Genomic DNA, 57,671 nt, shown 5'->3' with positions numbered 1-57,671 from the left:
TAAATGAACACTCATCTTCTGTCCATTGGCGTTGTCCACCAATGTGTTCACAGCAAAAAATACCTATCATTTTGCCTTTATAACGAATGGGAGCATCAAGCATCGCACCAATATTGAGGGGAGCAAGGTAACTTTCGCTAAATTCCGATGTTGCAGGGTCTGTGTGAGCATCAACAGCGGTAATGGTGCGCTGGGTATCGAGGGCTTTAAAATAAGCAGGATAAGCATCACGAGGCAATACGATCATTTGGATCTCTTTGTCGTTTTCTCTGTCGAGTAGCAAACGACATTCAATCGCGGTGTTTTCTTTATTTAGTAACCATATTCCTGCCCGACCAATTTCAAGGCCATCAAGTACAGCATTTAGAATTAAGCGTTCAGCTAATTCAACATTACCACTATCAAGATCCGAAGACATTGATACGCCGTAAAGCAGTTGGACTAGTTGTTGGCGCATTACACTCACCTTTTAGTTGCAGGACACCTTAAGTCTAGACGAACATAGAAAATCTGAGATATCAAAAATTACTTTTTAGAAACTCTTTTAGTATTAAGTAGTTGTTCAGATTAAAGTGGCTATATTGTACCTAACTCCTGTTGATACCCCCTACAACGTTATGTTGTTTAAGCAGTTTGACCAGCTCTATTTTGAGCTGGTTTTTTTTTGCCTAGTCCACACAGGCCTCGCATGTTAAAGTTACTTTAGAATTCACTAAACAATGAATATGTCATGCGTTATACCTTAATTTTATTCACCTTTTTAATGAGCTTTAGTCACTTTGCCAAGGCTCAAACAGCACAAGAAAACAGCCCTGCCTTAACCGAAGCAGAGCAACAACAAGCACTCGATAAACTGCAAGAGCCTATGTATAAGCCTTTGTTAGAGCGCTATATTCTTGATGAGCTTAAAGCGGTACGCCAAGATCAACAAAAGCTGCGTGAAGATGTAACAAAACAAGTTACTCATACCCAGTTAGATACTGCCGACCGTGCATTAACTTATACCACCGACACCATTAACAATGTGTTTTTCATTATTACTATTACGGCATCTATTTTAGTTTTAGTTGGTTGGAACTCATTACGTGATGTAAAAAATAAAGTAGAAGACATTGTAAATACGCGAGTGAGTGCAATTACTAAAGAATACGAAGAACGCTTAAAAGTACTAGAAGAAAAGCTACGAGAGCGCTCTGAAGAAATTTTAACGAACCAGAAAAAAATCTCGATCACCAACGAAGTACACTCTTTGTGGATGCGTGCGAATTTAGAAAGTGATGTAGCTAACAAGATTGAAATTTTTGATGAGATTTTAAAACGTAAACCTGAAGATGTAGAAGCAATCGCGTATAAAGCCGATGCACTATTAGAAATTAATCAAACAGGTGAAGCGATTGAATTGTGTAATCAAGCACTCGAAATGGACAGTGATTATGGGTATGCCTATTGGCAACGTGCCTGTGCTTACGCGCTGTTACACAAACATGCTGATGCGATGGCTGATATTCGTATGGCCCTTGAGTACTCGCCAAACTTGCGTAATGAGTTATTACACGAAAGTGCATTTGCAAGCTTACACGATAACGAAAGCTTTAATTCGTTATTAAATGAAACGGCTTAAGCAGGTTCGAGCAACGAGTTTCGAGCAACGGGGTTCGAGTAGCGAGGTTCGAGCAGCGCGATTCACTTTTATACTAAATAAATTTTACGCCTACCATTCAACAAAAAAGAGCAGCTCAGCTGCTCTTTTTTACTTAACGGAAGAATAACACCTTGGTTATTTTGCCATTCTCAATTTGGTAACTGGTCACAAACTCAGAACGTTTATCCACTACATTGGGGTCTTGTGAGCAAGTTTCTGATAACTCGTGATCAATAACAATGTTGCCAAGCACAATGCGTTTTATAGGCGATGACTTAATACACTTCAATTTTTTAAACATAATGCCGTAACGCGCAATCAGTTTTTCCTTGCCTGTGAACATTAACTCATTAGGAAACGCATAAAACTCAACATTCTCATCGTACATTTTAATAAATGCTTCAATATTACGCGCATTATAAGCCGCTATCACTTGCTCAATAACCGCCATAGACTCGCGAGATTGACGCGCTTTCTCTTGCTGTTTAGCCGTTAACGCTTCTTTAGCTTGGTTAACTGCTTTTTCGGCCTCTGCGACAGCTTCTTGCTTTGCTTGTGCTGTTTTTGGTTTTTCTGCTGGTACTGGCGTTTGTGTACCAAGCACTTTGCTGTCATCAACCTGAGCTGCTGCTTTTTGTTCTTCAGCAACGACTTTAGGTTGCGCTGTTTCTGTTGTTACAGGCTCTTGCGGGTTATTAACGGCTTGCTCTGTTGTCGTTTGTTGGTCTGTCTTTAAGGCGCGGGTGTCTGTGTGGGTTGCTGTTGTGTTGCCTTCAATAAATTCTAAGGCTGGCACTGATTTTTCTGTTTTTTGCTCGCTTTTCGTTTCTTGTTCAGCTTTTGTTTGTGGCTCGGCTTTTTGGGCAGTTTCGTCACTTGCAATAGACTGCCATGTGAATAATAAACTAATTGCAAAAAATAACGGTTTCATACTTTTCCTAAATGCATCATTCCTGATTTGAGGCGCTAAAGTAGCAAATTCTCGCTGTTAGGCATAGTCTTTTACCAATACTGCTCAACGGTTATCTGCCCAGGCTCGCGGCGACGGTTGCGACTAAAGCCAAGCTCTAACAAAATTGCCGTGGTGTCTTTTACCATTTCGGGGTTACCGCAAATCATAAATTGAGCCGTGTCTGGATTAACGTGTTTGCCAGTGACCTCAAATAAACGATGATCTTTTATAACGTCAGTGATCCGGCCATTAAACCCGACTGATGCTGACTCTCTGCTGACTACGGGCGAATAGTGAAGATTAGGGTTTTGCTTTTGCAAGGCGGCAATACGCTGTTGATAGCTTAGGTCTTCGTTTAAACGCACACCATGCACTAAATGCACGTGCTCAAACTTTTGCCACACATCGCCTTGCTCTAAAATTGAAATAAATGGCCCAAGCGCGGTGCCCGTACTAAGCATATACAGTTGCTCGCTACTCGGTACTTCGTCTAGTGTAAAAAAGCCCGTAGCGCGGCGTTCAATGGTCACCGAATCCCCCGGTTTTAATTGCGCTAACTGCTGAGACAGTTGACCGTCTTCAACATTTATTAAATAAAACTCAAGATCAGGGTTGTCTGGTGCATTCACATACGAATAAGCGCGTGCTACCCGTTTATCACCCACTTGCATCGCTAATTTAGTAAACTGGCCCGCTGTAAATGGCTCGACATCTGCATTCACTATTAGGCTAAATAGCGAGTCGGTCCACCATTTTACGTCTTTAACCTTCGCTTCAATCCAATTAGACATACGCATCCTCGAGTTATGTTCCTTTATTAAAGGTGGCAAGGATTGGTAGTGGTGTCAATGGGCATAGTAAGAAGTTTTAAAATACGCGATACGAAAAAGATAATACACGTTAATAGGCTAGGCAAACTCGCTACGACCGTTTCGCAGCTGACTAGTTTTTGTTGATTATTTGCTGGCTATCCCTTTTAAATTAATACATTACACACGCATAAAAAAAGCCGCATAAATGCGGCTTTGAGGTTAGTCTCACTTCACTTTGGGCGTGTCTCCAAATTTCAGTGAATACGTTACCAAGGAACTTTTTTAATGTAATTAAATTGATTCTAAAGCAATTTTAACCATTTCGTTAAAGGTGCTTTGACGCTCTTCACTCGGCGTTGCTTCTCCGGTGATCACGTGATCACTTACGGTAAATAGTGCCATAGCTTTTGCGCCATACTCGGCTGCTACGCCGTACATGCCTGCTGTTTCCATATCAACGGCGAGTACGCCTAGTTTGTCGAGCTCTTGATAGAATGTGTTATCTGCTTGGTAGAATGTATCTGTTGTGAATACATTACCTACTTTTGCTTCGATACCTAGCTCTTTCGCAGCGTTTACGCCATTAAGTAGTAAACCAAAATCAGCAATAGCGGCAAAATCGTAACCACGCACACGTGCACGGTTTACGTTTGAGTCAGTGCTTGCACCTTGTGCAAAGATAACGTCGCGAATTTTAATATCGCTACCAATACCGCCACAGGTACCAATTCGAATTAGATTTTTAACGCCATAACTAACAATCAATTCACGGGCATAAATTGACATCGATGGAATACCCATCCCAGAACCCATAATACTCACTGGCTTACCTTTGTAGGTACCGGTAAAGCCATACATATTACGAACGCCTGTTACTTGTTTTGCGTCATCTAAAAAGTTTTCAGCAATGTACTGTGCGCGCAGTGGATCACCCGGCATTAATACCGTTTCTGCAAATTCGCCTACATTGGCACTGATATGAGGAGTACTCATTATTGGTTTCCTTTTTTGTTCGCTAATAGCTCATCTTTAAAGCCATCACCGTATTCAAGTGCAGGCAGATTAAACCACTGGGCAAGGGTTTGACCTATGTCTGCAAAGCTAGCTCTTTCACCAAGCGGGGTGTTTGTCATTCCCGGTTGGTAGGCAAGTACTGGCACATATTCACGTGTGTGGTCAGTACCCGCTGCGGTTGGATCACAACCGTGATCAGCGGTAATGATAAGTACATCATCACTCTGTAGCTGATTTAAAATAGTCGGTAAGTAATCATCAAACTCTTTTAACGCTGTGGCATAACCCACTGCATTACGGCGATGACCGTACTTTTCATCAAAATCAACTAGGTTTGTAAAAATCAAACTATGGTCCGGAGCCGATGCTATCACCTCTGAGGTTTTCTCAAGTAGGTTCATCAGGCCCGGCGCTTTGTGTTTTTGGGTAATGCCTTGGTGTGCATAGATATCGGCAATTTTGCCAATACTGATCACTTCACCGCCGTCTTGCGATAATTTATCAAGCAAGGTTGGCGACGGTGGTAACACCGAATAATCACGACGATTACCTGTGCGGGCAAAATCATCGCGGTTAGAACCCAAAAATGGCCGCGCAATCACTCTTCCTATGTTCATTTCATCAAGCAGCGCCCGTGCGATTTCGCAAACCTGATAAAGTTTCTCCAGTCCAAATGATTCTTCGTGCGCGGCTATTTGAAACACGCTATCAACTGAGGTGTAGCAAATCGGCATGCCGGTTTTCATATGCTCTTCACCCAGTTGTTCTAAAATGGTGGTTCCTGAGGCATAACAGTTACCTAAAATGCCAGGAATACCCGAACGAGCAATTAGCTCGTCAACAAATTCTTGCGGAAAACACGGCTGTGTATTAGGGAAATAACCCCAATCAAATAACACAGGAACGCCCGCCATTTCCCAATGACCAGACGGTGTATCTTTACCGCTTGATAACTCTTTAGCATAACCCCACGCACCTGTTGGCGCTTGACGGTCACTGACTAAACAAGGCTCTTTACCTGCAGCTTCACATGCATCGGCTAACCCTAAACGCGTTAAATTAGGCAACGCTAAATGCTCACCCGTTTCGTCTGCATAGGCTTTCAATAGATGAGCAAAGGTATTCGCGCCTACATCACCAAACTTCTCTGCGTCAGGTGCTGCGCCAATTCCTAGGCTATCTGCCATTAAGATGATTGCTCTTGCCATGGGTACCTCGTTATCAATGTGTGAATACTTTATATGCTCTTTGAATTTTTGGTACAGGACATAAGTCCTGTTTCATTAAACGGAAACATTATAAATTTGCGTCCTTAAGCGAAGCAAAAGAGATTAATCGTGTCTTTTTTGCTATTGTGATCTACCTAACAATGTTTCCTTCTGTGTGGGCGAGAACTTTAGTGACACGAACAATTATAGCTATTGCTGGCGCATCTGCGTCGGGCAAGTCTCTTTTTAGCAAGACAATTTATAACGAATTAGTCAGTGAGCTTGAACCGGGCGCGATCGCAGTGATCGAAGAAGATGCTTATTACAAGGACCAGTCGCATTTACCGTTCGACCATCGAACGCAAACTAATTACGACCATCCTGATGCTTTCGAGCATGAACTTTTACATGAGCACTTGCTTCAATTACGCGCTGGTAACTCTGTAGAAGTACCTACTTACGATTATGCAATGCATACACGCAGTGATGAAACACGTCGTGTTGCACCTGCAAAAGTGCTCATAGTCGAAGGTATTTTATTATTGAGTGATCCGGCACTTCGAAAAGAATTTGATATTAAGGTGTTCATTGATACACCGTTAGATATCTGCCTTATGCGCCGTATGCAACGAGATATGGAGCAGCGTGGCAGAACATTACAGTCCGTTGTTGAACAATATCAAGCGACAGTGCGACCTATGTTTTATCAGTTTATTGAGCCATCAAAGCACAAGGCTGATTTAGTGGTCACACGCGGCGGTATGAATCGCGTTGCGATTGATATAATTAAAAGTAAAATAAAATATTTACTGCAACAATAACAACGGGAAACAGTCAGTATGACAACATTTATGAGCTTAGTAGGCATTGTTGTGCTACTAGCCATTGCATTTGCGGCATCAACAAACCGTAAAGCAATAAATTTAAGAACAGTCGGCATTGCCTTCTTGCTACAAGTATTAATTGGTGGCTTTGTCTTGTTCTTTGAGGTGGGTAAAAACGTACTGGCAAGTATGTCTAAAGCCGTTTCTTCAGTCATTGGCTATGCAAATGACGGGATCAGCTTTTTATTTGGCTCACTCGCATCGCAAGATACCTTAGGGTTTATTTTTGCGATTCAAGTATTGCCCGTTATTGTGTTCTTCTCAGCGCTGGTCGCTGTGTTGTACCACATAGGGGTGATGGATTGGATAATTAAAATTCTTGGCGGTGGTTTACAAAAACTATTGAAAACCTCGCGTCCAGAATCGCTTTCTGCAACCGCCAATATTTTCGTTGGCCAAACAGAGGCACCACTGATTGTTAAACCGTTTATTGCCAGTATGACTAAGTCAGAGCTGTTTGCAGTGATGGTGGGTGGCCTAGCAACCGTAGCAGGTTCTGTTATGGCGGGTTATGTGACAATTGGTGTAGAGCTCAAATACTTAATTGCGGCCAGCTTTATGGCTGCACCGGGTGGTTTCTTAATGGCAAAAATGATTGTGCCAGAGACTGAGACCCCTAAAGAAGATTTAGCCGATTTAGACGTGCAAGAAGAAAAGCCCGTTAATGTCATCGATGCTGCGGCGTCAGGTGCCGCAAACGGGATGCATTTAGCGCTCAATGTGGGTGCAATGTTACTTGCTTTTGTGGCGCTTATTGCACTTCTAAATGGTTTATTAGGCGGTATTGGTGGTTGGTTTGATCACCCAACATTAACGCTACAAGAAATTTTAGGTTATGTATTTGCCCCAGTTGCCTGGTTATTAGGTGTACCGTGGAGCGAAGCCGTAATCGCAGGCAGTTTTATAGGTCAAAAGGTTGTAGTTAACGAATTCGTTGCTTACCTCGACTTTATAAATTATCGCGATACGTTAAGTGCGCACACACAAGCGATTGTCACATTCGCGTTATGTGGGTTTGCTAACTTATCATCGATAGCAATTTTACTAGGTGGATTAGGCGGTATGGCGCCTAGTCGGCGAAAGGATATCGCACGCTTAGGGCTCAGAGCAGTGTTAGCAGGATCTATGGCTAACCTCATGAGTGCAGCAATTGCAGGTTTTTTCCTCTCGCTAGCTTAGAAACTTAATGAGATGAGCCGTAGTTGCAAAACAATAGGATAGGACTTTAAGGGGTTAAAGGTCTATCTGACTTGAACGATACTTCACCAAGGGCCGCAAGGCCCTTTTATCGTTTTATGTGCTAATATTTATTTACTAAGTCTTTTTAAGTACATAAATGAAATCTTCTCTACTTATATCTTTATTCTTATGTATGAGTTGGTCTGTATTCGCCGCACCATCACTCACGGTCGTGACTGAGCTCTCTCCTCCTAATCAAACGCTCATCAATAATCAGGTTACAGGCGTAAGCACTGAGTTAGTGAAAGCCATTTTTGACAAAGCTGACTTGCAAGCAGATATTGAACTTTACCCTTGGGCACGCGCCTTTAATATGGCGCAAAAAAAGCCTAATACCTTTATTTACAGCATTGCAAAAACGCCTGAGCGATTAAATCAATTTGAATGGATTGGTGAAGTAGCGACGTACCATATGGGATTTGTTAAACTGACCTCCCGTAAAGACATTAAAATCAGCTCAAACGAACAAGCAAAACGCTATAAAATAGCGGTACAACGTGATGATCTTGCTGCAAAGCAATTGACCGAGCGTGACTATATTCTGGTCTATACGACGGATATTACAAAGTCGTATCAGTTATTAATTTCGGGTAAGGTTGATTTAATTATCGATGATAAAAACTATCTTACTGCGATGGCCGATCAACTGGCACAGGATGAGTCACGTTTTACCTTTGTTCATGCTATCGATTTTTTAAGCATAAATGGCTATTTAGCTGCCAATAAACACACCAACCCACGCTACATAATGGCCTTAAAAGCCGCATTCAATGAAGTATCAAAAACACAACGGTATAAAGAAATAATGATGCTTAACAAACAACATTAATTATTGGGTGGGGCGTACTTAGCAATATTTTTATCAAGTAGCCCTTGGCGACTTAACTTGTTGTAGCTCGCTTGCAAACGCTCAACAAACTCTTGAGGCATGTTTTTGTTAAGCGCCAAAAAGTTACCCACGGTTTCATTTAGTGGCAACTCAATAAGTTTTACCACTTCTTTTCCAACATAACCATATTGCGTAAGCTGGTAATGAAATGACAACTCAGAGCCAATTATTAAGTCGAGTTTATTTTTGAAAAAGAGGTTGATGCACTCATAATGATGGCCGAATTTGAGTAAGTTTTTATTATTTTCGAAGCCAATACTTTCGACAAATTTTTCGTAAATGCCATCTCGTACAACACCTAAGGTGTAGTCTTTCACTTCTGATAAGTCACGGGGATTAACATGGGTATTCGATTTTAAGCGGTAAAAGTAATTGCGCGATGATGCCAATGGTCCAACCCACTTAAACAATGCTTCACGCTCGCTAATACGCGCAGCTGATATAAGCCCAGACATAGGATGCTGCTGTGCTAAATGGTAGGATCTTGCCCAGGGTAACAGTTCGAAGTGACACTCAATGCCTGCATCAATACACATTGCACTTACAAACTCGAGATTAATGCCTTCTAAGTGCCCTTTATTAGAAAAGTTATATGGCGGAAACTGCTCAGTGTAGATCGTGAGCGTTTGTTTTGCTAACGCGACAGGGACAAAACATAGGCATACTAATATTAAATATTTTAAAATAGCTAATGCACTCAGATAAAATTACTGCATTAAATATAGGAATATTCATCATGCCAGTCAATTTTTAGGCATTAAAAAAGCAAGCCGTAGCTTGCTTCTTTTTAACTTTTACTTTTCAGTAAAAATTATAACGGAGTGATGTTATCCGCTTGAGGACCTTTTTGACCTTGTGAAAGAGTGAACTCTACACGTTGGCCTTCAGCTAAAGTTTTGAAACCGTCGCTTTTGATAGCGCTGAAGTGTGCAAACACGTCTGGGCCATTTTCTTGCTCGATGAAACCAAAACCTTTAGACTCGTTAAACCACTTAACTGTACCTGATACGATGTTAGACATAGTATTATTCCTGATATTAAAAAATTAAAAATGCCCATGTGGGCGGGTGTAGCAAAAAATGAGATGGTACTTAAAAACTTCAGGACGGTACTACAAGTATTACTTATACAACAACGAAATAAAGATTTATTAATTACACGCTTTCTTTCTAGCTGACGCCCACTATATAGAGTTAAAGCGATAAGTCAAACACTATCGACAATTAAAATTCAAATTCAAGCGCTAAACGAAAGCTGTGGTCTTTACCCGATTGACTTAATTCACTTATAAAGCCGGCTTCCCATTTAAGCTGGTGTTTAGGGCTAAAGCGGTGCAAACCGATAAAACCAGGTCCTACACCAAAAAAGTCTTCACCCGAATACACCTCTATCGATGGCTGAAACTCAGCGCGATAACGATAACGGTATTGTAAGCGGAACTCGGTTTCCCATTCACTATCTATGTCTGCGCCCCACTCGTACACTAAAAACGCATTCATGGTTAAGCTTGTACGACCAAATTCTTTTTCCCATAAAAAGCCTGTCGTGGCCTCGTAAGCATCAATTGTATGTTGTTTTTCAAGCTCGAATAAGGCGCCCCAGTCAGCCCATAACCGCCCTTGCTCAACAAGCTGCCAGCGCAGTTCAACCTCATAAGACGCTAAACCGAAATCGCCATTATCGTCTCTTTCGCCAACCATATACCCCTCAAGGCTCATGGTATCATTAATGGCTCCGCCAAAACCTGCACGCTGAGCAAGTACGTTGCCTTGGTCGGTTTGCCTTGAAACGAGCCGCCATTCAACCTCACGCTCAAACGGCATAACATAGGGGTGATATACTTTATCAACCACCATGCCATCGGCATGCGCAACATGCGCCATACTTGCCAATAACAAGCAACTAAAGCTAATAATTAAGAACCGCATACAGGCTCCTTAGTGTGTTTAACGTTTAAAACACGGGCGAGGACTAAAAATACAATTGTGGCAATTGCATAAACCCATAGCGCCGTTTTACTGGGCGTTGCTTCGTAGCCTAACAACGCTTTTAACACCCGACCCAGCTCGGAGTTTTCAACCACAAACCCGCGCCAGTCTAAATAGTTTGATGTTATATCGAGTACGTCGATTTGACTCGCTAAATCAAGCAATATGAGTAATTTCGCCGTCGCATTTAATGCCAACAACACAATTAATGGCTGGCATCCTGCACGCCTGACAATGCTCTCGAGTAAAAAAAACAACAGCACGCCAAAGCTAATGCAAATACCGACTCCTAAAAAGGTCCCTAATAGTAGTGGTTCGGCCGCGTCTTTACTGTGCCAAAAGCTCACCAAATAAATCATGTAATGACTTAAATACAACGCCATAGTCGCTACTAATGCCACTGCTGCTGCCACTTTACTGTGCCGACAGCTTATTAACGCGGCAACAAATATCACCACACACAGTAGCATTTGAATAAACTCTAAACCTCGGTGCTGAAACAGCTGACTGACCCACGCCGCACCTTGAACAAACAGTAAACTAACCGCAATACCTACCATGCTGTGTATCAGTACTTGTCGTTGGCTAAGGGGCACAATCAAACTTAATAAAACGGCTAAAATTACCACTGGCAACAACTGATTTATGCTCATTAATAAACTAGTTATCAGCATTTTTATCCTCCGTCGCAATCACGGTGCCGCGTGCAGTATTAGGCGAAAATTCACCAAAAAAGTCGTAGCGGCCGGGGCTTAGCGGGCCAATATAAATAACGCTGGTGCGACCTGGGTAAAGTACTTTTTCGCGGTTTAGATCAAAACTATCAAACTCTTCTGGGGTGTTATCTTGATTGTCGATCAATAAACGTAGTTTTTTGTTTGCCGGCACTTTAATTTCGGCGGGATAAAATAAATGATCTTTTAATATGAGTGTGTACTCTTTGCCATAGGCGAGCCAAGAAGGCAGACACAACATCATAGTGAACGCAAAAATCCATTTATTCACTCCTGTCTCCTTGTATAAAGGACACGCTCACACGTAAGCCACCTAAGTGACTATCGGCAAGCGCTATATCAGCGTTATAAATCGATACAATGTGTTCAACAATCGCCATACCAAGCCCTGCCCCTTGCTCTCCTGATGGGTGTTTATCGCCGCCCACCCGATAAAAACGGTTAAAAATACGCTGTTTTTGGGCTTCATCAATACCGGGGCCTGAATCATCAATTTGCCAGATATACCGACTATTGTCGGTTTTCAGGGTAATGCTCAGTTCTCCCTGAGCGGGGGTGTATTTTATGGCGTTACTGAGTAAGTTGCCAAATAAAGTGACGAGCGTAAATTCGTCTCCGTCGATGATAAAATCATCTCCTTCTATGCTGATTGTGTGCTCTTTTTCATCAATGCGATCATAAAGTTGCGACACCACTTGCTGGCTAATTTCTAGCACTGAAATGGGGCTAAATTGCGCCTGCCATTGCTCGGGGTAAGTTCGCCCTAAAATCAACATTTGCTCAACAATGTTACTGAGTTTATCGAGCCCTTTTTCCATCGCATCAAGTTCAATATTATCACCCCCTTGGGCAAGTAAATTATGTACATTGATTTTTAAACTGCTGAGTGGAGTTCGCAGCTCATGGGCAGCATCTGAAGCAAAAAAACGCTCCCGTAAATAGGCACTCTCAACACGCTTAAACAAGTCGTTTAAGCGGTTAATAACCGGTTTAATTTCTTGCTCTGGGGTTTGCCATGGTATTGCGGTAAAGTCATTTGCTTGGCGATGCTGAAGCTGATTAGAAAGACGTGTTAGCGGTGCAAGCCCTTGTTTTACAAAGACACTGATTAGAACAGCCAAAATGGGCACACTCCACAGCAATGGGGTCATTGCTGACAGAATAACGGTTTCGGTGAGCGCTACGCGCTTACTTAACGGCTCTGCAATTAATACCCGCTTATTAGCTTCGCTTAAACGGTAAACCTTGACCCGTTGCCCCGCTAAGTTTTCGACACTAAAACCTGGCTGCCATTGGCTTTGATTAATAGGGTTATTGTGCAATGACGTTGAACTTGAGACCACTTTGTCATCAACCCAAACCTGAAACAACAGCTGGGGCAAATCAGTGCTATGTGTGGGTGTTTCTTTGCTTAGCGGTTGTTCAATCAGCACATGCGCAAGCGTCACCAACTCATTATCGAGTAATGCTTCAGCCTGATTCATACTTTCGCGGTAACCTTTGGTGAAAGCCAAAAAGCAGGTCAAAATCACCATTGAGAGTATTAATAAGGTGAGTCGCTTACGAATTGACACTAGCGTTTACCCACCACATAGCCGATACCACGCAAGGTTTTAATAAATTCCTTAGGGAATTTTTTACGCAAATGATGAATGTGCACTTCGATGGTGTTTGAACCCACTTCTTCACCCCATTCATAGAGTTTACTTTCTAACTGCTGTTTGGACTGCACCCGACCTTGGTTTTCTAACAAGGCTTTAAGCAACATAAACTCTTTGCGGGGTAAATTGACAGGCTCGCCTTGATACCTCACGGTAAAAGCTGCGGTATCCATTTCGACGTCGCCCACTTGCAGTATACTCGTTTGCGCTTGCGTTAAACGCCGGCTTGCCACTCTAAGGCGAGCAAATAACTCGGCTGGATCAAACGGTTTAGCCAAATAATCATCAGCACCTAAATCAAGCCCCATCACTTTATCATCAATGCTGCCACGGGCTGTTAAAATCACCACAGGAAGCTGTTTACGATTCTTTTTTATGTGCTTAAGAATATCGATGCCATCACCATCTGGTAGCCCTAAATCAAGAACTACCAGTTCAATTTCATCGCTTTGCAACCATTGCATCGCAGACTTAACGGTCGCACTGTGTTCAACACTATAACCTTGTTGACGTAAAGAGCGACACAGGCCTTCTGCGACTAAATGGTCGTCTTCAACGAGCAATAAATGCATGAGTTATCTCTTTAATTTTTTCTCGACCTTCGCCAATAATTGCGTGATTTCTTGTTGGCGATAAAGATCTGCTTTTACTCTATCAGGGCGCGCAGGCGCTTGCTGAGCAACCAGTAAAAATTCTTTCGCTGATTTGTATTTATGCTCATCATATAAAAACGCGGCATATAAATAGTTGCTGTCGATGCCACGAGGATTTAGCTCAAGCGCCTGTTTAAATAGTTTTTTCGCTTCATCATCGTCACCAAAACCGATGGGCCAACCGGGTACTTTTCCGTATAAGGTTGCTAGGCTTGTGTATGCCGAGCCATCAAGTGCATTTGGGTCAAGTTTGAGTGCTTTTTCAAATTGCGCCTTAGCATCTTTAGCCAGACCTAACGCCCCTAGCCCGCCTTTTGCACCTGCATAGCTCGATAACACAATGCCGTACCAAATATGGCTTGCCGCTTGTGCGTCATTTGCTTTTGTAAATTCAGCCGTTTCACTGGCCAGCTTTTCAAACGCATTTAACTGTGCATCATCAACTAATTCGTAATTAACCACTGCCCACTGCTTTTGCACCGAGCTTAAATCACTATTAAAGTCGGCTTTTGCTGGGGCTGCCATAATAACGCCTAACATCATCAGGGCTTTTAAATTTAGTTTAGTCATAATCGTTCACCTTAATCAATTTAGTTCGCAAAAAAACTTTTTATTTTAGGAAGTTGTTTTGCAATTGCGTTATCAACTAGTGATGGAAATGCACCGTTAATACGGGCAAATAATGTTTCAGGGAAGCCGATAAAGCGGCGACGTTTTTTTGATTTAATTAACTCAACCAATGCATCAGCTACTTTTTCTGGCGGATCCATCGTGTTACCAAGTTCTTTATTCATTGCGCGTACTTGTGGCGAGTTAATGGCGGTGTCGGTTGCACGAGGTGCTAAATACAACACCTTAACCTCGCTGTGGCTCAGCTCTCTAGCAAGTGCTTCTGTCATACCTCGCAGGCCAAATTTACTGGCACAGTACACCGTTTGATACGGATACCCGATACTTCCAAACGACGAACCTATGTTGACTATGGTGCCTTTATTGCGAGTAATTTGGGGCAAAAACAGCTGGCATAATTTAATCGGTACAGTGAGATTAATATTCAATAGATGATCTATTTGCTGCTCACTCATTTCACTAAAGCCTTGCATAACGTTCATACCCGCATTGTTTATAAGTAAACTTGCCCCCCCTATTTGCTTCGCAAATTTAGCGAGCTCATCGCGTGATTCACTGTTATTTAGGTCGGCCTGAAAATATTCAGCGTCGTTGCCACATTCTAATTGCAGTGCAGCTAGCTGCTTAATGTTGCGCCCTACCAACACCACACGCCAGCCTTCTTTTGCAAGACGAAGCGCAATAGCACGACCAATGCCCCCCGTTGCACCGGTTAGTACACAAACGGGGCTACTCATGCGCTTTGCTCCAAATCTGACTCACGAAAGAAAGGCTCGGTATCAAGATCACGGAAAATATTGCCGTAAAGTTTATAAAAGCATTTAGCAGCGTGGATAATGGCGTGTTGATCGTCTTCGTTATCGATTTGATTCATTAAACTTTCGAAGAACTTCACATGTTCAATATCAAGTGCACCGTGTGACGTAAGGTAAGTAAACGCCTTTTTAGGTAAACCAATGACGTCACGAATTTGCCCTGCTGCGTTATCTGCCAGGGCAATTGAAGTGCCTTCGAGCACATGCACCATGCCAAAAAATGCCACTGGATTACCACGATTTATTAAATCGTACGCGTATGACACCATCAGCTCTGTTGAAAACTGCGGACGCGAATTGCGTACCCGCTCTTTATCAAAACCGCAGGCAGCAATATCGTTTAACACCCACTCTTGATGGCCCAACTCTTCTTCGATGTATTCTGCAACGGCTTCACGTAGCCACTCTTGTTTATCGCTGAGCTTTGCACCCAGCGCCATTAAAAGCGGTACGGTGTGCTTAACATGATGATACGCTTGCGATAAAAACGACGCATATTCTGCAAGGTTTACCTCACCTTTAAACACACGACCAATGATTGGTGCTGCTAATAGGTAATCACGCTCTTTTTGTGTTTCGGCTTGTAATGTATTGAAAAATTGACTCATGTTCGTCGCCTCTTGATAGAATGCTGAAATCTCGCTAGCAAAAAATGAGTTAATCACCTCGCGCTTAGGACGATTATTGCTCGTTAATAAACCTTGTGTGTGGCTCATTGGCTCTGCCAAACGGTGCCATTTTAGGATGTGTGCGTACTCAGGCAGCTGCGCGTTTTGGGCAGCAACATGCGCGGCAAGTTCATCATCAGTCATTGCTGGGTTGGCAAATATTAGCGCCGATAAAAACGCGCGGCCTTCACCAACAACGACCGCTTGCTGTACATGACTGTGACTAAGTAATAACGACTCAGGCCACTCAGCGCTGATATTGCGGCCAACGCTCGTGATTAGCTGGTTTTTTAAGCGTCCCTGGATCACTATGCGACCCTCATGCTCAGCGACCAAGTCGCCTGTTGCATACCAATCATCGCTCTTATGTGCCGCTTGCCCTAAGTAACCTAAAAATAATGAGCCTTTAATAAACAGTTGGTTGTTTTCAATTTTGTATTGAATGTGATTGAGCGCGCGCCCCGCCGTTTCAATATCATCATCAGCTGGGGTATTTAAGCTCACCACCGATGAAGACTCAGATAAGCCATAACCCTGATAAACCGGTAAGCCATATTCACGGGCTTGCTTGATCAGTTTGCTACTCACCACAGCTCCCCCCACAGCAATAAATTGTAAGCTAGTCGGGGCTTGCCATCCCTGCTTTGCAAAGGCCACTAAGCAGCTGAGAAGTTCTGGCACTAAAATGAGGGTATTAGGCTCAGTGCGCTCTATTGCAGCAATGAGTTTTTGCGGTTCACGTAACTGAGCACCCGAAAAACCAAGTTCAGCCAATGGCACTACATTAACACTCCCACCCGCTAACAAAGGCGCATATACACCGGCTAAGTTCTCAAGAAGTACAGGTAAAGGTAAAACACACAGATGGTTTGGTTTTTCTAAACCAATACGTTTATAAAGTGACGTTGCTACCTTGATTTGGCTTTCAAGCGATAAACACACCCCTTTTGGCGTACCTGTTGAGCCCGACGTAAAGGTTATTTTTTGCGTATTTTCGAAATATGTAATCGGCTGTGTATCAGATAACTGATATACATATAAAGGGTAGCGTTTACATACGTCAACCAAGGCCACTAATGTTGCATTTTCGCCTTCGAAAACACGATCACATACAAACAACTCAGCCCCACTATTTTGTAGACTCAGCGCAATTTGCTGTGCGGTAAAAAACGTTGGAAGCGGAATTGCGACTCTTTCAAGTTCAGTAATTGCGGCTTCAAGCACACACCATGCAGGCGTGTTATCCAGTTGGAAAGCAACGCCTTGGCCTGAAAATTCAGCCAATGTTGGTAATAAACGCGCGACCTCTTCAAGAAAACCATGCTTAGTTAAAGAACGCACACCATCAGGGTGCTGGCACATCAATAAAACGTCGCTATCGCGGTGCGGTAACTGTGCAAACCAATTCATAGCGCCTCCAAAAACACAGCAAGCTCAAGCGATGACAACAAACACTGTTGTTTAATATTGAATAAAGCGGGGGTGTTTATGATGCATTGATGCGCTTCATTTAAGTCAACGACACAAAGGGTCGGTTGGTTATCGTAATAGCTGCCCCAACTCGCAGGGTCTTGAAGTGCATAGGCATTCGCAACACCAATTTCATTGCAATGAACACCCAGCATTTTTAATAAAGCACGTACTTTACGAGTGGCGCAAAACACTAAATGGCTTGCCCCTGCTTGATAAAGCGCTTCGTTCATTAACACAAAATGCGCCAAGGTGGCTTTTCGATGCGTTGAGCACAAATTACCTAGCTCAAAAATCTGCTCACGCTTGGCATTCACGAAATGATCAATAGGCGCTGGCAGGTACTGTTCAATAAACAAAGGATATGATGCAGAACGAAGCCCTAGCGTACACACTTCTCCATCAATATTGAGCTCGCAAAGTAACGGCATAAATTGCGTAATTTTCGCATTATAGGCAGCAGCAAAACCTTGCTTAATAGTATTCTCGAGACGGTCACGGTCGTGTCCCCCTTCGCGTACACAAACAAAAGTGGGATCGTTTACTTGCGTATATTGTGAGTGTTTAACTGACAGCATTATCGTTCGCTCCACATAGGTTATGTGTAAAATTTATCGAGCGAAACTTAAATAAAACTTAAGAAATATTTATTTTTATAAAATATTTTTATTTCCTTGAATTGAAATGCGTTTATTTTCATTAAAAACAAAAATGCCAGTCGCAAGGACTGGCATTTTATCGCTCAGATAATAAAGCTATTTAACCGTGTTATTTAACGATGCTCATTTCTTTTAATAAGTTTTGGGCATTGTCGACCTTATCCATCACCCACAGCATGTAGCGTGAATCAACATGGATAGAGCGATTTAGATTAGCATCGTAATCCCAATCACCAATAATACTCTCGTACACACCGTCAAACAGTAAACCAACCAGCTCGGCATTGCCGTTTAAAGTAGGTGAACCTGAGTTACCACCTGTGGTATCAACATTCGATAAAAAGTTAACTGGCACCGTATTCATGCCGCCCGTGTAGTCGCCGTAAAGCTTTTGTTTAATCAACTCATTTTGCTTTTCAGGAGAGTTGAATGGTTCAACGCCGGTGTTCTTTGCAAGCAATCCTTCTAAAGATGTAAAGGGGGTTGCCACTAAGCCATCCTGCGGTGAATAGCCGCCTACCGTGCCATACGTCACACGTAATGTGCTGTTAGCATCAGCATAAACAGGTTTGTTCATCGCTTTGTTGTAAGCAATAATGGCTTCCATTAGAGCTGGGCGCGCAGCTTGTTGCTTACCTTCAAGCTCTTTTTTCGCATCTTCAATGTCTTTCATCACGTTAAAAATAGCGTGTGCGTATTGAATAAATGGATCGCTGCTTTGCTTTAATTGTGCAAGGTCTAAATCAGTCATCCATAGACGCTTTGTTTCATCGCTTAGCACTGAGTTAGCATACATATCATCAAGCAAAGCCTGTTGCTTTTGCTTGTCAAAACCAGCGCTTAAACCAAGTGCTTTATCAACTTCTGCAACACGCTCGTCGCTTGGTAGCGCTGCATACTGCTCAATAAAGTACAGTAAAATAGCTTTATCAACCGTTTCGTCGTAACGGCGGCTCATGCTTTCTAGGCGAGATTTAATACGTGGAATATCACGCTCTTGGTAGCCGCTTTCACGTTCTGCGTCTGGCTTTTGCTTTTCATAGGCTAAACGATACAGCATGCGCGCTGATGACATCATTTGCGAACGATGCACATACCCTAACATGCGGTCGCGTTGATTATGCTGCTGCGACTCATCGACTAACGCAGTTAAATCTGCCAACACGCTGCCGTATTTAGCTTTACGTTGACTGTCTTTATTAATCCACGCTGCTAGATCTTTTTCGAATTGCTGTTTGCGGGTATACATTGAACCTTTATTAAAGCTCTCTATCATTGAGCCATAATTTTTAATGTAATTGTTATAGCCAGCGATTGTGCTTTCGTAAGCAATACGCGCCGCGGAACCCTCTGGGGCATTTTCTTCAATCAATGAAACATATTTTGAATTGTATTTGCGTGCCAGTGGATAAGCCGTGTTAAACACGTAATCAACCTCAGGTGAAATACGGTAGCGGTTAGTGCTACCTGGGTAGCCCGTTACCATTACAAAGTCACCCTCTTGTACGCCCTTGGCACTGACTTTTAAAAACGCATCGCTTTGGTAAGGAACATTGTCTTTAGAGAACTCAGCGGGCTTGCCATCCTTGCCCACATAAGCACGGTAGAATGAAAAGTCACCCGTGTGACGCGGCCACATCCAGTTATCAATATCGCCGCCATATTTACCCACACCCATGGCTGGGGCATACGCTAAACGCACATCTTTAATTTCAAGTGACTTAATTAAGTAATACTCTAAGCCACCATGAAAAGTATACACATTACAGCGGTAGCTATCATCTTGCTCACACTCGCTTACCAATGCTTTTCGGTTTGCTTCAATGGCATCAAAACGCGCTTTACCTGTTAGGGTATCGGTGCCTTGGTTTACTTTATCTGTGACTTCAACGACGTCTTCAGTCACGTACACGCGTGAACCTGGTGCGGCAGGCACTTCTTCGGCATGATTTTTAGCAAGAAAGCCGTTTTCAAGAATGTTGTTCTCGGTTGTTGAGTTGTACTGGATTGAGCCATACGCACAGTGATGATTTGTTACCACTAACCCTTTAGGCGAAACAAACGAAGCGGTACACCCCCCAAGGCTGATAACTGCATTCATTGGAAACTCTGTCAATTTTGAGATTGACTGTACGTCGATGTTCAAGCCTTTCGCTTTCAAAATTGATTCAAGTTCTGGCAATTGGTGAGGCTGCCACATACCTTCGTCTGCAACAGCAACATTTGCAACAGCGAGACCCACTGCAGCTGCAATAAATTTAAAACGCATAGAATACCTTTATATTATTTTGTTAATCATTTTTAGCGGTCGTATCATTCACCTTGTTTTGTACAATAGCAATAATTTGCGACTACGATTGTCAAAGTTTGTAAACATTTAAGCCTACTTAGCCTCGTAAACCACGGCATTATGCGCATGCAAACTTTCTTGATGTTCAATTTTAAACTGATAGTCAGCAAGCCCATTCATTGCCTCTAAACATGCTTTTAATCGCCTTGCCGCATCCTCACAAAATAATAAGTTTTCTGCATTAAGGGCTGCAAATGCTTGCTCATCTTCACGCTTAACCGCGGTTTGCACGGGAGTACCAATTGCGTGTTCACATGTTTGTATAAAATGCGAAAGATCAGGCAATTGTTCACTCTCAAAGGTGGCGTCTATGTAAGCATAAGAGCGCTGGCTATGCGGCGTTGCAATCGAGCCTTCTTCACTGGCAAGCCAGCCTAACAAAGCGTGCTTATGGATGCTGTCCTCTTTAAAATGTGTGTCGACCGCTTCACTTAAAAGCTGTCGCGACAACGCCGCTGAGCACGGGCATGTACTACTGTAAGCAATCGTGACGTTTAATTTAACCGTTAGGTGCGCTTGCTGAGTAATGGTTAACACCACGGGGTAAGCGTTATACCCCGCGTTATCACTGAGCAATGCCGGTTTTAACAACGGTAAATCAAAATGCAGCACCAGCTTTGCTCCTTGGCTTAAGCCCTGTTGAGAAGCAAGCATGTGGTTCATACACTCAGCCAATCGATGCTGAGTTAATGTTTGCTGTGCCAACATCTGATTAAGCATTAAATACAAACGCGACATATGAATGCCTTTAGCATTGCTGTCTAGGCTAACAAACACATCGGCAAACGCATTAAGCGCCACATTTAATCCCGCCAACTCAAGCTTGATAGGTAAGGCTATTTTTTCCATACCGACCCACTTTAACGGAAATTGAAAATGGCTATTACTGTGTGAGGTTATATCGGGTAAATACATAGTGGATTCTTATAAATGACTAAAATTTAAAGCCTGATGGCCTTTTCCTAATGACTGACTTAAAAAATAAAATGCCAATACTGTTTATTGAATAATTAATGATACAATATAACATACCATTTAATCACTAAGAATGGGGCTAAAAAATACGGTTGCTTTTAAAATTGACAAAAAGGCGATATGATTTTGGTCTGTTTATATAATAAAGACAGTCGGGGTTTAGGGTAGATTCACCACTTATCGCAGCCAATAATCACCTTATCGCAACGGATGGGGTCATTCGTCGTCATCCACAGTATCCTCAGTCTATTGGTTACACAGTCATTGTGCTCCTAGTGAGCATAACTGCGCCGCGACTAACTATTAACGAAGCTTTCGCATTACCGGCGCAATTTAATTTTAGAAATAAAAAAGAGATAAACAATGAAACACTTACTCGCAACAGCGATCAGTTCAGCGTTATTGTTAACGGCCTGTTCTGAACCACAAACAACAGCAAACAATACCACTACAGAGCAAACAGCACCGGCAAGCGCTGTTGAACAAACAAACCCACTGTTTGTGAAAAGCGAACTACAATACGAAACGCCTGATTTCAACGCCATTAAAGATGAGCACTTCATGCCTGCTTTCAATAAGGGCATGACAGAGCAAATGGCAGAAGTTCAAGCGATCATCAACAACACAGCAAAGCCTGACTTTGCTAACACCGTTGTTGCACTTGAAAAAAGCGGTGAATTATTAACGCGCACACGCAGCATTTTTTATAACCTAGCAGGCAGTGATTCAAACCCTGCTCGTCGTGAAATACAAAAAGAACTCGCTCCAAAGCTTGCTGCACATAACGACAATATTTTCTTAAATAAAGCGCTGTTCGACAAAGTTGCTAGCGTACATGAACAAATGGATTCTTTAGCGCTAACAGCCGAAGAAAAGCGCTTACTTGATGTTTACTACAAGCGCTTTGTACGTGCAGGTGCAAAACTAAACGCAGAAGAAAAACAACAAATCCGTGATATCAATACAAAGCATTCAAGCTTAACCACGCAGTTCTCGCAAAACCTATTAGCACTGACTAAAACCAACGTTGTGTTAGTTGATGACAAAGCACAGCTTGAAGGCTTACCTGCGGGTCAAGTTGAACAGCTTGCTAATGCTGCAACAGAAGCGGGTCACCCGGGTAAGTACCTAATCAAAATCACTAACACCACACGCCAACCAATTTTAGCCACACTGAAAAATCGTGACCTGCGTGAAAAAGTATGGCGTGCATCTGCAGAGCGTGCTCTTTCAGGCGAAAACAGCAACCGTGAAATTGTTGCTGAACTTGCTAAGTTACGTGCTCAAAAAGCCAAATTACTAGGTTATGACAGCTGGGCTGCGTTTGGTTTAGAGTCGCAAATGGCGAAAAAACCAGAAGCCGTATTTGATATGTTTGCCAGCATGATCCCGGCATTGATGCAAAACGTCAACGCAGAAGCGGCAGCAATCCAAGCGAAAATTGATGAGTCAGGTGAGCAATTTAAGCTGCAACCGTGGGACTGGTTATTCTACGCAGAGCAAGTGCGTAAAGATAAATACAACCTAGATGAAAACGCTGTTAAAGAATATTTTGAATTTAACCGCGTATTAGAAGACGGCGTGTTTTACACAATGAACCGTTTATACGGTATTACTTTCAAACCACGCAACGATCTGCCCGTTTATCACCCAGATGTGAAAGCGTACGAATTATTTGATGCAGACGGTAAGAGCTTAGCTATTTTCTTTGCTGATTACTTTGCCCGTGAAGGTAAACGTGGTGGTGCATGGATGAGCTCGTTCGTGAAACAGTCTGGCTTAAAAGAGCAAAAACCCGTGGTTGTGAATGTTATGAACATTCAAAAAGGTGCCAATGGCGAACCAACACTTATCAGCTATGATGAAGCCACGACAATCTTCCACGAATTAGGTCATGGCCTACACGGCATGTTCTCAAACGTGAAGTACCCAACATTGTCTGGTACGTCGGTATCGCGTGACTTCGTAGAGTTCCCTTCTACCTTTGAAGAAGACTGGGCAATGTACCCTGAAGTTATCGCTAATTATGCAAAACACCACAAAACAGGTGAGCCTATTCCTGATGAATTACTGAAAAAAGTAATTCAATCTCGCAGCTTTAACCAAGGCTACGATACGCTTGAGTATGTTGCAGCAGCGCTGTTAGATATGGAATGGCACTCACTAAGTGCAGATGCTCCCCTGCAAGATATCGAGAAGTTTGAACAAGAAGCACTAACTAAACACGGCGTAAACGTGCCATTTGTTCCACCTCGTTATAAATCAGCCTTCTTCTCACACTCTATGGGTGGTGGCTACTCAGCTGGTTACTACGCATATATGTGGAGTGAAATCTTAGCGGCAGATGCCTTTGCTTATGTACAAGAGCAAGGTGGTTTAACACGCGAAATGGGTGATAAATACCGTAAAGAGATTTTAGAAGTTGGTAACTCACGTGACCTTATGGAATCGTTCAAAGCATTCCGTGGTCAAGAACCTGATACCTCAGCGCTATTAAAACGCCGTGGTTTAAAAGCGACTGTTCAGTAGAGCAGTTGCGACTCCCCACTTTGTGCTTATAAAGGCACGAAGTGGGGGCATTTCGCTAGGCAATGGCTATGTGGGATTAACCCCGTAGTTTCACACCGACCTGTCACAACGTTTTATGCCGCGTTTTTAATAATTTAGAGCTTTTCTATTCCACCACAAAGTCAAAGTAGGTGGCTGGGTATGCCTGAGGCTGATAAGTAAAGTGCCACCATTCCATTGAATACGGGGCAAAGCCTGCATCGGTCATCAACTGTTTAAGTTTATATCTATTTGCTTTTTGACTGGGGCTAATTCGTGAGTCGTCGGTGTTAGAAAGGGTATCAAACATATCAAACGGTGACCCCATATCAAGCTCTTTCCCCTTAGAGTCAACCAACGTTAAGTCGATAGTTGAACCTCGGCTGTGGCCTGATTTAGCAGCAATATAGTCGCCAAGCAGCTGGTCTTTCCCTAAATTTGGATAAAACTCAGCTTTTGTGCGGGTATCCTCTAGGTCGTTTACCCAACGCACAAAATGATTAACAGCGCGTTGTGGGCGGTAACAATCAAATATTTTTAGACCAAGTCCCTCAATTTGCGCCGCATTTTGCACTTTTTTAAGCGCATTGGCAGCGCTGGTGTGCAATAAACACTTAGGGGCGTTATAGCCCTCTATCGGTTTGCCGACAAAGTTATGATGGCCAAAATAACGAATATCGAGCATCGCATTTGGCAATAATGCACCGACATCTACAAACTCGCTGCGCTTATCTTCTTGCGGGGTTGCATTGACCGATGCCGCGCCCAGTAATGCCACACTGACAAAGGCCATTGATTTAGACACGCTATATAAGTGAGTGAATGCCATTAAATTTATCCGTTAATAACTTAATTAATTTCACTATTACACAATAAATAACTTATTCCAACTCTGTCGCCTCAAAAAGCGACGTATCCTGTTGATCATAAATCGTATCGACAACACAGCGATTGCGACCTGTTCTTTTTGCTAGATAAAGCGCTTGGTCGGCTAATTTCATAACGTCGTCTAGGCTTAATTGCTCAAGCGGCCAGCCCGCAATACCAATCGATACATTAATATTACCCACCGGTTCAATAATGCTTTTAGAAATGCGTATACGTAAACGTTCAGCCAATTGATACGCACGCTTAGGGTGCACATTAGGTAAAATAACAATGAATTCCTCACCGCCAGTGCGTGCCACAATATCGCTATCACGCGTCACATCGAGGAGTATTTTTGCTAAAGATTGCAAAACAACATCGCCAATATCGTGACCAAACTCATCATTTACGCGTTTAAAGTGATCAATATCAATCGCTAATACCGCAAATGAGCGCTGCTGTGCCATTAATTGGCTTAACTGCATATTTAAGCTTCTTCGATTGTGCAAACCCGTTAACGGATCAGTGTGTGCTTCGTGACGCAAAAGGCCTATTTTACTTTCTAACAGCCCAATGCCTTTGAGCATTGCTTTTCTCAGTTCATCGCTCTCATAATACCAAGAGCGAATGTGTTTAAGTGCAACTGATGTTGTGGGCTCATCCAAAGTATTTGCTGTTTCAGCCAGCTTTCTTAAAGGCTGAGCTATCAATTTTGCAAGCACCCAAATTAACACGAATGTTAATATTCCTATTGGCGCTGTTTTAATAAATACTTGCCACATTAAGCTATCAAGCGGTGCAAGGGTACTTTCAAGCGGACGTTGTGTTACCACACCCCAGGGTGCCATTGTCATGGGGGCATACCCCGCTAACATTGCAACACCTTGACTATTAATCACTTGTTGCTTACCAACTTTGCCTTTAAGCACAGCATTGATCACTTGGTTATCAAATACTTGCTCACCTATGCGCTCTTTATCGGGGTGATAAAGCAAACGGTTGTTTTCATCGACAACATACAAATACGAGCCGTCTTGGTGATAATGTACCTGCAATAGTTCGTTGAGAATACTGGCACGCTTTAAGTATAACGTGCCGCCTACATAGCCAATAAATTCATTGTTTGAGTTAAATAACGGCTGTGACATAAAAATCAGTAAGTTACCGGCCATTGAGATATAGGGCTCACTGATCATAGGCACGCGATACGACAACGCGGCTTTGGTACCAAAACTATCCACTTTACGATTTTGTAAGTTAAGTGAAAGGGGCGACACCCCTAATATGTCACCAAACTTATTGACAATAATTGTTGAATTAAAACTGTTTGTTTGCAGCCTTAATCGTTCTGCTTCAGCATTAATGAGCGTTTGATTTGTAAAATCTGCTTCAAGTATTTTGGCAACGTATGCTAATTGCTGCTGCGCCGCCAATAAAAAGTTATCGGTAGCAGACACAAGCTTCGCCGCATACGCTTTATGATTATTTAATGTGTTATCTATCAGCTGCTGTTTTTGAACTTGATAGCTTGAGTAGTAACTATTTAGCAAGGTAATGAGCGTTGCAGAAAACGCCAGCAGTAAAATTAAGCGATGCAGGTTCAAGCCCGCTCTAAGACAATTAAGCACGATACATCTCATTTTATAAAGCCCAATCTCCGTATCGAGCACATCTAATACCTTTATACTAGCAATTATAAATTTGTACCTCTATAGAACTTTTCTCAAATATTGATTTAGCGCAACAATAAGTGCATTTACTCTAATAAATCACTTTATTGATTAACCACTGCCATAGATTCATAGATTCATAGGTTCATAGGTTCATAGATTCATAGATTCATACACTTTCATTTAAATTCATGCGTGTGGTGCCCTCGTTTATAAAAAATTAGATACGGCTTGCTTTAAAGGAATAAATTATCTAGATTAAAATCATTAATAAAAGATAAAAAATTCAAAATGAAACAACACTGTTCATCCATTCTAAACACATTACCGCCGCATCGCTTAATGGCGTTAGACGTTATGCGCGGCTTAACCATCACCGCAATGATTCTAGTAAATAATCCAGGCAGTTGGAGCGCAATGTATTGGCCGCTAAAACACGCTGAGTGGCACGGCTGGACACCAACCGATTTAATCTTTCCCTTTTTTATTTTTATTGTTGGTATGTCGATTACTCTTTCTGTCGATAGCATGCGAGCTAAAGGGTTTAACCATGCTTATATACTAAAAATGGGGGCAATTAGAGCCGTTAAACTACTCGCTCTTGGTTGGTTTTTAGCACTGTTTTTTTATAATTTTCGTGATCCAACCTTTAGCTGGATTGATGACACACTTTTGCAACTGAGAGTACTTGGCGTGCTGCAGCGTATTGGCTTAGTGTATATCGTAGCACTGTGTTGTTACCTCTATTTAACGCCTCAAAAAATTGCATTAACCTGTATTAGCTTACTTGCAGTCTATGCTGTAGCAATGCTCTACCTTCCCTACCCACTGCCCAACGGAGATGTCGTTAATGGTTTATGGTTACACGGTAATAATTTAAGCGCGTGGATTGATAATGCAGTACTGGGCAGTCACCATGTTTATTATGCTAAAGCACAGCCCTTACCTTTTGACCCTGAGGGAATTTTCTCTACTTTGCCTGCCATTGCCAGCGCGCTGAGTGGCATACTGGCGGCGGTGTACTTAACCAAACAAACAGACCTAAAAAAACAAGCGCGCGTCTTTATCCTCACAGGTGTGTTAGCGGTTATTGCAGGCTACTTAATCTCGCCACTTACACCTATCAATAAAGCACTTTGGACACCAAGTTATGTGTTACTCAGCTCTGGACTTGCAATAATTACCTATGCGTTTTGCAGTGCAATTTTAGACATTTACAAAGTACGTGCATGGGGTGCTCCCTTCATTGTGTTTGGTGCTAACGCCATTTTATTCTTTATGTTTGCAGCCATACTGGCGCGGTTATTAATTATGATCCCCGTGGGGGATACAAGCTTAAAGGGCCTTATTTACGGCTCAATAAACACGTTGATCACAGATAACCCCTTAGCTTCTTTTGTGTTTTCGTTGCTGTTTTTAGCTGTGTCATACGGTGTGATGTATGGCTGCTATAAGAAAGGCATTTTTTGGAAAGTGTAAATAATGAATTAAGCCAGTTGTGGCAACACAACTGGCTCGTAAATAGAACTGACTGTTAATAAGACAGGCTCCTAATTAACAGTGCTGCTTTGCTTATCAAGTAAATACAAAATAGATTGATAACTAATGCCACTGTGTTCAGTTAAGCCTATTTCACAACTGCGGCTATTAGACACCCCTCGATTGCAGTTTTTTGGTACCTGTTGTTTGAGTGTTTTGAGCGCATTGGCGTTAAGCTTGGGCAGGTTAAACCCTTTATCGCCAGCAAAGCCGCAGCATTCTATATCAGCCGGAATAATAACTTCTGAGCTGCATGCCTTGGCAAGTGTGACTAAACTTTGCTCTTTTCCTAACCGCTTTGAGCTACAAGTTACATGCAACATAATAGGCTCGCTTGTTTGAGTTACCTGCAAATGCGCTAAAAGCTGCTCGGTTGCGAAGTCTGCACTTTCGAAAATAGTCAGTTGCGTATTTTTTGCTGCATTCAATGTGGTTAAAGCGCAGGGACTGGCGTCAAAAACGATGGGGTATTCTCCATTATTAGAACAGTCAATGAGCTCTGTTAGTAATTGCTCACTTTTGTTTTTAAACTCTTTATTAAGGCCTTTACTCGCAAAGGGCATACCACAGCATAATGAATCTGGCTGCTTAGGGATGATAACTTCAAACCCTGCCTTTGCAGCTAACGAATGCATTACTTCGACAAGAGAACGCGTATCATCACTGCCTTTATCGGCAGCAAAAACCCGTCCTGCGCAGCTTGGCACATACACCATTTTTTTATGTTGCGGCTTTTGCTTTACGTGACAATTAATTGGTTGCTCAGCACGAGGCCACGCCGAAAAATACAAAGGCGTACCCAGTAGTCGGTGAGCAGGTTTAGTTAAGCTCACAAGGTTGTTTGTGCCGATAGCTTTTTCAAGCACCTGCATCACATTTAAACCCAATCGTGCCCCACCGGCCATGACCGAAAAATGTTTACTCGCAAAGGCTGCAAGCGAGCGTGTGAGTTTGTTTGTAGCCGCTTTTTCGGCTCTTAATGATTTAATAAATTCGCCCGTGTTAATACCCACAGGGCATTTTAAGCCACACAGCCCTGTTGCTGCACACGAATCAATCCCCAGATATTTAAAGTCATTTTCAATAACGGTGAGCTTTTGATTTAACTGTTGCTTGGTTTTTAAATCGTCTGCTGCCTGTAACGCGGAGTGTAATTCAGTGCGATGACGCCACAAAGTTATGCGCTGTCTTGGGGTTAGAGTGAGTCCTTTTGAAGGGCACACAACTTCACAAAAGCCACATTCAATGCAGGTATCAATAATATCGTCACTTTTGGGCATGGTTTTTAAATGTTGCGTATGCGCATTTTTATCAGCATTGATGATCACCCCGGGGTTGAGTATATTTTTCGGATCAAACAATTGCTTAAGCTTCACCATAACGGCAAAACCATCATCGCCCCACTCTGTCGCCACAAAAGGCGCCATGTTACGGCCCGTGCCATGCTCTGCTTTTAGTGACCCTTTAAGCTCAACGGCGACTAAGTTGGCAACATCTGCCATAAATTGCTCATAGCGCGTTACTTGCTGCTTAGTATCGAATGCTTGTGTAAACACAAAATGTAGATTTCCTGCCAGCGCATGACCAAAAATGATCGCTTCATCGTAGCCATATTTTATAAAGAGCTGATGAAGCGCATTAACACCCAAAGCCAGCTTATCAAGGGCAAAAGCAACATCTTCTATAATTACTGTGGTGCCTGTTTCGCGCACAGCTCCCACCGCTGGAAATGTTCCTTTGCGAATATTCCACAGTGCAGCATTGTGCACGCTATCTGCCGAAAAGGCGATAGTAGCAAGCGCAGATTCGCTAAACTCATTAATTAACTGCTGCGTGGTGTGCGTAAGCTCATTGAGCGTGTGTGCATCTTCTGCCCTTAGCTCAATTAAAAGCGCCGCGGCGTGTTCTGGGTAATCAGCAACATTCTTGGGCATAATGGCGTGCTCTGCCACTGACATCAATGCACGTTTATCAAGTAGTTCAACGGCGGCGACATCAAGCTCGCTAAGTCTTTGCACTAACTCACACACTTTGTTTATGTCATCAAAAATAAAGAAGCCGGTGTGCTTATGGCTGTGTTCAATAACCGTGTGGTAAGTGATATCGGCAATAAATGCTAACGTCCCCTCAGAACCAATGATCACATGCTTAATAATGTCTATTGGATCAGAAAAATCCAACAACGCATTTAAACCGTAACCGGTGGTGTTTTTTAGTCGGTACTTATGCGTAATTAGCTCACTGAGTGCAGAGTTTTGCTTAACACTGGCTACTAAATTCATTAACTCATTAACCCAATCGCTATGGGTGCTTAAGAAACGTTGGCAGCTGTGTTCGTCAGCCGTATTAAGTTCTGTGCCATCGGCAAAAATAAGCGTCATATCTTTTAGTGTATGGTAGCTATTTTGCGCGACACCACAGCACATACCAGAGGAGTTATTAGCGGCCATACCGGCAATTTTACAGCTGTTAATCGACGCAGGATCAGGACCAATCTTTTTACCATAAGGGGCCAACACCTGATTGACTCTTGCTCCAATAATGGCGGGCTGAAGACGAATTGCATCGGCGTTATCTAAAATTTCAAAGTTGCTCCAACTATCACACAGCAAAACCAAGACAGAGTCGGTAATTGCTTGGCCAGATAAGCTGGTGCCCGCAGCCCGAAAGGTAATAGGCACGTTATGTTGATTTGCCGCGCTAATAACCTGCTTTGCTTGTTTTTGGTTACTGACAAGAACCACTAACTCTGGAATTAAACGATAAAAGCTCGCGTCTGTTCCATACGCATAGCGGCGCGAGTAATCTTCTATTAATGCGGACTCTGGTAAAAAAGGTGTAATGTATTGTTTAAACGCATGCAATCGGGTTAATGCCATCTCGCCCCCAAGCTAGCCTTAATCTGGTGTGATAAATATGGAATATATTATTACTTTAATTTTAATCAAAAAGCGACTTATTAAATTGATAAATTATCAACTTCGTTCTGAGCAGGTCGGGTTTTCGTTATATTTTTTGGGGTTATAAGTAATATTCAGTGTTTTAACTACGCTTTTTGCAGTCCAAACCAAAAACCGTTAGGGTAGCAAAAAAATACTGTATTTCTATTTAAAAACACATTAACATCGAGAATAATTTATTCTTAAAATTAATTAAGCGTTTTGCTTTGGAGCTTGCTGTGTTAAATAAGTTTGCACTATCGTCACTGGTTATCGGATTAGGGTGTTTCATGCCATTACAATCATCATTTGCTGAGTCTGCGTTAACTTTAAAACAGCAGTTAGGGCAAAAACTAATGCTCGACTTACGCTATTACTGCGAACAAAAAATCGGCGAGCAAGACATCGGCGAGCAAAAATGCCGCACGCCAGTTACACACTTACCCGCTGATTTAGCCAATATCATCACTAAACATAATATTGGTGGCGTAATTTTATTTGCCGAAAATATTGATACCGTGCCGCAAGTAATTAAACTTAATAACGACTTACAAAAAGCCGCGGCTAAGTCAGCGTTAGGCTTACCTTTGTTTATCTCGATTGACCAAGAAGGTGGCCGGGTTGCTCGTATACCACGCGATGTAGGCACGTCATTCACGGGCAATATGTCGATTGGCGCAACGTATAAAGAGCATGGAACTCACTTTGCCAAAGAGTCCGCTCGTATTATTGCTGATGAACTGCTCGCTCTGGGCGTTAACGTAAATTATGCGCCGACGGTTGATGTAAACATGAACCCCGATAATCCTGTGATCAACGTACGCTCTTACGGTGAAGACCCCCAATTGGTTGCTAAACTGGGTGGCGCTCAAGTGGCAGGCTTTGAAAATAATGGGGTTATTTCATCGTTAAAGCATTTTCCGGGGCATGGCGATACCAATGTCGATAGCCACACAGGCCTGCCTAAAGTGATGCACGACAAAGAAACTATTTGGCAACAAGATTTGCCGCCGTTTAAAGAGATCATTAAAAACCAGCAACCGGGTATGATAATGACCGCGCACATACAGTACCCAGCGCTTGATAACAGCACCTTTGTGAGCAAAGAAGGTAAAACCATGATCAAGCCTGCAACTATGTCGCGCAAAATCATCACCGATTTGCTACGCGATGAGCTTGGCTATCAAGGGGTTGTTATCACTGATGCCCTCGATATGGCTGGCATCAGCCATTTTTTTGAACCTATCGAAGCTGTAATCAACACATTTGCCGCAGGCGTTGATATCGCGCTGATGCCAATTGAAATCAGAAGCCCTAAAGACTTAGCCGTACTCGAAACACTGCTAGAGCGCTTAGAAAACGAAGTAAAACGTGGCACCTTAAATGCCGATGAAGTGAGTGCATCAGCAACACGCATTTTAAAACTTAAAGAAAAATTCAACCTAACAACGCAGCTTGACGATGAAGCCGCAATAAAAAAAGCGCAGTTACTGCTTGGTGATCAACACCACCGAAAAGTAGAGGCAGAACTGGCATTAGCGGCCATTACCGAAGTTAAAAACGAAAAGCACACTTTACCGCTTAAACTTAAAGAAAACACCAAAGTGCATATAATTATGCCTGACACACGAAAATGTTTCGCTCTGCAACAAGCTCTGCGGGATAACACACACACGTTGTTAAGCTTTAGCTGCACCAGCTTGCAAGGCTTTGAGCCACTTTCAACGTTAAAAGAGTTAAACGAAGCGGATGTGATTATTGCGGCGAATGCTTCACCCAAGCAAAGTGCTGTCGAAGTAGGTGGTATGGATGACTTGGCCGATAACCCAGAGTTTGCGATTGCAGACCAATCAGCCGCGCTAGAATCGTTACTTAAACAAGCTAAATTAGCAAACAAAAAGACCGTATTTGTCAGCTTACGCGCACCGTACGATATTGCCCAATTTGGCAAATTTGGTGATGCAGTCCTTGCCACCTATGCTTACAATATTGACGTGGACACTGACGAGAAAATCGCAGGCCCTGCATTCACAGCATTGGCAAAAGTTTTGCTGGGTAAAGCCCCTGCGAAAGGACAGCTTCCCGTTACAATTAACGGTATAAATTAATGTCTAATACCCTTAGATTGAACTGAATGTTATGGTTGGTTCAAGCTAAATACTGAAGGAGAGGCACGTGCAAAAAGATGCATCATTAACGACCCCAGCAGCGATTAGGAAATTGGTGCGGGCAGGTGACTACAGCGGTCATACTTCTGGCTTTGCTCCTGGTTTCGTGCAGGCAAATCTAGTTATTTTACCGAAACAATATGCGTTCGACTTTTTGCAATTTAGCCAAGCCAACCCTAAGTCATGCCCTATTATTGCAACCAGCCACTCGCCAGGTGTAACCGATATGCCAACCGTTGGTGAAGACATTGATATACGCAGCGACTTGCCTCGCTATCGCATATTCAAAAATGGTCAAATGGTTGAAGAAGTCACTGACATAAGCGATGTATGGCGTGATGATTTAGTGACCTTCCTAATTGGCTGCTCATTCTCATTTGAAGAAGCATTGATTGCCGCAGGGCTTGAAATTCGTAATATCACCGAGCATAAAAATGTGCCGATGTATGTGACTAATATGCCCTGTCAAAGTGCAGGAATGTTTCATGCAAATATGGTCGTAAGTATGCGACCAATGAAGCCTGCTGATGCGATTCGCGCTATTCAAGTGTGTAGCCGTTTTCCAAGTGTTCATGGCGCACCAGTTCATTTTGGTGACCCAGCAGCGATTGGTATAAAAAATATAAATAAGCCTGAATTTGGCGATGCTGTCACCATTAAAAATGGCGAAGTTCCGGTGTTTTGGGCCTGTGGTGTCACCCCACAAATTGCTATTGCGAATGCAGCACCCGATTTTTGCATTACACATAGTCCAGGTCATATGCTGATCACCGATATTCCAAACAGTAGAATGGCGGCGTTATAAAATGACCATGAAACTTAATTGCGATTTAGGCGAAAGCTTTGGCATGTGGAAAATGGGCCTTGATGAGCAAGTAATGCCGCATATTGATATGGCCAATATTGCCTGTGGTTTTCATGCGGGTGATGCCGATGTAATGGCAAACACATTAGCCCTTGCCAAGCAGCATAATGTCACTGTTGGCGCTCATCCAAGCTACCCCGATAAACAAGGTTTTGGTCGCCGCTCAATGGCTATGAGCGCTCAAGAATTGATAAATTGCCTGCATTACCAAATAGCGGCGATTGATGGCATGGCAGCAGTGCATGGTTTAACACTTAATTATGTGAAACCTCATGGCGCGCTTTACAATGACATGATGCGTGATGAGCGTATTTTAGAGAGTGTAATGCGTGCCGTTGCAAGTTACCCAAAGTCATTAAAATTAATGATTTTAGCTACCAATCAAGCAGATAAACACAAAGAACACGCAAGCGCACTCAATTTAGAACTTATTTTAGAGGCATTTGCCGACCGCCAATACACCGACGAAGGTACACTTGTGCCACGTAACCTTGCTGGCAGTGTACACGACAAGCCCGCGTTAATCGCACAAGTTAAACAGTTGATTAAACACGGTACTGTGACCACTCGAAGCGGTCAACAGTTAACGCTGAATGCAGATAGCCTCTGCGTGCATGGTGATAACGAAGCAGGCATTGCCCTAATTCAAGAGATTAAAACATTATGTCAGCAAGCCTAAGCGACGAAGCCCTCAGCCAACAAATTGAAACCATGATGGTTGAACAAAATCCACGTGGTATGCAGCATTTATACGCAATGCAAAGCACCGGCACGTACTTACGCGCAGCTCAGGCATTAAATAAAGCAAATGGACCGGTATTAATTGGCACTGGATTTGCGGTTAATAACACCTTTGAAACCGATGGCCCGGTTGGTGCAATTGCACTTTATAGCGTGTTAGACAAGCTAGGAAAACAGCCCATTTTAGTCACTGGCAACCCCCTTTACAGCGCATTAAAAAACGATTTTAACTGTTTTGAATTGCCGATTAACAGTATTGAAAATGCCCGCACTTTTAGCATTAAAGCGCTTGAGCAATTAAAGCCAGATTGCGTACTGTCAATCGAACGTCCGGGGCTTAATGAGCATCAACGTTATTATAATATGCGTGGTATCGATATTTCGGAGCACTGTGGCTGTTTTGATTTTTTTATAACAGAAGCAACCTGCCCAACCATAGCAATAGGCGATGGTGGCAACGAAATTGGCATGGGTAATCTTGCAAAGCATATGCATGGGCTCAACATAACACCCAGTGTAACGCCTTGCGATGAATTACTACTTGCCGATGTATCTAACTGGGCAGCCTATGGCCTTATCGCATTTTTAAGCCGCTGGCATAACACCGATTTTTTGGCTGATATAGAGCCTTTGAACATTTTGCAATACCTAAGTGAGCGCGGCAGTGTAGATGGTGTTACCCATAAAAACGAGCTCACTGAAGACGGCCTTCATGCAATGCATGGCCAACAATTAATAACTCGGCTTCGCCAACTTACTAGACAGAATGAGGTTTAACAATGGGTACGGTATACCTAAACGGTGAATACCTAAGTGCTGATGAAGCAAAGATTTCACCAATGGATCGCGGCTTTTTATTTGGCGATGGCATCTATGAAGTGATCCCATCTTACAACGGTAAAATGCTCGGCTTTGGTGCGCATATCGAACGCATGAATAACGGCTTAAATGAGCTCGAAATAAAGCTAGATTACAGTGCTGATACGTGGCGTAAAATCTGTAACGATTTATGCGAAAAAAACCACGGTGATAACCTCGGCATTTACTTGCATGTTAGTCGTGGTGCCGACACAAAACGCGCCCACGGCTACCCAAGCAATATCACGCCAACCGTATTCGCCTTTGCCTTTGAAATTCCTGCAGAGCCCAAAAGCGATATCGACAGTGCAACAACGTACACGGTATCACTTGAGCAAGACCGTCGTTGGCAACGCTGCCATATAAAATCAACAGCGCTACTTGGCAATGTTATGCATTACCAACATGGCGCAGCAGCGGGCAACAAAGAAACAATTTTATTTAACCGCTTAGAAGAAATTACCGAAGCCAGCTCAAGTAATGTGTTTATTGTAAAAGAGGGGGCGATCAGCACTCCACCTCTTGATAACCAAATTTTACCGGGGATCACTCGCTGGTTAATCCTCAATATTTTACACAGCCACAGTGATTTTAAGGTGCAAGAGCGCATTATAAGCAAAGATGAGCTACTCGATGCCGACGAAGTGTGGATCACCAGCGCCACCAAAGAAGTGGGCCCAGTGGTAAAAGTGAACGGTAAATTGGTGGGTGACGGTAAACCGGGTGCAGTATGGCAACAAGTACAAAGCTTGTTTACCAAGCATAAATTTGATTACTAGTTAAAATTAGAAATCTAAAAAACGCCTACTTAAAGTAGGCGTTTTTGTTTTATCTGCTATTTGCTGCTTTTTGGCTCAAACGGCCAAGCCTGTAATAGACCGTCACTGGTTTCTGAATACAACTGCGTACCATCGTAAGCCACACTCAGCACCGAGGTACGTTGGCGCTGCTGTTTTGCTTCATATTCAGCGATTAGCTCGCCATCAGCAACACGGTATAATCGCATCTTCATTTTTGGCGATCCCGTTAATAGCCATTTGTCTTGATTGATAAATTGCGATGCAGTGAACTCAATAAAGTTAGAGTATGAGGCTACCTCAGCAAGTTCTTTTTTATTGGCTAAATCAAAGAAAATTCGGTCATCGACCGAGTCGATTGCAAAGCCTAACGTGCCTGCTTTATTTAAGGTGACGCGATTCACTCTGGTAGCTAAACGCTGTTCAAAGCGTGTACTGCCATCACTCGTTGACCAAAGCTTAACGTATTTGTCGCTCGAGCCGGTAAACGCCCATAGCCCATCAGCCGACAACGCCACACTATTAATATCAAGACGATGAATGTCAAAGCACTTAGTATCGCCCGTACGGGTATTTATTACCTCAGCCTTGCCGCTACGATAAGCAATCACTAATGTATCGCCTGACGCTGAAATAGCGATATCTCTGGCTATCTCCTGCCCTGTTAGCCAAGAGCCAATACTTCGACCCGTGCGGGTATCAAATAAGGTCACCGATAAACGATTAGAAATATAAAAACGCGATTTGTTAGCACTAAACCCCGCAAGCTCTATATGCTCAGCGCCCTGCCCTGTTATGCAATCGTATAGACGTGCTTTTAACTGATTATCCCAAACACACACTTTAGACTCAGTTGCGAGTAGAGAGTGACTGGCATCTTCAGTCAATGCTGCGGCACTTAATAACTCATCACCATGAGCAAATTCATCCTTTGCAGGCGCGGTATACACCTCACCCCCACCACAACCCACAAGGCTTAAAGCAAATAAACAAGAAAGCGATTTAAGCAATTTCGACGTCATACTACTACTCTTATTTTTATAATTATTTTGTATAGCAGCAGTGTAATAAAAATAAGTAGAAGTGTGTAGGAGTTCTGACTTTAGCTGTCAGCTTTCGATGGTTAGTGGTTAGTGGTTAGTGGTTAGTGGTTAGTGGTTAGTGGTTAGTGGTTAGTGGTTAGTGGTTAGTGGTTAGATAGTCGAGGTGCGAGGTAGGAGGTGCTTTAGCGCCGAACAAAAACCGCTTCATCACTGCTAAGATAACCCCACGATTTTCTTGTAGGCGTGAAATTTATTTCGCGCGAGGCCATCACCAGTTGTGCAATCTTGCAGGTGCGAGGTGCGAGATGCGAAGTGCGAGATGCGAAGTGCGAGGAGCGAGATGCGAAGTGCGAGATGCGAGGTGCGAGATGCGAGGTGCGAGGTAGGAGGTGCTTTAGCGCCGAACAACAGCCGCTTCATCACTGCTAAGATAACCGCACGATTTTCTTGTAGGCGTGAAATTTATTTCGCGCGAGTCCGTCACCATTTGTGCAATGTTGCAGGTGCGAGGTGCGAGATGCGAGGTGCGAGGTAGGAGGTGCTTTAGCGCCGAACAACAGCCGCTGCTACATTTGCTAGGCCCTATTTTCTAGTGCCTAGCGCCTGCTCACTTTCCTCACCCATGTGTAAAACAAAACACATTAAGTTTATTACCATCTAGGTCTCTAAAGTAACCGGCATAGAAACCGGGCATTTCGCGAGGACCCGGAGCACCTTCATCTGTTCCACCGAGTTCAATGGCTTTTTTATAAAATTCATCAACTTGAGCTGGTGTTTCAACGGCAATTGCAATCATCGTACCGTTACCAACAGTGGCTTTTTCATCATTATAAGGTTTTGTAACTGCAAAGCCTGGTTTATCTTGGCCTGTGCTCCATGCCACAAAGCGGTCAGTTTCTAAAAAGCGCTCAGCGTTTAAGGTAGAAAAAAGTTCATCATAAAACTTCACCGCTTTAGCTAAGTTATTCGTGCCTAACATTATGTAACCAATCATTTTCTGCTCCTTAAGAAAAAAATAGTGTGTTCAACATAGAAGGGAATTGGGCATCTGTCTATTGATTTTTCCATTCATCGCAATGAACTATATTTTTATGGTTTGCTACTTTATAACAGAATATACACCGACCAATAACAAGGAATCATTATGAAGTTCAAAGCGTCTTTGGCGTTACTTGCTGTAGCCAGCTTTTATAGCCACGCACAAACTAGCAACACATTCCAACTTGAAAATGTCTTCGATCTTGAATACGCGAACCAATTAGAAATGACAAAAAATGGCGAGACCATTTTTTTCGTACGAAATCGAATGGACATTAAAACCGATCGCAAAGTCAGTAATATTTGGTCGGTTAATCCTGATGGTAAAACAATGCTACCGCTTACATCCGGCGTACATATGGATTACTCACCTGTGTTGTCGCCTGACGAAACTCGCTTGGCATTTATTTCAACCCGTGATGGGAGTAGCCAAATTTATGTTAAGTGGCTAAAAACAGGGAATGTCGCAAAAATTAGTAACCTAACGCAAAGTCCGGGTGGTTTAACATGGACGCCAGATGGTAAAAATTTGGTGTTTAGCCAATTTGTTCCTGAAAAATCAGCCGGCCCTGTGTCTTTACCGGGCAAGCCTGAAGGCGCTAAGTGGGCGGAGCCTGCAAAATATATTGATGACGTCTATTACCGTGCCGATGGGGGCGGTTATACAAAGGCGGGTTATCGCCATTTTTTCATGATCAGTGCAACTGGCGGTAACGCGCGTCAGCTGAGCTTTGGTAACTTTGATCATGGCGGCTCAATTAGCTTTAACGAAACGGGTGATGCTTTTTATTTTTCAGCTAATCGTCATGAAGATCATGAGTTAAAACCTACTAACTCGGAAATTTACAAATTAAACGTAGCTGACTTATCAATTTCACAGGTGACCGACCGGGTAGGTCCTGACTCACGACCAGCAGTCTCTCCCAATGGCCGATACCTTGCCTACACAGGCTACGATGATAAAAAAACAAACTATGAAAACAGTGACATTTACCTTCTTGATTTTAAGTCTGGTGAGACCTCAGTTTTAACAACAGACCTTGACCGTAGCGTTGAAGAAATTAAGTGGGATGATGACAGTAGAGGCATTTACTTTAGCTATGACAGCGAAGGGAAAACGCATTTAGCGTACCAACCTCGAAACGGTAAACACAAGGTTATTACCGAGAAGATAGGCAGTGTGGCATTTGGTCGCCCGTATTCAGGCGGAGATTTTGATGTAAGCGAAGACGGTGATGTTGCAATTACACTGGCTGACACTCAGCGCCCTGCAGATATTGCATTAATTAAACGCGGTAAAGTGAATCGTTTAACTCAACTTAACGAAGATGCACTTGGCAACAAAGAGCTGGCTAAAGTGGAAGAAATTTGGGTTAAATCAAGCCATGATGGCTTAGCTGTTCAAGGGTGGATTGCCTACCCTCCTGGCTTTGATAAAAACAAAAAGTACCCATTGGTACTCGAAATCCATGGTGGGCCCGTTGCAAACTATGGACCTCACTTTAGCCCTGAAGTTCAGTTGTTTGCTGCGAAGGGCAATGTCGTTCTATACATGAACCCACGTGGCAGTGACTCATACGGTAAAGAGTTTGCGCAAACAATTCATCATAACTACCCAAGCAATGACTTTGATGACTTGATGACAGGTGTCGATGCGGTTATCGCTAAAGGCTTTATTGATGAAAGCAAACTGTTTGTTACTGGAGGCTCAGGTGGTGGCGTATTGACGGCATGGATTGTGGGTCATACTGATCGCTTTGCAGCTGCCGTTGTTGCGAAGCCGGTTATCAATTGGATCAGTTTTGTACTAACTGCCGACTACTATCCTTTCTTTGCTGATTATTGGTTTCCGGGCAAACCTTGGGACAATATTGAGCATTATATGAAACGCTCACCCATTAGTTATGTAGGTAATGTAAAAACTCCTACTATGCTATTAACGGGTGAGTCTGATTATCGCACGCCGATTTCTGAAACAGAGCAATTCTATCAAGCGTTAAAGCTACAAGGTGTTGATACGGCAATGGTACGCATTCCAAATGCGTCACATGGCATTACAGCTCGTCCATCAAACTTAATGAGCAAAGTAGCGTATATTCAATGGTGGTTTGATAAGAACAGTGGAAATGATTAACAACATAGAGCGAAGCAAGAACGTTTCATTTGCGCAAGGTGAACTGATTTCGTGACGCAGTTTCGTTTAACTTATCGCAAAAAGTATTAGACGCGATTTTATATCGCGTCACTTGCAAAGCATAAAATGTAAAATAGTTTCGCACATACCAGTAGCAGTGGCTTTATGCCGTGTCATGAATAAAACCATTACGCGGGGTAAACCCGCTGTTACTTTTTGACTTTACTCTTAACCATTATTGTAAACCCCCTTTACAGTACATATGTAAGTAACTCCTTACATACATTTCTCAAATATCGGACATAGTCTCCTCATCAGTTAGTAAAAAATCGGTTTATGGCCAATATCAATAACTTGAGTTGGTAAAAAATCGGTTTGTGCCGCTAAAAACCTAGCATCAGTTAGTAAAATTTTGGTTTGTAGGTCGTTTAAGTTGGTAAAAAATCGGTTTATAAACGAAGTTCTCCTCGCAAATTACCGCCCATAATCAGCTATAAAAGCCAATTTTGGCCTTTTACCCAGACTTATAAGCAATAAATAGACTGAATCAACCAAGAAATAGCGGAGGTAGTTAAATCCTGATCCAAAAAATGCAGGCTGGTAAAAGCGTGATCTGTCTTTTCTAAAAGCTAGTAAATGGCTGATCCAAGACTTAGTTAAACTCTGATCTGAGATGCGAGGTGCAAGATGCGGGATACGAGGTGCGGGATACGAGATGCGAGGTGCGAGATACGAGATGCGAGATGAGAGGTGCGAGATGAGAGGTGCGAGGTGCGAGGTGCGAGATGCGAGTTACGGGATGCGAGTCTGAAGACTGATAACTAAAAGTGAAAAAGGGCCCGAAGGCCCCTAACAACATTATTGAATAGCTATAAAGGAATATTACAACTTGGTTAGAACTGGTTCATGGTGTTTGCTTCACCGCCCGCTTTCAGTGCGTTTTCACCAGAGAAGTACTCTTTGTGCGTATCACCAATATTAGAACCTGCTAAGTCTTGGTGTTTCACTGACGCTTGCTCACGACGGATTTCTTGACGTTGAACATCGCGAACATACGCTAGCATTCCTAAGTCACCAAAATAACCTTCTGATAGGATATCTGTGCTTAGCGCCGCAGTGTGGTAAGTCGGCAGTGTAATTAAGTGATGGAAAATACCGGCTTCACGCGCACCATCTCGTTGGAAGTTTTGAACAAGCACATCAGCCGCTGCAGCAAGCTCAGTATCATCCATTTCTGGTGCCATTAATGCTTTGTTGTCATCAATGCTTGGGTATGCAGATAGGTCTTTACCTTGCTCTTGCCATTCAGCGTATACTTGCTCACGGAACTTAAGCGTCCAATTGAACGAAGGTGAGTTATTGTATACAAGCTTCGCATTTGGCACGTGCTCTTTAACGCGGTTAACAAGCTCTGCAATTTGTTTAACGTTTGGTTTTTCTGTCTCAATCCACAGTAAATCTGCGCCTGATTGCAAGCTTGTTACACAGTCGAGTACAACGCGGTCTTTCTCTGTTCCTTCACGGAATTGGTATAAACCATTGTCTAAACGTGTTGGTTTACATAGTTGGCCATTCAGCTTCATTGCTGTGTCGCCTTCGTTTAACTCATCAACACTGTTTACAGGCGTTGTTTCTAAGAATGAAGTATATTGGCTTGCCAAGTCGCCAGGCGCTTTAGATACAGGTACTTTTTGTGTCAAGCTTGCACCTAGTGAGTCAGTACGCGCAACAATAATACCGTTATCAATGCCTAGCTCTAGGAATGCATAACGAACCGCATTGATTTTTGCTAAGAAATCTTCATGTGGAACGGTTACTTTACCCGCTTGATGACCACATTGTTTTGCATCAGATACTTGGTTTTCAATTTGAATCGCACACGCACCTGCTTCAATCATTTTCTTCGCAAGTAGGTATGTTGCTTCTTCATTACCGAAACCAGCATCGATATCGGCAATAATTGGCACTACGTGGCTTTCAAAGTTATCAATTTTATCAAGGACTGCTTGTACGTCTCCGCCGTTTGCTTTCGCCGCATCGAGGTCTTTATAAAGGTGATCAAGCTCACGTGCATCTGCTTGCTTTAAGAACGTGTAAATTTCTTCAATTAGCGCTGGAACAGAAGTCTTTTCGTGCATGCTTTGGTCAGGTAATGGACCGAACTCTGAGCGCAGTGCAGCAACCATCCAACCACTTAAATACACGTAGCTGCGTTTCGTTGTTTTATTATGACGTTTAATCGCCATCATCATTTGTTGTGCAGTAAAACCGTGCCAACACCCTAAAGATTGCGTGTATTGGCTGTGGTCTGCATCGTATGCTGCCATATCGGCGCGCATGATATCTGCTGTATACTGTGCGATGTCTAACCCTGTACGAAAACGGTTTTGTAAACGCATGCGGCTTGCATATTCAGGGTTAATTGATTGCCACGTTTTGCCCTGGCTTTGGCATAAAGTCGCTAAGTTATCTGTTTCGCGTTGATATGTAGTCATAATAAAAATCCTTCGAACGGGTTCATTTAATCTTTTTTGTTAGTGAGAGTGGCTAAGAAGTGTTCGCTCCGTAGCGCTTAAATCAACATTAGGCCGATTTTTTGGATTTAGTAAATTTATAGTTGTTATTGCCACTATATTTTTGGTGAATGACATTTAGCCTGCCATTTACCCTTTTTTACGATATGGTTGAGTCATGACTGATCGAATTACGACCGTTTAAAGGACACTATTATGACCACCACTCTCTCACTAAATGGGTTAAGTGTTGACCAGCAGCTAGCACAGTTCGTTGAACAACAATTGCTACCTGGTACAGACATTTCTCCAGCTGCGTTTTGGCAAGGCTTTGCCGATATTGTTAATGAGTTAACTCCTATCAATCGGGCGCTTTTAGAAAAACGCGAACAACTGCAAGCCAAGATTGATAACTACCATAAACAGCAGCCGGTATGGGATGCAGCCAATTACCAACGTTTCCTTGAGGAGATTGGCTACCTGGTGCCAGAGCCCGCCAGTTTCAAAATTGAAACCGAACACGTAGAGCCCGAAATAGCCAATACAGCAGGCCCTCAGTTAGTTGTGCCTGTTAGTAATGCACGCTTTTCACTGAATGCAGCTAATGCACGCTGGGGCTCCTTGTACGATGCGTTGTACGGCACCGACGTGCTCAGTGAAGACGATGGCGCAGAAAAAGGCACTGCATACAATCCTGTGCGAGGCTTTAAAGTAATGGCTTTTGCACGCCAATTCCTTGATAAAGCGCTGCCTTTAGCCAATGGCTCACACATTGAAAGTACCAGTTACGCCATTGTGAATAACGAGCTACTTATCACCTTGCGTGATAGCAGCCAAGTGCGTCTGGCACACCCAGAGCAATTGGTTGGTTATCAAGGTGAAGCACAAAATCCGAGTGCTATTCTTTTGAAAAATAATGGCTTACATGTTGAGCTACAAATCGATCATCATCACCCAATTGGACAAGCAGACAAAGCGGGCCTCAAAGATGTTGTACTTGAAGCAGCACTAACCACCATTATGGACTGCGAAGATTCTGTTGCTGCGGTCGATGCTGAAGACAAAGTTAATGTCTACAAAAACTGGCTTGGTTTGATGCAAGGCAACCTTGTTGAAGCATTCAACAAAGATGGGAAGACTATTGAACGTCGCTTAGCTGAAGACCGCCAATATCAGGGTATTAATGGCGAAACGGTGACCCTAAAAGGGCGAAGCATGATGTTTGTGCGTAACGTAGGCCACTTAATGACAAACCCAGCAATTCAAGATAGCGAGGGGAATGATGTGTTTGAAGGCATAATGGATGCCATCATCACCAGTACCGCAGCCCTGCATGACTTAAAAGGCACGCACGGCCTTAAAAATTCGTCAGCTCACAGCATCAATATTGTTAAACCCAAAATGCACGGCCCAGAAGAAGTGGCCTTCACCAATACCCTATTTACACGTGTTGAACAGATGCTTGGTTTACCTGCAAACACCATAAAAATGGGGATTATGGACGAAGAGCGCCGCACTTCAGCAAATTTAAAAGCCTGTATTTACGAAGCTAAAAACCGTGTTGTGTTTATTAACACAGGTTTCTTAGACCGTACAGGTGATGAAATTCATACCTCAATGCAAGCAGGTGTCGTACTGCCTAAAGGCGCTATAAAACTAGAACCTTGGATCAGTGCTTACGAAGACCGTAATGTCGATATTGGCCTTGCAACAGGCCTCAGTGGTAAAGCGCAAATTGGTAAAGGTATGTGGCCAATGCCTGATAAAATGGCGTTGATGATGGAACAAAAAATTGGCCACCCGAAAAGCGGGGCTAATACCGCGTGGGTGCCCTCTCCTACTGCGGCTACACTGCATGCAATGCATTATCATGATATTGATGTATTTGCCTGTCAAAAGACACTGATGGACCGTAAAGAAGCAAGCCTCACACGCTTACTTACCCCCCCACTGATGAAAGACCCAAGTACGTTATCAAAAGAAGATATCCAAGCCGAGCTTGATAACAATGCACAAGGCATTTTAGGGTACGTTGTGCGCTGGATTGATCAAGGTATTGGTTGCTCAAAAGTGCCAGATATCAACCATGTAGGCTTAATGGAAGACCGTGCAACGCTGCGTATTTCAAGCCAGCATATGGCGAACTGGCTGTATCATGGTGTATGCAATGAAGAGCAAATTCGTAAAACGATGGCACGTATGGCTAAAGTCGTCGATGGGCAAAACGAAGGGGATCCAGCTTACACCAATATGGCTGACTCAGCCGAAAGCCTAGCACAAAGTGTTGCGTACCAAGCAGCATTAGCCCTTGTTTTAGAAGGCGTTAAACAGCCAAGTGGTTATACTGAACCATTACTGCATGCGTTTCGTATAAAGTATAAGTCTCAACATTAATCACTTTTCTCACTCCCTTTCGAGTTTGATGTGTCGTTCTTTGCAGCCTTCGGGCTGCTTTTTTTCGTCTAAAAATCAATAAACGCATGTATATATACCATTTCGCTTAATTAAGTGGTCTATTTTGAGGCAATAATACATCGTTGATAACAAGACAAAAATTTTGTATTGAGTTGTGCTCGGCAATTGCGCCTACTTTTATATCTATACAGTCGTTAGTGAGCGCTGTCTTACACGCTTGCGACTCATGTTATCCCTACAATAATTCAGTATTTTTTCAGCTTGATATTGTTATTTAACGGAATAAATACAGTGAATAATGGCCATTCATCGGCTAATAAAAATTGATCAAAAAAGGGGCATTTGTTATCAAATGCCCCTTTTTACGTGCTAATTTTTTAAAATTAGTTTTTGACAATCGCATTGTGATAAACGTTTTGAACGTCATCACAGTCATCTAACATCGTGATGAACTTTTCAAAATTAGCAATATCATCTGGATCAGTGATCTCAGTATGTACTTGTGGAACAAACGTGATTTCGTCTATTTCAAATGTAATACCTTCAAACGCTTCTTCAAGTGCTGTTTTTGCTTTGTAGTATTCTGTATGCGGTGCAAATACTGACACTTTGCCGTCTTCTACTTCGACATCCGTCACGTCAACATCAGCCATCATTAGGGCTTCGAGTACCACTTCGTCATCTTCGCCAGCAAAACCAAGAACCGCGAAGTGATCGAACATGTGCGCGACACAACCAGGCGTCCCAATTTTTGAGTCAGTTTTAGTGAACGGTAAACGCACATCTTTAATTGTGCGGTTAGGGTTGTCTGTTAAACAGTCAACAATCACCATACAGTTACCTGGGCCATACCCTTCGTAACGTGCTGGAGAGTAGTCTTCCCCTGCTCCACCGGCTGCTTTTTTGATGGCATTTTCGATTACATGCGCAGGAACCTGATCACGTTTTGCACGTTCAATAATGCGTTTTAATGCTTGGTTTACTTCTGGGTCGGGTTCACCATTCTTTGCAACAACGTAGATCTCTTTACCGTACTTAGAATTTACTTTTGTTTTTGCATTGGCCGTTTTAGCCATGGCGTTTTTGCGGACTTCAAATGCTCTGCCCATCTTATGCCTCTATGAATACATTTGATAATTGCCGATATTTTAGCAATTCATTGTCGCTTGGGCTAGTACCAGGTCTGTTTATCGTTCTCGCTTAAATAGACAACAACTCAGGCGACAACCTTGAACGTAAAAAGTTAAGTAAAACGATGCAGAAATAATTAAAGGAAGCGCTATTTAACATAACACTTTATTTTGTTGAAATGCGCCAACTAAATTAGGTAACTCTGAAAAATGATGCAGTATGTAATCTGCCTGATCAGCATAGTCAGGAATGTCATCTGGCGCATACAAACAAGCACGCATATTCGCATTATGTGCCGCTTGAATATCAAACAAATAATCGCCAACATACAACAGCTCTGATTTATCAAGCTCCCAAAGCGTTGCAATCGCATTGAGCGCACTTGGATCTGGCTTTGCTGGCGCATCTGAGCGAGTCAGCACTGTTTCGATTGGCAAAGGGTTATTTTTAAGTTTGATTGCTGCAGCACGGTCATAATTGCGCGTAACAATAGCCATTGGAATATTATTTTCTTTGAGTGCAGTAACCGCACTGGCAACACCTGGCAATAAATGCGAGTGCTGCGCATCTAAAAGCTCATGTTGATGCACGATGTTCATCGCTTCTTCGCGCATATAAGGTGAAGGTAAAGCGGCTATAAAGGCTAACAAATCTTTTTCAAGCGGGCAGCCAACTTGCGCTTTAATCAGTGAAAAATCGAGTTCTGACGAAACCAAGGTGCCGTCTAAATCGAAAATGACACCACGTATATTGTTATCATGGATATTCATATAAATCCCTGTATATGAGAATTGGGGGAAAATTTTAAGACCCATTAATAAGATAGTGTACGATAACCGTTAATTAAAGGATCAAAGGATTAAAAAATAGACTTTTTAAATCCTTTTTTATCGGATAGGGTTATTATTTAATTGACTCAAATTTAGCTTCAAGCCAGTTATCATCTTGGCTAAAGGTAAGTGTTTTCACCTTTCCTTTGCCTTCAATATTAACCATATTGACCTGTGCAGGCCATAAATCACGTAACGCGCCATTGCTCATACGAATCCCTTTGATGCCTTCAGGGATGGTGACTTCTTGGTAAACCCAAAAGAACTTACCATCAACTTGCGCTCCCACTTTTTTAAGCTCAAGTTGCTTGCCCTCTAAGGTTTGCAGTGCAATGTGTGACTCAACATAATCAGCAAAACGCTTTTGATCTTCTTTGTTACTTAAGATATCGGCATTGCCATTAAACAAATGTTCAACAGCATGCTCCGTATCGTGCAAATAAAAGCGATGCATTAGCTCTATGTTATTAGTGCGTTTATTAAATAATACCGTAGTCACAGACGCTTTTAACTGGTGCGCCATCGTTGGCGCACTCAGTAATAAAGCGAAAATAATGGCTATAAAGCGCATTATTTTTGCTCCTCAGCATCTTTTTCGTCGTCTTTTTTCAGCTCAGTTTTGATATCTTGCATGATATCACGGCTCACTTTCGCTTTACTCTTCTCACGCTTATACACTTCGATACGCGATGGAATAATACGACGAGGGTAGTTATTGTTTTCCACATCAACATCGGCTGTTTCCCAGCGAGGGTCAACCGTAACAGACACTAAGTTTTTACCTTTTTCAGTAATAATTAGCTTTTGTACGTGCTTGTGGTTACGACGCCAGATTTCAGCAGGAATGTACTGTTCTTCTTTCGTGCCATCTTCATAGGTCAGCTCTAATAAGATAGGCATCACTAAGCCACCTAAGTTTGAAAACTCAAGCACATAGTAGTTTTTATCTTCCTTAATTGCACGTTCAAACGTTTTACGCTCCCACGGCTCTAACCCCTTAAGGAACTTGTTATACGCGTTACGTTCTTTGTTAGTCACTGTAAAGCGGTCGTTTTCGTCATAGAAATCTGTGACATCTGGGTTTTCTTCAACCCATAACTTTTTGCCTTCTTCTTTATTGCGTTTAACGAATAATGGCATTGGTTTATCAGCTTCAATGTCGCGAAGACGATTAAAGTCGATATCAGGATTCTTTGTGTCTAAACGCAGTTGATAAACCTTGTCTAACGAGATATCAACATGGTCTGTGGTGTAGAACCAACCACGCCAGAACCAGTCTAGATCAACCCCTGACGCCTCTTCCATAGTACGGAAGAAATCTGCAGGAGTAGGGCGTTTGTACTTCCAACGCTGCGCGTACTCTTTAAATGCAAAGTCAAACAGCTCACGACCCAGAATCACTTCACGTAAAATATTAAGTGCAGCAGCAGGTTTAGTATACGCATTAGGTCCTAAACGTAATACGCTGTCAGACTGTGTCATAACGGGTACTTGGTTTTCAGACTTCATGTATTCAACAATATCACGCGGCTCAACACCCCAAGGGATTGTGTGGTCCCATTCGCGCCCCGCAACACCATCTAGGAAGCTGTTTAGACCTTCGTCCATCCACGTCCACTGACGCTCGTCTGAGTTAACAATCATCGGGAAGTAAATGTGACCGACTTCGTGGATAACAACACCAATTAAGAAACGTTTTTCAGCTTGAGAGTAAGTACGGGTGCCATCGTCTTGAAGCTCTGTACGCGGACCATTAAATGTGATCATGGGGTATTCCATCCCCCCAACAGGGCCATTGACTGATTGAGCCACAGGGTAAGGGTAGTCAAACGAAAAGCGTGAATACACTTCCATTGTGTGCACAACAGCTTCGGTAGAATATTTCTTCCACAGGTCACCGCCTTCTTTCGGATAGAAAGACATTGCCATCACTAACGGCTGTTCTTTACCACCTTGATGGTAGCCTTTTGCATCCCACATAAACTTACGTGATGATGCCCATGCAAAGTCACGCACGTTCTCGGCTTTAAAGTGCCATGTTTTGGTTTTGTCGGTGCCTTCTTTCTCGTTCTCAAGTGCTTCTTCTTCGGTCACGATAAATACAGGGCGCTTAGCGTTTTCAGCTTCTTCAAGACGATTACGCTGCGCACGTGTTAATACACTGCCTGGGTTATCTAGCTTACCTGTTGCCGATACAATGTGATCCGCAGGAACGGTGATTTCGACATCATAATTACCAAATTCCAGTGTAAACTCACCGCTTCCTAAGAACGCTTTGTTAGTCCATGCTTCATAGTCTGTGTACGCAGCAAGACGCGGGAACCACTGTGCTAATAAGAAGATATCGTTGCCGTCTTCTTCAAAGTGTTCATAACCTGAACGTGCGCCTACCGCATCTTCTTCAACAATGTTAAAGGCGAAGTCCATGCTGAACTCAACGTCTTTACCCGGTTTAAGCGGCTCATTTAGGTCAATACGCATTAAGGTATCAACCACGGTTACTTTAAGCTCTTTTCCGTCTTCGTCTTTAACATTGGCGATTTGAAAACCTAGCTCGTTGTCGGCCATAAATTGCTGACGACGTAACTGGCCTAAGCTCAATTTAGTGGCTTTCGGCTGAGGGTCACCTTGCAATGTTTTACCATTGAAAGTAGCGGTCATCTCAGCAATTGAATCAGATTTAAAAATATTTTGGTCTAATTGTAACCAAAGGTACTTTAATGTGTGAGGTGAATTATTCTTATATTCGATAGTTTGACGCGCTGTTAAGCGACGTTTTTTCTCATCAAGGTTTACATCAATGTCGTAATTTACTTGCTGTTGCCAGTAGTTTTCGCCGGGTTCACCCGCGGCGCTACGGTATACGTTAGGCGTTGCAAGTGCTTCATCAAGTTGACGGAACTTGTCAACAAATGAGCCTTTAGTTTGCTCAACAGACGACCCCATGACTGCGGTTGATACTGCTAAAGGCAATACCAAAGCACTCAAAGTAATAACTGCTTTTTTCATTGTTAATCCTGTAAAATATGCGTGAGCGTAACATCTCAAATCACTAACAAAATTTCAATAAAATCACGATAAAGTGCGGATTTTTTAGGGTAGTATTCGCGCTTTCCTAGCCTGTATTTTTCAATCCTTTCATCTGCTATTAACAATACTGTAAAGCCCCTTTACAAACCTAACAGGTTCAGTGCTAATTCATACCCCCGTATTACACTTAAAATATAGCGAGGTTGCTTATTTTTTGTTTAAAGGTAAGAGGGGACTTAAATGAAGTTTTACATTGTAAAAAAAGACTCTCGATTAGCTGCTATTCCAGCAGAAGAATCGGTTTTAAACGAATACAAAGCACGCGGATTTGAGTTTGTAGAGGTCATTGCCGCTCGCGATGAACCCGATGCACTATCGCGTACCACTCCCCATGCAAAACGCCCTAAAAAATGGCTGTTTTATGGCTCTACGCTGGTTATTTTGAGTCTAATTGCAATTATTTTCGCAATAAAGTAGTTTTTGCGACATTTTCTATTGAAATTTACTGCTGTTTGTATTTAAAATCGCCCACTTTTTTCGATTTGGGTGTTTATGTGTGTCTATTCATACCCAAAAAATGTTTCGGTAATCAGCATAGAATTCGGTGAGCGTATGGATTTTTACATCCTAAAAAAACAACAAGAACTAATTGCAATTCCAGCGGACGAACAAAATTGTAAACAATACCTAGATTCGGGGTATTTCTATATCGACAAAGTAGCGGCATGTAATGAAACCAATGCCCTTAAAGTTTTACAGGCCAAACAAACAAAGGCTATCAAAGTGCCCTTAATAATGGCACTGCTTGCTTTGCCTATGGTGTTGTTTGCGTGGTATAGCTTAAGTTAAAAACGAGGCTGGGCATCGAGGCTCAGCTTAGGTATATTGTCGCTCTTAATAAATAATAAGAGCGTTTAATGAAAGTCCTTCATACTTCTGATTGGCATTTAGGCCAACAATTCTACGAACATTCCCGCTTCGAGGAACATCAGGCTTTTTTAAACTGGTTAACGGAGACTCTCGCAGCACAGCACATCGACTTATTACTCGTTGCTGGCGATATTTATCACACGGCGACACCGCCTGCGAGTGCAGAAAACCAACTCTATCAATTTATCAAGAACACCAAACAACGTTGCCCAGATTTACACATCGTGATTATTGCTGGTAATCATGACTCGGCAAACCGTATCATGGCTGCAAAACCCTTACTGGCTCAATTTGATACGCATGTGGTGGGTCGGTTCGATACCGCAAGCCCAAAAGATGTCGTACTGCCTATATCAACAAAAAATGGCCAAGCACATGTTGTTGCCATGCCATTTTTGCGAAGCAGCGATTTAAGTCACTATAATCGCCAAGAAGAGCAGCCTTTAAGTTACAACCAAGCAGTGGCACTGGCTTATAAAGATGCACTAAATGCTGCCGGTGAGTTACCGAAAGCACCGCTAATAGTAATGGGACACCTCCATGCAAAAGGCGGCGATATTTCGACAGACTCAGAGCGAAACTTAGTGATTGGCGGTGAGGAGGCTATTTCGGCTAACATTTTTAGTGAACAGGCTGATTACGTAGCCCTTGGTCACTTGCATAAAGCACAAACCGTCGCCAAGTCTGAGACCATTCGTTACAGTGGCACCCCCATGCCGATGTCCTTTTCTGAGCGCCGTTACCAGCACCAAGTTATGTTAATTGAGCTTTCTGATTCAAGTTGCACTGTAAACCCCCTTTACATACCGAGCTTTTGTAAAGTCATACTGCTCCCCGAAAAAGACTGTGTGCCGCTGAGTGAATTGTGTGAGCTGTTGAGTGAACTTGATTTAAGCGATGAAAACTTAGCGCCCTATTTACGCGTTAAACTGAGCGCTCACGACACCGACACCACGTTTAGAGAGCAAATTGAACAAGCGCTGGCAGGTAAGCAGCTTAAGTTTTGTGGGATTGAACGGGTGCGACAAGAGCGCAATCATCAAGACGATGAGCAAGCCTTGTTTGACGATGTGTCGCAAATCGAAGCCCTCAATCCACATTCGTTGTTAGAGCAAGCCTTTGCCAATCATAAAGATATGGCAGGGCAAGCAGTGCCAAAAGAGCTCGAAGACTTATTAAGCGACGTTATCGATGAGTTGAATACGGAGGACGTGCTATGAAAATTTTAGCGATACGTGTTCATCAATTGGCATCCATTGTCGATGCCGAAGTCGATTTTACAGCTTCGCCATTAAAAGAAGCCGGGCTATTTGCCATTACGGGCGATACCGGGGCAGGTAAAAGTACGTTACTTGATGCCATTTGTTTAGCACTGTATACCAAAACCGCGAGACTTCGTGGCGACACAGGTAATAAAATTGACTTTAATGGCGATAATATCAAGCTCAATGACTCGCGAAATTTATTACGCCGTGGGGCAGGGCAGGGCTATGCCGAAGTGGACTTTATAGGCCAAGATAAACATCACTACCGTGCTCGCTTGAGCTTTAGCCGCGCACGGAACAAAGCGAATGGCAAATTACAACAAGCGCAACACACGCTTCATTCATTGCCTGACGAAACCTTAATTGCCGATAGAAGTAATGCCAGCAAAGAAATAGAGCGCATTATTGGTTTAAGCTTTGATCAATTTTCGCGGGCGGTGTTACTTGCCCAGCATGAGTTTGCAGCCTTTTTGAAAGCCACAGGGGATGAAAGGGCACAACTGTTAGAATGCTTAACTGGCACCGACAAGTTTAGTCGTATTGGGCAACGTATATTTGAACGTCACCGCGAACAACAACAGGCTCTTGAGCAATTAAAACTGAGCTTGGCGAACTTTAAGGTATTAAGCCCCGAAGAGTTAGCGGCTAAGCAAGCTGAGCATCAGTCGCTATTAACGAAGCAAACTGAACTACAAAACCAAATAAAGCAGCTGGAGCAATACCAAACTTGGTATAAACAGGCGGCGCATCTATCAGAACAAATAACGCAAGCGGAACACACAAAGCACCAAGCTGAGCAGCAATTACAACAACTTGAAGACAAGGCAAAGCAAGCCAAACAAGCGCAGCAGTGCTTAGAAATAAAAGATAACCGTGAGCGCACAGCAACAATTAAAGCCCAGCAAGTGCAGCTTGTAGAAAACCGTGAGCAACTTTTAAAAATTGATCATAACGCCCTGATAAGTGACGCAGAGCAAACGCTAAACAAACACACTGAGCAGTTAAAGCAAGCGAAACAAACGCAAAAAGATGCTCAGCCAATCATTAGCCAAGCACGTGAGTACGATAAACAACTGGCGGTATTGAACCAGCAAGCACACGCTCAAAAAGCACAACTCGAAAAAGCGAACCAGCATAACACCGAGCTGAGCAATAAACTTAATACGGCAAAGGCTGAGCAACAACAGCAACATCAGCAACAACAAGCGCTCACTAATTGGTTAGCGACACATGCGCAGTGGCAACCATTAGCGAAAGACTGGTCATATTATAAAAGTGAATTAAGCCGCTTTAATCAACTGCAGCTTCGTATTGATAAAACAAATCAAACGGTAAAGTCACTTCAGCCTACGGTGACTGAACAGCAGCACAGTCGTCAGCAATTACAAAAACAGTATCAAGCGCTTGAGCACGCACTAAAAACGCTGAATGAACAAGACGCTAGCTTCAAAGACCGTTTAAATAGTCAGTCTATGGCCGACATAGATGCACAACTAGAGGCGATTAAACACCTTATTGAAAAGCGTCAACTGTGGCAAAGTAATCAGCAACAATTAAAAGTGTGGCAAAGCCAATCAGACACCTTAAATCAAAATAAACAACAGTTACAAACAGCCCTCAGCGCGATAGGGCAGGATGTAGAAAACGCCCAACAACAGCTGACACTATGTGATAAAAATTTACAGCAAGTTCAGTTAAGAGCCAGTGAAGGGGTCAGCCAATTAAGAGCCACTTTAAAAGCGGGTGAGCCATGTGCTGTTTGTGGTTCGACTGAACACCCGTTTCAACATGATGTGGTTAATGCGCAGTTTAGTCAGCTCATTAATGATTTTACTGAGCAACTTAATAGTGCCAAACAGCACCTAAATAATCAGCAAGCTTTACAGCAAATAAAAAGTAATGAGCTGACAGCCTGCACTCAGCAAATAGCGTCATTAGAGGGGCAGGTGAGTGAACTCGCCGACCAACAGAACACGCTCAAACAGACCATGGCGGCAAATCGTACAGAGCTGAATGATTTAACCGAGGCGCAATTAAACGAGCGTCAGCAGCAGCTCACGAGCCAGAAACAGCAGTATTTTAAAGTGCTTGAGCAACAACAGCAGCTGCAAACATCATTAACAGCCAAACAAGCAGAGTTTAATCAAAAAGGGCAAGCACTGCATGCAGCAGAGCAAAAACTGAGTGAAACACAGCAGCAACTCAACACTGAACAAGCGCGTTTAAACGAGCTAAATGCAGAGCATCAGCAACTGCATACCACACTCGACGACACCTTTAAAAATGCCCCTTGGTGGCAACAGCTCAATGAGCAGCAGGTGTTATTAGAGACTATTGCAGAGGATGTGCAACGCTATCAAACGAAACTTCAACAATCAGATGAGCTAACGAAGGCTCTAACAAGCACTGAGCAAACCATCGCGCATTTACTGCCTCAGCAACATGAAGCAGCAGAAGCGAAAGCTAAGTGCACTGCGCAACTTGCCCATACCGAGAACGAGCAGGCTGATTTGCATGAAAAACGCATTGCCTTGTTTGCCGATGCGAACATGTCGGTCGATGAGTATATTGCACAACTTGAACAGGCCATTGACTCGTTACAGCAAACAGTGCAACAGGCTCAACAACACCTAAGCAATGCGGTTAAAGCACGTGACGAGCACGCTATTCAAATAAGCCACTTAACGATGCGTGAAAAAGAGTTAAGCGATGAACAAGCTGCGCTTGAAAAACGATTCACGCAGTGGTTTAGCGAGTTTAAAGCACAGCATCCTTCACTTTCTGAAGACGCAATTACAACGCTTTTAAGCATCAGTAGCGAATCAATAAAGCAAACACTCAACGAGCACCACGCGGCAGAAAATGCGCTAAAAGAAACTCAAGCAGCTTTAAAACAGCTGCATTCATCGCAGTCGGCGCATTTAAAAGATCAGCCAAAGCACAGCGAAAGCGACACTGAAACTGAACTAGCTAACGCCGTTAATGCCCAGCAACATACGAATCAATCGCTGATGCAAGTAGGCAGTGAGCTGCACACGCACCAACAAAATAGCCAAGCATTAGCAGATAAACAGCAATTATTAGTGCAACAGCAAAAGCGCTACGAGCACTGGCATTTACTTAATAAAGTGCTGGGTGATGCCAGTGGTAAAACCATGCGTAACTTAGCGCAAACGCAAACTCTCAAAATACTGCTGCATTATGCCAATAGCCACTTACACACTTTAAACAAGCGCTACAAATTAACGGCTATCGGGCAAACGCTGGATATTGCCATCATTGATAAAGACATGGCCGATGAGCAGCGTTCTGTTAATACTTTATCAGGCGGGGAGTCGTTTTTAGTCTCGCTGGCACTGGCTTTGGGGCTTGCCTCGTTGTCATCGAATAAAGTGCAAATAAACTCTTTGTTTATCGATGAAGGGTTTGGTACGTTGGACAGTGAAACGTTAAGCATCGCGATGGATGCTCTCGATTCGCTGCAAGCACAAGGCCGTAAAGTAGGGGTTATTTCGCATGTATCTGAAATGACCGAACGCGTGGCCACGCAGGTACATGTAGCGAAAAAGCCCGGTGGTTACTCAACCATCTCTGTTATTTAAAGGATTAGCATGCCAACTTTTAATCATGAAGAAGCCAGTCATTACGATGAGCGCATAACGCGTTTAGTGCCAGGGTACGCGTTATTACACCAAGCAACCGCAGCGCAACTAGTCAGCACGCTCGACAATGACGCGTGTATTTTAGTGATTGGTGCAGGCACCGGAAAAGAGATCATAGAACTTGCTAAGCTCAATGCAGGCTGGCGTTTTATTGCGCAGGATATTTCTCAAGATATGTTGGATATCGCTGAGCAGCACTTTAGCCAACATAACATCAGTGATCGTGTAACGGTTCATTATGGCGATATTAACGATATTGATGCAAGCGCCGATGCAGCATTATGTTTATTAGTCATGCATTTTGTCGAGGACAATGGCGATAAAAAAGCGCTTTTAAAAGCGATTAAAAGCAAGCTTAAAAAGCAGGGCAACTTATTCATTGCCGATTTAATGCGCCCTGAAACGCAATTTGAGCGCGAATCACAACTACAGCTTTGTACTCAGCTAGGTTTAACCGATGCCGGCAAAGAGCGCACCCGACACAATCTAGAACACGAGTTTTACCCATTAGACCGTATTCGTTTTTCAGAATTAATGAATGAAAGCGGATTTAGCACCCCTAAACAGTATTTTAAAGTGCTGGGTTTCACTGGGTATGTGGTGGGGAGTTAGACTCTTTAAGTTTTAAGCTTTGAACTTCCATTGTCAGCGCGATTATACCATTCTGCTTAATTAAGTGGTCTATTTTGAGGCAATAAAACCGCGTTGATAACAAGGCAAAAATTTAGTTATTTAGTTGTTCTAAATCAGAAATTTTTAACGTAGGTAGCGACTGGTTTAATCACTCAAAATGATTAAGTATTTTTGCGGAATGGTATTATATATCGCGCAACATACGCACGCTCGCACACGAAGTACGGTTCACCTCTAAAGTCAGTCTTACTGGGGTAGGTAGATAGATAGGTATATAGGTAGGTATGTCGATAACTGATAAGCCACGCAAAGCGAGTCTCACAGCGAGAGCTAGACGCGGCTTTAAGCCGCGTCATCAATCAATTGCAACGCAATGATTTATTACCTTATATTGCCTTAATACCCTGCGGCGTGGCCGTCTTTGCGGGTTTCAGATGCGCCATAGTACACCCCTGTTTTAAGGTCTTTTAAGATAGCTTGATAACCGCCATATGGTCCAACAGCGTCTTGCAAAGTGTGGCCTTTTTTCATCAGCTCACGGCGAGTTTCCATCGAAAAACCTGATTCTAAACTCACAACGCCCCCGTCTTCCATAATTTCGCCTGTAGGCTGTGATGAGCCACTGTGCAGAATACGTGGAGCGTCACCGGCTTCTTGTAAATTCATGCCAAAATCAATCATGTTAATTAAGATTTGCGCATGCATTTGCGGTTGTGTCGCACCGCCCATTACTCCGTAACTCATGTATGGCTTGCCATCTTTGGTCACAAAGGCTGGAATTATCGTATGGAACGGACGTTTACCCGGCTCATA

47 protein-coding genes and 1 pseudogene (2 of these 48 cut by a window edge) are annotated in these 57,671 nt (G+C 43.0%); 18 read left to right on the top strand and 30 right to left on the bottom strand.

Features of this window, described 5'->3' with window-relative positions:
• On the bottom strand, window positions 1-457 hold the 5' portion of the coding sequence (locus BM378_RS02055) for a GAF domain-containing sensor histidine kinase (protein ID WP_074988459.1). Its footprint begins 917 nt before the window's first position; 457 of the gene's 1,374 nt are visible here — the first part of the coding sequence; its start codon is at window positions 455-457; its stop codon lies off the left edge, out of view.
• Window positions 458-730: 273 nt separating this feature from the next.
• On the opposite strand from BM378_RS02055, the gene BM378_RS02050 reads away from it, so the two are divergent.
• Window positions 731-1,621, top strand: a complete 891-nt coding sequence (locus BM378_RS02050) for a tetratricopeptide repeat protein (protein WP_036972521.1) — start codon at window positions 731-733, stop codon at window positions 1,619-1,621.
• Between the two features lie 133 nt (window positions 1,622-1,754).
• On the opposite strand, the gene BM378_RS02045 is transcribed toward BM378_RS02050, so the two are convergent.
• The 4 genes from BM378_RS02045 to BM378_RS02030 all read right to left on the bottom strand — a co-directional run bounded on the left by BM378_RS02045 (window position 1,755) and on the right by BM378_RS02030 (window position 5,628).
• Entirely contained in the window at window positions 1,755-2,573 is an 819-nt protein-coding gene (locus BM378_RS02045; RefSeq protein ID WP_074988458.1) for a nuclear transport factor 2 family protein, read from the bottom strand.
• A 71-nt stretch (window positions 2,574-2,644) separates the two neighbouring features.
• Complete coding sequence (locus BM378_RS02040; protein WP_036972964.1) at window positions 2,645-3,385, bottom strand: ferredoxin--NADP reductase; 741 nt, start codon at window positions 3,383-3,385, stop codon at window positions 2,645-2,647.
• Window positions 3,386-3,697: 312 nt separating this feature from the next.
• Window positions 3,698-4,399 (bottom strand): purine-nucleoside phosphorylase, encoded by a 702-nt coding sequence (gene deoD / locus BM378_RS02035; RefSeq protein ID WP_036972525.1) that lies wholly within the window; start codon window positions 4,397-4,399, stop codon window positions 3,698-3,700.
• On the bottom strand, window positions 4,399-5,628 hold the full coding sequence (locus BM378_RS02030) for a phosphopentomutase (protein WP_036972526.1): 1,230 nt from the start codon (window positions 5,626-5,628) through the stop codon (window positions 4,399-4,401). The genes deoD and BM378_RS02030 overlap by 1 nt, the downstream gene beginning before the upstream one ends.
• Before the next feature lie 191 nt (window positions 5,629-5,819).
• Here BM378_RS02030 and udk point away from each other — a divergent pair, with 191 nt between their 5' ends.
• The 3 genes from udk (at window position 5,820) to BM378_RS02015 (ending at window position 8,580) form a co-directional block, all read left to right on the top strand.
• Window positions 5,820-6,449: a uridine kinase gene (gene udk / locus BM378_RS02025; protein ID WP_036972527.1), complete on the top strand. Its 630-nt coding sequence runs from the start codon at window positions 5,820-5,822 to the stop codon at window positions 6,447-6,449.
• Window positions 6,450-6,467: 18 nt separating this feature from the next.
• On the top strand, window positions 6,468-7,691 hold the full coding sequence (locus BM378_RS02020; RefSeq protein WP_036972529.1) for a NupC/NupG family nucleoside CNT transporter: 1,224 nt from the start codon (window positions 6,468-6,470) through the stop codon (window positions 7,689-7,691).
• 157 nt (window positions 7,692-7,848) lie between these two features.
• Window positions 7,849-8,580, top strand: coding sequence for a substrate-binding periplasmic protein (locus tag BM378_RS02015; protein WP_074988457.1), 732 nt, complete (start codon window positions 7,849-7,851; stop codon window positions 8,578-8,580).
• Here BM378_RS02015 and BM378_RS02010 read toward each other — a convergent pair.
• The 14 genes and pseudogenes from BM378_RS02010 to folE2 form a co-directional block, all read right to left on the bottom strand.
• Window positions 8,577-9,257, bottom strand: a complete 681-nt coding sequence (locus BM378_RS02010) for a substrate-binding periplasmic protein (protein WP_074988456.1) — start codon at window positions 9,255-9,257, stop codon at window positions 8,577-8,579. The genes BM378_RS02015 and BM378_RS02010 overlap by 4 nt on opposite strands.
• Before the next feature lie 194 nt (window positions 9,258-9,451).
• Window positions 9,452-9,661 (bottom strand): cold-shock protein, encoded by a 210-nt coding sequence (locus BM378_RS02005; protein WP_036972536.1) that lies wholly within the window; start codon window positions 9,659-9,661, stop codon window positions 9,452-9,454.
• A gap of 202 nt (window positions 9,662-9,863) precedes the next feature.
• A complete protein-coding gene (locus BM378_RS02000; protein WP_074988454.1) occupies window positions 9,864-10,568 on the bottom strand; it encodes a hypothetical protein in 705 nt (234 codons plus the stop codon).
• On the bottom strand, window positions 10,556-11,302 hold the full coding sequence (locus BM378_RS01995; protein ID WP_074988452.1) for an iron transporter: 747 nt from the start codon (window positions 11,300-11,302) through the stop codon (window positions 10,556-10,558). Before BM378_RS01995 ends, BM378_RS02000 begins: the two co-directional genes overlap by 13 nt.
• Window positions 11,289-11,606 carry a cupredoxin domain-containing protein gene (locus BM378_RS01990; RefSeq protein WP_118845288.1) on the bottom strand — a complete coding sequence of 106 codons (318 nt, stop codon included), beginning with the start codon at window positions 11,604-11,606 and terminating at the stop codon, window positions 11,289-11,291. The genes BM378_RS01995 and BM378_RS01990 overlap by 14 nt, the downstream gene beginning before the upstream one ends.
• 19 nt (window positions 11,607-11,625) lie before the next feature.
• Window positions 11,626-12,936, bottom strand: coding sequence for an ATP-binding protein (locus BM378_RS01985; RefSeq protein WP_074988450.1), 1,311 nt, complete (start codon window positions 12,934-12,936; stop codon window positions 11,626-11,628).
• Complete coding sequence (locus BM378_RS01980; protein WP_065979228.1) at window positions 12,936-13,595, bottom strand: response regulator transcription factor; 660 nt, start codon at window positions 13,593-13,595, stop codon at window positions 12,936-12,938. Before BM378_RS01980 ends, BM378_RS01985 begins: the two co-directional genes overlap by 1 nt.
• Window positions 13,596-13,598: 3 nt before the next feature.
• Window positions 13,599-14,246, bottom strand: coding sequence for a tetratricopeptide repeat protein (locus BM378_RS01975; protein WP_036972546.1), 648 nt, complete (start codon window positions 14,244-14,246; stop codon window positions 13,599-13,601).
• 20 nt (window positions 14,247-14,266) lie between these two features.
• Window positions 14,267-15,043 carry an SDR family oxidoreductase gene (locus BM378_RS01970; protein WP_074988449.1) on the bottom strand — a complete coding sequence of 259 codons (777 nt, stop codon included), beginning with the start codon at window positions 15,041-15,043 and terminating at the stop codon, window positions 14,267-14,269.
• Entirely contained in the window at window positions 15,040-15,729 is a 690-nt protein-coding gene (locus BM378_RS20515; protein WP_199524833.1) for an iron-containing redox enzyme family protein, read from the bottom strand. The genes BM378_RS01970 and BM378_RS20515 overlap by 4 nt, the downstream gene beginning before the upstream one ends.
• 18 nt (window positions 15,730-15,747) lie before the next feature.
• A pseudogene (locus tag BM378_RS01965) lies at window positions 15,748-17,151 on the bottom strand (AMP-binding protein); the annotation flags it as partial.
• Between the two features lie 44 nt (window positions 17,152-17,195).
• Window positions 17,196-17,837, bottom strand: coding sequence for a thermostable hemolysin (locus tag BM378_RS01960; RefSeq protein WP_074988445.1), 642 nt, complete (start codon window positions 17,835-17,837; stop codon window positions 17,196-17,198).
• 190 nt (window positions 17,838-18,027) lie between these two features.
• Window positions 18,028-20,187 carry a S46 family peptidase gene (locus BM378_RS01955; RefSeq protein ID WP_036972550.1) on the bottom strand — a complete coding sequence of 720 codons (2,160 nt, stop codon included), beginning with the start codon at window positions 20,185-20,187 and terminating at the stop codon, window positions 18,028-18,030.
• Window positions 20,188-20,301: 114 nt separating this feature from the next.
• The gene (gene folE2 / locus BM378_RS01950) at window positions 20,302-21,183 is read right to left on the bottom strand and encodes a GTP cyclohydrolase FolE2 (RefSeq protein ID WP_074988444.1); all 882 of its coding nucleotides are present in this window, start codon (window positions 21,181-21,183) and stop codon (window positions 20,302-20,304) included.
• 423 nt (window positions 21,184-21,606) lie between these two features.
• Here folE2 and BM378_RS01945 point away from each other — a divergent pair, with 423 nt between their 5' ends.
• Entirely contained in the window at window positions 21,607-23,772 is a 2,166-nt protein-coding gene (locus BM378_RS01945; RefSeq protein WP_036972554.1) for a M3 family metallopeptidase, read from the top strand.
• A 145-nt stretch (window positions 23,773-23,917) separates the two neighbouring features.
• On the opposite strand, the gene BM378_RS01940 is transcribed toward BM378_RS01945, so the two are convergent.
• Together BM378_RS01940 and BM378_RS01935 are read right to left on the bottom strand one after the other, a co-directional pair.
• The gene (locus BM378_RS01940; protein ID WP_206770764.1) at window positions 23,918-24,619 is read right to left on the bottom strand and encodes a M15 family metallopeptidase; all 702 of its coding nucleotides are present in this window, start codon (window positions 24,617-24,619) and stop codon (window positions 23,918-23,920) included.
• Between the two features lie 52 nt (window positions 24,620-24,671).
• The gene (locus BM378_RS01935; protein ID WP_369678706.1) at window positions 24,672-26,285 is read right to left on the bottom strand and encodes a sensor domain-containing diguanylate cyclase; all 1,614 of its coding nucleotides are present in this window, start codon (window positions 26,283-26,285) and stop codon (window positions 24,672-24,674) included.
• Between the two features lie 333 nt (window positions 26,286-26,618).
• On the opposite strand from BM378_RS01935, the gene BM378_RS01930 reads away from it, so the two are divergent.
• Window positions 26,619-27,806 (top strand): acyltransferase family protein, encoded by a 1,188-nt coding sequence (locus tag BM378_RS01930; RefSeq protein ID WP_074988442.1) that lies wholly within the window; start codon window positions 26,619-26,621, stop codon window positions 27,804-27,806.
• Between the two features lie 71 nt (window positions 27,807-27,877).
• On the opposite strand, the gene BM378_RS01925 is transcribed toward BM378_RS01930, so the two are convergent.
• Complete coding sequence (locus BM378_RS01925; RefSeq protein WP_074988441.1) at window positions 27,878-30,745, bottom strand: FAD-binding and (Fe-S)-binding domain-containing protein; 2,868 nt, start codon at window positions 30,743-30,745, stop codon at window positions 27,878-27,880.
• 350 nt (window positions 30,746-31,095) lie between these two features.
• Here BM378_RS01925 and BM378_RS01920 point away from each other — a divergent pair, with 350 nt between their 5' ends.
• The 5 genes from BM378_RS01920 to BM378_RS01900 all read left to right on the top strand — a co-directional run bounded on the left by BM378_RS01920 (window position 31,096) and on the right by BM378_RS01900 (window position 36,216).
• On the top strand, window positions 31,096-32,913 hold the full coding sequence (locus BM378_RS01920) for a glycoside hydrolase family 3 protein (RefSeq protein ID WP_074988574.1): 1,818 nt from the start codon (window positions 31,096-31,098) through the stop codon (window positions 32,911-32,913).
• A gap of 67 nt (window positions 32,914-32,980) precedes the next feature.
• Window positions 32,981-33,778, top strand: coding sequence for a putative hydro-lyase (locus BM378_RS01915; RefSeq protein WP_036972558.1), 798 nt, complete (start codon window positions 32,981-32,983; stop codon window positions 33,776-33,778).
• Window positions 33,779-33,785: 7 nt separating this feature from the next.
• Window positions 33,786-34,517, top strand: coding sequence for a 5-oxoprolinase subunit PxpA (locus tag BM378_RS01910; RefSeq protein ID WP_074988573.1), 732 nt, complete (start codon window positions 33,786-33,788; stop codon window positions 34,515-34,517).
• On the top strand, window positions 34,502-35,356 hold the full coding sequence (locus BM378_RS01905) for a glutamate cyclase domain-containing protein (RefSeq protein WP_074988438.1): 855 nt from the start codon (window positions 34,502-34,504) through the stop codon (window positions 35,354-35,356). Before BM378_RS01910 ends, BM378_RS01905 begins: the two co-directional genes overlap by 16 nt.
• Window positions 35,357-35,358: 2 nt before the next feature.
• Complete coding sequence (locus tag BM378_RS01900; RefSeq protein WP_074988436.1) at window positions 35,359-36,216, top strand: aminotransferase class IV; 858 nt, start codon at window positions 35,359-35,361, stop codon at window positions 36,214-36,216.
• 56 nt (window positions 36,217-36,272) lie between these two features.
• Here BM378_RS01900 and BM378_RS01895 read toward each other — a convergent pair whose 3' ends face one another.
• Both BM378_RS01895 and BM378_RS01890 read right to left on the bottom strand, forming a co-directional pair.
• Window positions 36,273-37,256, bottom strand: a complete 984-nt coding sequence (locus BM378_RS01895; protein ID WP_074988434.1) for a WD40 repeat domain-containing protein — start codon at window positions 37,254-37,256, stop codon at window positions 36,273-36,275.
• Window positions 37,257-37,893: 637 nt separating this feature from the next.
• A complete protein-coding gene (locus BM378_RS01890) occupies window positions 37,894-38,271 on the bottom strand; it encodes a VOC family protein (RefSeq protein WP_065979219.1) in 378 nt (125 codons plus the stop codon).
• A gap of 150 nt (window positions 38,272-38,421) precedes the next feature.
• Here BM378_RS01890 and BM378_RS01885 point away from each other — a divergent pair, with 150 nt between their 5' ends.
• Window positions 38,422-40,449, top strand: a complete 2,028-nt coding sequence (locus BM378_RS01885; RefSeq protein ID WP_065979218.1) for a S9 family peptidase — start codon at window positions 38,422-38,424, stop codon at window positions 40,447-40,449.
• A gap of 893 nt (window positions 40,450-41,342) precedes the next feature.
• On the opposite strand, the gene BM378_RS01880 is transcribed toward BM378_RS01885, so the two are convergent.
• On the bottom strand, window positions 41,343-42,944 hold the full coding sequence (locus BM378_RS01880; RefSeq protein ID WP_036972569.1) for an isocitrate lyase: 1,602 nt from the start codon (window positions 42,942-42,944) through the stop codon (window positions 41,343-41,345).
• 234 nt (window positions 42,945-43,178) lie between these two features.
• Between BM378_RS01880 and BM378_RS01875 the strand changes: the two genes are divergently transcribed.
• Entirely contained in the window at window positions 43,179-45,356 is a 2,178-nt protein-coding gene (locus BM378_RS01875; protein ID WP_074988433.1) for a malate synthase G, read from the top strand.
• Between the two features lie 404 nt (window positions 45,357-45,760).
• Here the strand turns inward: BM378_RS01875 and BM378_RS01870 are convergent, their stop codons facing one another.
• The 4 genes from BM378_RS01870 to BM378_RS01855 all read right to left on the bottom strand — a co-directional run bounded on the left by BM378_RS01870 (window position 45,761) and on the right by BM378_RS01855 (window position 50,347).
• Window positions 45,761-46,486: a YebC/PmpR family DNA-binding transcriptional regulator gene (locus tag BM378_RS01870; RefSeq protein ID WP_036972571.1), complete on the bottom strand. Its 726-nt coding sequence runs from the start codon at window positions 46,484-46,486 to the stop codon at window positions 45,761-45,763.
• A gap of 174 nt (window positions 46,487-46,660) precedes the next feature.
• Window positions 46,661-47,278 carry an HAD family hydrolase gene (locus BM378_RS01865; protein WP_036972573.1) on the bottom strand — a complete coding sequence of 206 codons (618 nt, stop codon included), beginning with the start codon at window positions 47,276-47,278 and terminating at the stop codon, window positions 46,661-46,663.
• Window positions 47,279-47,411: 133 nt separating this feature from the next.
• Window positions 47,412-47,909: a DUF6702 family protein gene (locus BM378_RS01860; RefSeq protein WP_036972575.1), complete on the bottom strand. Its 498-nt coding sequence runs from the start codon at window positions 47,907-47,909 to the stop codon at window positions 47,412-47,414.
• Complete coding sequence (locus BM378_RS01855; RefSeq protein ID WP_036972576.1) at window positions 47,909-50,347, bottom strand: M1 family metallopeptidase; 2,439 nt, start codon at window positions 50,345-50,347, stop codon at window positions 47,909-47,911. The genes BM378_RS01860 and BM378_RS01855 overlap by 1 nt, the downstream gene beginning before the upstream one ends.
• Before the next feature lie 261 nt (window positions 50,348-50,608).
• Between BM378_RS01855 and BM378_RS01850 the strand changes: the two genes are divergently transcribed.
• The 5 genes from BM378_RS01850 (at window position 50,609) to BM378_RS01830 (ending at window position 56,837) form a co-directional block, all read left to right on the top strand.
• Entirely contained in the window at window positions 50,609-50,845 is a 237-nt protein-coding gene (locus BM378_RS01850) for a hypothetical protein (RefSeq protein ID WP_036972578.1), read from the top strand.
• 135 nt (window positions 50,846-50,980) lie between these two features.
• Window positions 50,981-51,217 carry a hypothetical protein gene (locus BM378_RS01845; protein ID WP_036972579.1) on the top strand — a complete coding sequence of 79 codons (237 nt, stop codon included), beginning with the start codon at window positions 50,981-50,983 and terminating at the stop codon, window positions 51,215-51,217.
• A 68-nt stretch (window positions 51,218-51,285) separates the two neighbouring features.
• On the top strand, window positions 51,286-52,518 hold the full coding sequence (locus BM378_RS01840) for an exonuclease SbcCD subunit D C-terminal domain-containing protein (protein WP_065979216.1): 1,233 nt from the start codon (window positions 51,286-51,288) through the stop codon (window positions 52,516-52,518).
• Window positions 52,515-56,165 carry an AAA family ATPase gene (locus BM378_RS01835; protein WP_074988431.1) on the top strand — a complete coding sequence of 1,217 codons (3,651 nt, stop codon included), beginning with the start codon at window positions 52,515-52,517 and terminating at the stop codon, window positions 56,163-56,165. Before BM378_RS01840 ends, BM378_RS01835 begins: the two co-directional genes overlap by 4 nt.
• A 9-nt stretch (window positions 56,166-56,174) precedes the next feature.
• The gene (locus BM378_RS01830) at window positions 56,175-56,837 is read left to right on the top strand and encodes a class I SAM-dependent methyltransferase (RefSeq protein ID WP_074988430.1); all 663 of its coding nucleotides are present in this window, start codon (window positions 56,175-56,177) and stop codon (window positions 56,835-56,837) included.
• Window positions 56,838-57,254: 417 nt separating this feature from the next.
• Here the strand turns inward: BM378_RS01830 and ggt are convergent, their stop codons facing one another.
• Window positions 57,255-57,671: the end of a gamma-glutamyltransferase gene (gene ggt, locus BM378_RS01825; RefSeq protein WP_065979213.1), read on the bottom strand. The gene runs 1,281 nt beyond the window's last position; the window shows 417 of its 1,698 coding nt (coding positions 1,282-1,698); the start codon falls outside the window, past its right edge; the stop codon is at window positions 57,255-57,257.

Source organism: Pseudoalteromonas lipolytica, assembly GCF_900116435.1.
Taxonomy (GTDB): domain Bacteria; phylum Pseudomonadota; class Gammaproteobacteria; order Enterobacterales; family Alteromonadaceae; genus Pseudoalteromonas; species Pseudoalteromonas lipolytica.
This window is presented reverse-complemented; position numbering and strand designations above follow the sequence as displayed.

Coding starts and splice junctions, on each gene's coding strand:
- BM378_RS02050 (WP_036972521.1), top strand. CDS start 731: ATGCGTTATACCTTAATTTTATTCACCTTTTTAATGAGCTTTAGTCAC.
- BM378_RS02045 (WP_074988458.1), bottom strand. CDS start 2,573: ATGAAACCGTTATTTTTTGCAATTAGTTTATTATTCACATGGCAGTCT.
- BM378_RS02040 (WP_036972964.1), bottom strand. CDS start 3,385: ATGTCTAATTGGATTGAAGCGAAGGTTAAAGACGTAAAATGGTGGACC.
- deoD (WP_036972525.1), bottom strand. CDS start 4,399: ATGAGTACTCCTCATATCAGTGCCAATGTAGGCGAATTTGCAGAAACG.
- BM378_RS02030 (WP_036972526.1), bottom strand. CDS start 5,628: ATGGCAAGAGCAATCATCTTAATGGCAGATAGCCTAGGAATTGGCGCA.
- BM378_RS02020 (WP_036972529.1), top strand. CDS start 6,468: ATGACAACATTTATGAGCTTAGTAGGCATTGTTGTGCTACTAGCCATT.
- BM378_RS02015 (WP_074988457.1), top strand. CDS start 7,849: ATGAAATCTTCTCTACTTATATCTTTATTCTTATGTATGAGTTGGTCT.
- BM378_RS02005 (WP_036972536.1), bottom strand. CDS start 9,661: ATGTCTAACATCGTATCAGGTACAGTTAAGTGGTTTAACGAGTCTAAA.
- BM378_RS02000 (WP_074988454.1), bottom strand. CDS start 10,568: ATGCGGTTCTTAATTATTAGCTTTAGTTGCTTGTTATTGGCAAGTATG.
- BM378_RS01995 (WP_074988452.1), bottom strand. CDS start 11,302: ATGCTGATAACTAGTTTATTAATGAGCATAAATCAGTTGTTGCCAGTG.
- BM378_RS01990 (WP_118845288.1), bottom strand. CDS start 11,606: ATGATGTTGTGTCTGCCTTCTTGGCTCGCCTATGGCAAAGAGTACACA.
- BM378_RS01980 (WP_065979228.1), bottom strand. CDS start 13,595: ATGCATTTATTGCTCGTTGAAGACGACCATTTAGTCGCAGAAGGCCTG.
- BM378_RS01975 (WP_036972546.1), bottom strand. CDS start 14,246: ATGACTAAACTAAATTTAAAAGCCCTGATGATGTTAGGCGTTATTATG.
- BM378_RS01970 (WP_074988449.1), bottom strand. CDS start 15,043: ATGAGTAGCCCCGTTTGTGTACTAACCGGTGCAACGGGGGGCATTGGT.
- BM378_RS20515 (WP_199524833.1), bottom strand. CDS start 15,729: ATGAGTCAATTTTTCAATACATTACAAGCCGAAACACAAAAAGAGCGT.
- BM378_RS01960 (WP_074988445.1), bottom strand. CDS start 17,837: ATGCTGTCAGTTAAACACTCACAATATACGCAAGTAAACGATCCCACT.
- BM378_RS01955 (WP_036972550.1), bottom strand. CDS start 20,187: ATGCGTTTTAAATTTATTGCAGCTGCAGTGGGTCTCGCTGTTGCAAAT.
- folE2 (WP_074988444.1), bottom strand. CDS start 21,183: ATGTATTTACCCGATATAACCTCACACAGTAATAGCCATTTTCAATTT.
- BM378_RS01945 (WP_036972554.1), top strand. CDS start 21,607: ATGAAACACTTACTCGCAACAGCGATCAGTTCAGCGTTATTGTTAACG.
- BM378_RS01940 (WP_206770764.1), bottom strand. CDS start 24,619: ATGGCATTCACTCACTTATATAGCGTGTCTAAATCAATGGCCTTTGTC.
- BM378_RS01930 (WP_074988442.1), top strand. CDS start 26,619: ATGAAACAACACTGTTCATCCATTCTAAACACATTACCGCCGCATCGC.
- BM378_RS01925 (WP_074988441.1), bottom strand. CDS start 30,745: ATGGCATTAACCCGATTGCATGCGTTTAAACAATACATTACACCTTTT.
- BM378_RS01920 (WP_074988574.1), top strand. CDS start 31,096: ATGCCATTACAATCATCATTTGCTGAGTCTGCGTTAACTTTAAAACAG.
- BM378_RS01910 (WP_074988573.1), top strand. CDS start 33,786: ATGAAACTTAATTGCGATTTAGGCGAAAGCTTTGGCATGTGGAAAATG.
- BM378_RS01905 (WP_074988438.1), top strand. CDS start 34,502: ATGTCAGCAAGCCTAAGCGACGAAGCCCTCAGCCAACAAATTGAAACC.
- BM378_RS01900 (WP_074988436.1), top strand. CDS start 35,359: ATGGGTACGGTATACCTAAACGGTGAATACCTAAGTGCTGATGAAGCA.
- BM378_RS01895 (WP_074988434.1), bottom strand. CDS start 37,256: ATGACGTCGAAATTGCTTAAATCGCTTTCTTGTTTATTTGCTTTAAGC.
- BM378_RS01890 (WP_065979219.1), bottom strand. CDS start 38,271: ATGATTGGTTACATAATGTTAGGCACGAATAACTTAGCTAAAGCGGTG.
- BM378_RS01885 (WP_065979218.1), top strand. CDS start 38,422: ATGAAGTTCAAAGCGTCTTTGGCGTTACTTGCTGTAGCCAGCTTTTAT.
- BM378_RS01880 (WP_036972569.1), bottom strand. CDS start 42,944: ATGACTACATATCAACGCGAAACAGATAACTTAGCGACTTTATGCCAA.
- BM378_RS01875 (WP_074988433.1), top strand. CDS start 43,179: ATGACCACCACTCTCTCACTAAATGGGTTAAGTGTTGACCAGCAGCTA.
- BM378_RS01870 (WP_036972571.1), bottom strand. CDS start 46,486: ATGGGCAGAGCATTTGAAGTCCGCAAAAACGCCATGGCTAAAACGGCC.
- BM378_RS01865 (WP_036972573.1), bottom strand. CDS start 47,278: ATGAATATCCATGATAACAATATACGTGGTGTCATTTTCGATTTAGAC.
- BM378_RS01860 (WP_036972575.1), bottom strand. CDS start 47,909: ATGCGCTTTATAGCCATTATTTTCGCTTTATTACTGAGTGCGCCAACG.
- BM378_RS01855 (WP_036972576.1), bottom strand. CDS start 50,347: ATGAAAAAAGCAGTTATTACTTTGAGTGCTTTGGTATTGCCTTTAGCA.
- BM378_RS01850 (WP_036972578.1), top strand. CDS start 50,609: ATGAAGTTTTACATTGTAAAAAAAGACTCTCGATTAGCTGCTATTCCA.
- BM378_RS01845 (WP_036972579.1), top strand. CDS start 50,981: ATGGATTTTTACATCCTAAAAAAACAACAAGAACTAATTGCAATTCCA.
- BM378_RS01840 (WP_065979216.1), top strand. CDS start 51,286: ATGAAAGTCCTTCATACTTCTGATTGGCATTTAGGCCAACAATTCTAC.
- BM378_RS01835 (WP_074988431.1), top strand. CDS start 52,515: ATGAAAATTTTAGCGATACGTGTTCATCAATTGGCATCCATTGTCGAT.
- BM378_RS01830 (WP_074988430.1), top strand. CDS start 56,175: ATGCCAACTTTTAATCATGAAGAAGCCAGTCATTACGATGAGCGCATA.